Raw genomic sequence first — 57,671 nt, 5'->3', positions numbered from 1 at the left:
AAACGAGTAACATTTCTAAAAAAGTAAACCCTTGTTGTTTCACAATGCCCTAATTGATACTGTGCCATCATCTGATATATGAATAGATTCGCCATTCGGACACTTATCAGTTGTAATATACTTTTCATCTGCCAGTTCTTTTAACGATGGAATTTTATTATGTTGTAATTGATATACTTGTATTTGCGCTTCTATAGATTTCACGTAAGCTGCACACCCTTTTCCTTGGACCGATGAACGCTGTGTAACTACATTTGGAATAATTAATAGTAATAATATAGTTATGACAACCATTACTAATAGCATCTCTAACAGAGTAAATCCTTCCTCATTCTGCATACAAATGCCCCCTAAATAGAATTCATCATTTGAAACATCGGCATAATCATCGCTAAATACATAAGGACAACGATTCCTCCAATGCATGTAAATAAAATAGGCTGAATGATAACTAACATATGTTTAATTTTTCGTTCTATCTTTTCCATAATAAGATCGCTATAGTCACCTAATTCAATCCCTAAATTGCCGTTTGCTTGTCCATGCGTAATAACATAAGAAAGTTCTTTCTCGTAATACCCACTTTTAGCAATGATAGATTGTAACTGTTCTCCTCCAATTAATTGTCTTTCAATCCGATTCGCTTCATATTGAAAGAACGGATGATATCTTTGCTCCATCATTATTGTTAAAGCTTCGCATACTGATAGTCCACCATTTAATAAACCACTCAACTGAGTAGCAAAATAATGTGAATGCTTTAAAATAAGAAATGTTTTGATGAGAGGAATACGAAGCATGATTTTTACCTGTCTAATATGTGGAAGTTTCCTAAAATACAACATGTATAAACTACATCCAATAATAACAGTTAAAATAGCGGTTAAAATAATGTATGGTAGCAGTTTTATTGCACTTAAAATGTGTTCTGTAAGTAGTGGTGTATTAGAACCGAACGAACTATAAACCATTTCAACCTGAGGTAATAAAATGAGGTTAAAAATAAAAAGCATGATTAGTAGAAAAAACATCAAGAACATAGGATACTGCATTATTTTCATCATGTCTCTCCTATACTTATCTTTCTTATAAAGAAGTACACTTCCTTGTTGCAAAGCAAAAGAAATATCACCATGTTGCTCGGCATAAAATAGATAACTTAACATGTCCTGATGAAACTTTAACTGATGAAAAGAATCGTGTAGACTTTTCCCATCTTTTAACCCCTCAATCATGCGCTGCAATTGTACTTTCTTTTCTACAGGTAATTGAAACTGTAAAAATTCTAATGCTTGTAAAAGAGAGTAGCCTTTTTCTAATAATTCTCCTAAACGTTTCAACAATACTACTTGATCACTTAAACTCCAAGTTTTCTTAAACATAAACATCTTCTTCTAAAAAACCTAAAGCATATCCTTTTCGTATTGACGATTCTAAAGTCTCATGTTTGTAAGTAACACATTCTCCATCTGCTTCTTTAAGTGCTTGTTTTAACTCATGTCCATATAGTAGCTCATAAATGCTTGCTTGCCTTACTTGCCTCATTGATTTACATAAAGTTGAGCACTTTCCTCTGCAAAACGGACACTTCAATTCGACAAGTCGCTGTGCAGCTACAGCCAATAAAGACTGTTCAATCTCTTGCCTCGTTATACCATAATCCATGAAACGAATGATTGCTCCTTTCGCATCATTCGTATGCAGCGTTGTCATTACTAAATGTCCTGTCAAACTTGCTCTTATAGCTATTTTTGCTGTTTCCTCATCCCGGATTTCACCGACTAAAATAATATCTGGATCATGACGTAAAATAGCCTTTAATCCTGTTTCATATGTGAGACCCGCTTTTTCATTTATTTGAATTTGTAATACATCGTCACTTCTTTTTTCAACCGGATCTTCAAGTGTAATGATGCGACGTGTTTTCTTCTTTCTAATTACTTCTAATAATGCATACATTGTCGTCGTCTTCCCAGATCCAGTCGGTCCAGTAAACACGAGTAGCCCCTGTGAATAGCGTAAAAACGAGAGTAGTTTTGCTGCCGTACTTGGAAATGACGAAAGATGTGATAAGGGCTGAACAGATGCTTGTAAATGAAGGCGAATAACGAGACTTTCTTGATATACTGTTGGAAGTGTTGAAAGGCGTAAATACACTTCTTGTCCATCAATTTGCAAATACAGCGAACCATTCTGTGGCTTCCGTTTCTCTCCTATGTCCATAGATGCTAAAAATTTGAAATGTGAGACAAGTTTTTCTCCAAACTCCTTTTCAATACACTGGCTCGTCATTAAATCTTTTCCTATACGTAGTTGCACCGCTACATCCTTCTGCCGGGGCACAATATGTAAATCTGACGCTTGTACCCTACACGCTTCTTTTAAAATTGTATTCGCGAAAATTTCAATCCCATTCATCACTTTTCCCTCCTCACTATGTATATAGCATGAAAACATTCGCAATAAAAATTTGGACTTTTGTATTTTCAATAGAGGAAAAAGGAAAAATATGTTTGTGAAATTATGAACAATTTCCGAATTATTGTCTGAAATTACCTATACTCATGTTTATCTGTATTATAATGTTATTATCTTGGATAAAGTGATAAAGGTGGAGATCCTCATGGAACAAGCTTTAAAAATTACAGGTGTATTATCTGACCCAACTCGTTATTACATTTATAAATATATTTCGCAAAAACATAGTTACGTAACGGTACAAGAAATTGCAGATGAGTTTGACATTCATCCAAACGTAGCGCGTTTACATTTATCTAAATTAGAAGATGTTCATATGCTAAAATCGGAAACGAAGAAAACTGGAAAAGGCGGACGACCGAGCAGATTGTATGTCTTATCTGAAGATGTTATCCAATTACAATTTCCATTCCGTGATTATCAATTGTTAGCAAGAATCGCATTTAATTCTTTACTTAGCCTTGGCGCTGCTGGTGAGAAAGCGCTATACGAAACAGGAAAACAATTCGGAGCTGAATTAATGCAACAACATATGCAACGTTTAAATGTGAGTGAAGATGCTTTAACAGTGGAACAAAAAGTTCAAATTGCAAAAGAAGCTTTCTCAACAGCTGGCTTATCACCTGCATTTGAATTAAGTGCAGATGGAACAAAAATTTTCTATGATGTACACAATTGTCCATTTAAAGAAGTTGCTGTTCATCATCCAACTGAAATTTGTAACATGCACGGAGATATGATGAAAGGAATTTTTGAAATCCTATTCCCTAACATGGAATTAACTCGACATGATAGTCTATTAGATGGATGTAAATCTTGTAATTACAAACTAACAATTTAATTTCTCATATAAAAAGAAGCCAATAATAATTGGCTTCTTTTTATATGAATGAATATTTACAATAGTAAGAAAAATAAACTATAATGAGGTGAGGTTTACTTTTTTTAGAAAAGGAGGGAGATGGCATGGAGCGCATGTTTCGCGTTCTCGGCTTTTGGACTGGAATTTTCTCGGTTATGTTTTACGTAGGGGATATGCAACAGACCGCACTACTATTTTTAGGACAAACAGGTTTCTTCGTACTTTTAAGCTATTTAAAATTAACAGAGCGTATGTATATATACGTATTTGGGGCATATTTAACTGTTTTCTTCATAGGATTTACATACTACACGACGTTTTTACTTGTCCCTGGGGCTGGACATTAAAAGATGGCATTTTGCCATCTTTTTTTAATTCCGGAATTTCCTAGTTGACTTATAGGTTTTATTGACTTATATTCTATATAACAGATTGGAATTAGGGGGAATCAACATGAATACACTGCTTGTCGGAATTAACGTTGCAGTCATGCTCATTTTAGTTGGCGTATTATATTATATGCAACGTAAGCATGTATCTTTTAATAAACGTGTATTTACTGCTTTAGGAGTCGGAATTATATTCGGTCTTATATTACAATTTATTTATGAACCAACTTCTAAAATAATTATTGAATCAAATACTTGGTTTGGCTTAATCGGTAACGGTTATGTGAAATTACTTCAAATGATCGTTATGCCACTTATTTTAGTATCTATTATTTCAGCCTTTACAAAATTACAGTTAACGAAAAACCTTGGTAAAATCAGTGGTCTTATTATCGGAATTTTAATTCTTACTACAGGAATCGCTGCAGCTGTCGGTATCGCTGCAAGTGCAGGATTTGATGTATCTGCAGCAGGCTTGCAACAAGGTGATGCAGAATCTGCTCGTCTGAAACTAGTTGAAGAAAGATTTACTTCTATTGAAAAGACAACAATTCCAGATAAATTATTAGAGCTATTGCCTACAAATCCGTTTCTTGATTTAACAGGCGCTCGTCCAACATCAACAATTTCTGTCGTAATATTTGCAGCCTTTATCGGCATTGCCTTTATAGGTGTAAAACGAAAATATCCAGAACAAGCAGAACTATTTAAGAAAATGCTTGATGCTGTATATGCAATCGTAATGCGTATGGTAACATTAATTTTACGCCTTACTCCATACGGCGTATTAGCTCTTATGGCAAAAACAGTTGCTGGTAGCGATATAAATGCTATTTTAAAACTTGGTAACTTCGTGTTAGCCTCTTACGTAGCACTTATCGTAATGTTTATCATTCACTTATTATTAATTGCATTGTCTGGTTTAAATCCAATTCAATATTTGAAAAAAGTGTTCCCTGTACTAACTTTTGCATTCACATCTCGCTCTAGTGCTGGTGCGATGCCATTAAATATTGAAGCTCAAAAAGAAAAGCTTGGTATTTCCGAAGGAATTGCAAACTTCGCAGCTTCATTTGGGGTATCTATCGGACAAAACGGTTGCGCAGGTATTTATCCAGCAATGCTTGCAATGATGGTCGCTCCAACTGTAGGAATTGATCCATTACAACCACAATTTATTTTAACTTTAATCGCTGTTATCGCTATTAGCTCATTCGGTGTTGCCGGAGTTGGTGGCGGCGCAACATTCGCAGCTTTAATCGTACTATCTACAATGAACTTACCAATCGGTATTGTTGCTCTAGTTATCTCGGTTGAGCCATTAATCGATATGGGGCGTACAGCTCTTAACGTAAGTGGTTCTATGACAGCAGGTCTTATTTCAAGTAAATGGCTTGGTGAATTAGATCAAGATACGTACAATCAAGATGATACAAAAACCGGTGAAATTGCTTCATAATGAAAAAAAGACGCTAACATACAATTGTTAGCGTCTTTTTTATTCCGTTCCCTCTTTATAGATTTTATCTTGAGAATTCTTACTCCAAGTATTCTTCTAGTTGCTCTTTTAACTCCTCCTCAATCTCATAACAAGATTCATCAACAAGTTCCCCTACTTTCTTACTCCCAAAAATGTTTGATTGAATTGACATTCCTAAAAAGATTCTTTCGCATTTCCAAATTGGAATATAGTGAAATTCAATCATCTCTTTTTCTTCATCTAATATAGCTATGGCAACTGATGAATAATAACCCACCTCAAAGGGATTCTCTTTTTCTCTTGCAAATCCCATATCTAATTCCATGTGTTTTTCTATGTATAAATGCGCATACTCTTTATGCAGTTTAAGTGATATTCGCTCTATTTCCTTCTCCATACATTGAATGTTCTCTTTTAACTCCAACGTAAACTCCTGTTCTTTATATTTCATTTTCGCCTCCTGAAACATAGAAAAAGAGAATATGATAACATATCCTCTTTCCTCAAATATATTTCATTATCTCACAGCCCGTCCTTTTCACAAATAACCATTTTGTTCGCACCATTTATGAAATTGTCCTACGTCTACTCCAACTAACACGATATCCTTTAGCTCTACATCAATGATTTGTTCTCCAATTACAATAGCAAACTGCGATGCTAATTTTGTCTCGTTTTTCTTTACAATTCCAATTCGGTTCCGATGCGGTCCATCTTTTATATATGCTTTTTGTCCTACAATATCAAAGTTCAAAATTCTCACCTCTTTTACTGCGCTCAAATTGGAAATACGATCTCCACCTCGGAAAATTTCCTTTCATTGCACTATTTCTCTATATATATGACGAAACAATAAAAGAGTCCTTCCTTCTTTACAATTATTTTTTCTTTGTTTCATTTTTGTGATTGAAACGTAAAGTTTATAATAAAATACACTTGGAAGCGCTTTCTATGTAATTTTTTATGTTATAATATATAAGTAGAACTTCGTAAAGAGGGTTAAAAAATGAATACAAAAATGATTAAAAAAGTAATTGAAGCATTAAAAGTATATGGCTTTCAGGATGTATCATTCTGTGACAAAACGAAGCAATTTTTATTTCATAACGAAACCGATATTATGAGCGGCTATGCAGAAATAACATATAGTAGTCAATTTGAAAAATTCAACGTACAAATTCATCCAATTGAAACGCATCACCAAGCAGAGTTACAAGAGATTGAAAGACATATACAAGCTTGTATAAGAAAAGTGGAATATTTAAACGCACTTCTTACCGGGCAGACAAAACTAGATGATAAAATTATTATTATGTAAAAAAAGAACGTGATCCAATCACGTTCTTTTTTCATTATACGTTCATCTTTTCCTTTAGTTGTATTCCTGTAACAGATTCTAATACATCCATCGATTCTCCAAATGTCATATCAAAAATTGTCTTGTCCTCTATGTATGGAAACTGTCTGAAACGCTTTTCTAACACCTTCACAGCATCTGATGTAAAGTTTGCACTATCAATGCCAAATTCTGTTTCAAGAAGAACGATCCAATCTAGCACATGAAAACCTAATCCATTGACGAATGAAATAAGTTTTTCTTCTGGGTTTGAAGATAAGAATACTTGGCGTTCTATCTCACTAAAAAGTTCTTCTCCTAAGATTTCAGCTAACTCATCATCATGTTCACGTTCAACAAGTTCTTCGTAGCCGTAATCATCCACAAGCTCTTCTACTTCTTCACTATCCTGACAAAGCAATTGACTAAGAAGTGCCTCTTTCTTAAATTCACTATTTTGTACGACTTCTAAAAAGCTCGTTTCCCATCCATTTTCTAATTTCATATTATGTACTCCTTTATATACGTTTCTTATCATCACTGTACCCAAAAGATTACTTTTATAACCTTTTAGGTAGTTACTATTATTTCACATGATTCATAACAAAAGATGCAAACTCAGCTACATCTCCTTCAAAAATATTTATTTCTGGCAAGTGATAGAACGTTGTTTGGAGCGGGTTTCCTGCATGATATACATATATCGTTTTCTCTAGTGCAATCGCCATTCCAAACTCTGTATGGCTCCCGTTTCCGCCATCTAATATAAGTAAAAATACATCCGCTTCTTTTACAGCATTTCGTTCTGCCTGACCACAATTTCTCTTAATTGTTCTTCATTCGCTGCTCTTTCATTTTTGGTCCAATCATATGTATGGTGCCATCCTGCATGTTTCAGTTCATTTGCTACAGAATGTACAAGATGTTTATTTTGGAAACCTGAGGCGATATAAAAATTCATTTATATACACTCCTTCATTATGTATGGGGAAACTCCTTTTTAGCGTTATTTGTTATAGCTATAATAAATAACAACTTCAAAAAAAATCCCCATCTTTAAAACTTATTTGCGTTTAAATGATGGGATGCTTCATGGTCTTCTTTTATTTTTTGTTTTTTATAACTTTCATCAGCTAACATTTCTAGTTCAGCTGTTATCTCTGACTTTTCAAGCTCTCTTTCTTGCGAAAATTTCCTTGAAATATAAACAATAACACTACCAACGTACAACACAAAGCATATAATAAGTGCAGTATTTTCATAGAGACTTAGCTCCAACACAGTCACTCCTAATCCATTCGTATTTTCACGCCTCATTAATTGGAATTTCCCTATTAACCCATTTGTTATCCCGCTATTTGAGGGCAGTAAGACTCCCTCCTCAAAATTCAGTAACAGTAAAGAAGTTAGATGTGGGATGAACCCAACTGATTAAAGTTTCACTTTATTGTAACATAAAAATATCAATTCTTGGAATCTTTCACCCTACTAAAAGAGGCATGATTGTTTTATCATGCCTCTGAAATATTTTGAATGATTGTTTTAATTGCTTCTTTTCCATTATATTTTTTTAGTGCTGTTTTATACTTCTCATTATTTTGATTCAATTCTTCGACATACTTTATAAGAGATTTTACAGTTACATCTTCTTCATATAATACGGAGGCATACCCTTGCCTTTCAAAGGACTCTGCATTTAATATTTGATCTCCACGGCTTGCAAATTTCGATAATGGAATTAAAACCATCGGCTTTTGTAATGTTAAAAATTCAAAAATTGCGTTGGAGCCCGCGCGTGAAATAACAAAATCTGTTACCGCTAATATGTCTGGCAGTTCTCCATGTACATATTCAAATTGTCTATATCCTTCTTTATTTTGTAAACTTTCGTCAAGGTTACCTTTTCCGCAAAGGTGAACAATTTGATATTTTTTAAGAAGTTCTGATAATGCTTCTCGAGCCGTATCATTAATTTTTTTCGCGCCCAAGCTGCCTCCCATAATCGTAATAACTGGCTTTTTACGTGAAAAACCTAAAAACGCTAAACCTTTTTCACGATTTCCCTTCAGCACTTCTTCACGTACAGGAGATCCCGTATATATTACTTTTTCTTTCGGTAAATGTTTCGCTGCTTCTTCAAATGTAACAAATATTTTCGAAGCAAAACGAAGCGCAATTTTATTTGCTAGTCCTGGTGTCATATCAGATTCATGTAATAAAACTGGTACTCTATTTAGCCATCCTCCAATTACGACTGGTACAGATACGAAACCGCCTTTTGAAAAAATCACATCTGGTTTTAGTTTTCGAATCCTTACATACGCATCCATAACACCCTTCATTACAAGAAAAGGATCTTTTATATTTTTCAAATCAAAATAACGACGTAGCTTTCCACTCGAAATACTATAGTAGGGAATGCCTTCCTTTTCTATAATCGTTTTCTCAATACCTTGATGAGAACCAATATAAGAGATATCCCAGTTGTCTTCCTGTAAATATGGGATAATGGCTAAATTAGGTGTTACATGTCCTGCCGAACCGCCACCTGTAAAGACTATTTTCTTCATACGTCTCCCCCTTCTAGACTATAATACACTAAAATATCTTGCCTCAGGGTGAGAAAATACCATAGCCGTTACGGACGCTTCTGGCTCCATCATGAATCCTTCTGTTAATGAAATACCTATTTCCTCTGGATGAATTAAGCGAAATAGCTTTTCTTGATCTGCAAGTTCTGGACATGCCGGATAACCAAATGACACTCGTATTCCTCTATATTTCGTACGGAAACGTTCTTCCATCGTCAGTTCAGGTGAGTCCGGAATGCCCCAGCGGTCACGAATGAGCATATGTGTTTTTTCAGCAAGTCCTTCCGCTAATTCAAGCGCTAACGATTGAATGGCATGACTACGTAGGTAATCACCTTTCGCCTTCCACTCTTCAGCAATGTCCCGAACTCCTTCCCCAACCGTAACAGATAAGAAAGCAACATAGTCCATCTCATCTCCTATTGGGCGCAAATAATCACCTAAAGTACGATAGGGAGCCTTTCCTTGTCTAGGGAATGTGAAACGCTCTATAACACGCGTATGATCTTCTGGATCATATATTACAATGTTTTGTCCGTCGCTTTGCGCTGGGAAAAATTGATACACTGCTTTCGGCTTTAACCAAGATTGTCCTTCCTGCAATAATTCATCTATTAAATCATTTAATTCATGTGCTCTCTTATCTCCCTCTTTCAAAAGCTTCTTCACATTTCCTTTTAATCCAAGGTGATGCCCAAGTAGCATTTGTCTATTTAAAAATGGAGCGAGATGAAGGGCCGGAATATCGCGTAATACAATTCGTTTTGTTGAATCAGGCACGATAACTTCAGCCTTCGGTAATGGCTCAATTACTGCTGGAATTTCTACTTTCTTCTCCTCTTTTTTTACGATATGAAGATGACGTTCTTTTTTATCCTGTTTCATCTTCTCACGCTCTTCTTCTTTTTGAAGCTTATTAATAATATCGAGCCCCGTCATCGCATCACTCGCATAACAAACGAGTCCTTTATATGATGGTGAAATCCGATTATCTGTAAACTTTCTCGTTAACGCTGCACCACCTACAACAATGGGCACATCAATATTTGCCGCTTTTAAATCTTCAGCAGTCGTTACCATTTGTTGCGCTGATTTTACTAATAAACCTGAAAGGCCTATAATATCCGGTTTCTTTTCTTGTACTTCTTGAACAATTCGATCCGAACGTACATTAATTCCTAAATTAATAATCTCATATCCGTTATTTGCTAAAATAATTTCAACGAGATTTTTCCCAATATCATGCACGTCACCTTTTACAGTTGCTAATAATACTTTCCCTTTTTTCGCACTATCACTAGATTCCATATGTGGCTCTAAATAGCTTACAGCAGCTTTCATACTTTCGGCACTTTGCAATACTTCAGCAACAATAAGTTCATTATTATTAAATAGTCGTCCTACCTCATCCATCCCTGTCATAAGCGGACCGTTAATAATATCAAGAGGTTTTCTTCCTTCTTCAAGTGCAAGACTTAAATCCTCTTGTAATCCTTGTTTCGTACCTTCTACAATATAATTTGCTAGTCTTTCATCAAGCGTTAACGTTTCTTGCACAACGACATCTTTCTTTTTAGCAACTCGGTAAAAGTTTGTAAATTCTTCTAACGTCTCTTTCGTCGTTTCAAACAGTAGTGCATCTGCAAGGCGTTTTTCTTCCTCTGGAATCGACGCATAGCGTTCTAATTTTTCCGTATTCACAATCGCGTAATCTAACCCTGCTTTCGTAGCATGATATAAAAAGACTGAATTTAATACCTCACGTCCAGCCGGTGGTAAACCAAATGATATGTTACTTACCCCTAAAATCGTTAAACACTCTGGTAACGCTTCTTTAATAAGGCGAATTCCTTCTATAGTCGCTGCTGCTGAACCAATATATTCTTCATCACCTGTCCCTACCGGAAACACAAGTGCATCAAAAATAATATCTGACGGGCGTATCCCATACTTCTTTGTAAGTAATTCATAGCTTCTTTTCGCAATTTCTATCTTTCGCTCCGCACTAACCGCCATACCGTCTTCATCAATTGTTCCTACAACTATAGCAGCACCATACTTCTGAAGAAGCGGTGTCACTTTTTTAAATCGTTCTTCTCCATCTTCTAAATTAATTGAATTAATAACAGCTTTTCCTTGAATATAAGTAAGAGCTCGCTCCATCACATTTTCATCTGTTGAATCAATCATAATCGGTACTTTTAAAACTTTCGTAACTTCTGCTAAGAAGTTTTCCATATCTTCTATTTCATCGCGATCAGGATCTGCCATACAAATATCAATAATATGAGCATTTTTCTTCACTTGCGCTCTTGCCACTTCAGCAGCCTCTTCAAATTTCCCTTCTGCTACTAATCGTTTAAATTTACGTGACCCAATAACATTCGTTCTTTCACCTACAAATAACGGTCTCATAGACTCATCATATTGCAGTGCTTCTAATCCACTAATTCCATGTCCTTCTCTCTCATCATGGTCACGAGGCTTAAGAGATGCTAGCGCGGATTTCATTGCTTTTATATGTTCTGGTGTCGTGCCACAACAACCACCAATAATATTAACCCACCCTTCTTCAGCAAATCGCTTCACCTTTTCAGCAAGAGAAGATGGAGATTCATGGTAATGTCCATCTTCATCAGGAAGACCTGCATTTGGATAACAAGAAATGTAACACTCCGATAAATCAGATAGTGAACGAATATGGTCCCTCATAAACTCCGGACCAGTCGCACAGTTTAACCCAACAGATAATGGTTTCATATGTTCTACTGATAAATAAAAAGCTTCAATTGTTTGCCCAGCCAGAGTCGTTCCCATTGGCTCAATCGTACCTGAAATCATAATAGGAACCGTTTTTTTCAGTTCTTCAAAAGCAGCTTGAATTCCAATATAAGCTGCTTTCACGTTACGCATATCTTGACTCGTCTCAACGAGTAATACATCAACTTCTCCTTTTAATAATCCTCGTGCCTGCCTTGTATAAGCCTCAATCAATTCTTCAAAAGTCACACCACCAGTAACACTAATTGCTTTCGTTGTTGGTCCCATCGCTCCCGCAACATATACTTCATTCCCGCTTTCTTTAACAGCTTGCTTCGCCAAAAGTGCTGCCTTTTCATTTAGTTCTTCATCTAAATGAGACAGCTCATAATCACTTAGTACAATATTCGTTGCCCCAAATGTATTTGTTTCAATAATATCCGCTCCAGCTTCAATATAAGCTTTATGAATCTTTAAAATAACGTCTGGTCTTGTTTCCACTAAATATTCATTACAGCCCTCGTACTCTTCTCCTCCGAAATCTTCAGCAGTTAAATCCTCTTGCTGAATCATTGTCCCCATTGCACCATCTAATATTAAAATGCTATTTTTCAATTTTTCTTCTATACACTTCATCAATTAATACCTTCTTTCACTTCTTGCTTTTCTCTTACATATTTAACAAGATGTTCTGTAATTTCATACTTTAAAAATGGTGTAATAAGATAAATACCATTAAAATATTTCATCGCTGCGTCGACCAATTCTTGTGAAATGCGAATCCCTTCCTCAATTGCTGCCTCTTTCGTTTCATGTCCATCCATTCTCTCTCTTATTTCTTCAGGAAGAGTAATACCCGGCACCTCAAAATGAAGAAAATCTGCATTCCGCTTACTTACTAACGGCATAATTCCAATAAAAATAGGTTGTTCCAAATGCTTTGTCGCTTCATACACTTCTTCAATTAACTTGATATCGTAAATTGGCTGAGTTAAAAAATACTCCGCTCCAGCATCTATTTTTCGTTCCATTCGCTTAACCGCTGCTTTTAAGTGCCTCACGTGAGGATTAAATGCGCCGCCTACAGAAAACCTTGTCGCCGGTCCAATTGATTTCCCTAAAATTGAACGTCCATCGTTCATTTCTTTAATCATTTTAATAAGCTCAATAGAGGATAAATCATATACAGAAGTGGCACCGGGAAAATCACCAACGCGCGCTGGATCACCAGTTAAAGCTAACACTTCTTCCATCCCTAACGCCGATAAACCTAACAAATGAGATTGTAGTCCAATGACGTTATGATCTCTACACGTTAAATGCGTCAATACTGGGATATCATGCTTCGTTAATAACGCACCCATCGCCATATTAGAGACACGAGGCGATGCTAATGAATTATCTGCTAGAGTAATAGCATCTGCTCCCGCTCTTTTTAACGCTCTTGCTCCTTCAAAAAAACGCTGTGTATCTAACGTTTTCGGTGGATCTAATTCCACTACAACTGTCGTTTGTTTTTTTGCTTTCTCTGCTAGAGTGACGTGAGCCTTCGAACGTTTCTCATGCGTATGAACGACTTTTGGCCTTTGAATCGTTTCTTTTTCGATTACAGGGGTAATATTCGCAACAGCGCGCTTCATACTTTGAATATGTTCTGGAGTCGTACCACAACAGCCACCCAATAACCGAATACCTTGCTCAATAAATTTCGGTGTCATTGCTTCAAAATAAGCTGGACTTCCCTCATATACGTAACGTCCCTCTACATAATTCGGGAGACCTGCATTTGGGTATGCTGATAAATAGCCATTTTGCGGAATCGATATCATTTTGAAAGCTTCCGTCATATGAAGCGGCCCCAGTTGACAATTCAATCCAACAACATTTGCACCGTAATCTATAAACTGCTTTAATATTTCATTGACATCATTTCCATTTTGAGTCGTACCTGCTTCATGTAACGCTAATTGCGCAACAATCGGAATATTCGTTTGCTTACGCAACACTTTAACAGCATGAAGTAATTCAAATTCATCATAAAAAGTTTCTAATAGTAATCCATCAACCTGTTCTTCTAGTAAAGCCCCCGCCTGTTCAAGTAACATAAACTCCCTTTCCATATCAGTCGTTGTAACAGCTCCGATATGTTTCATACCACCAATTGTTCCTAAAATTGCATTTTTATCTGTCACAGATGCTTTCGCCAATTTCACTGCCGCTCTATTAATTTTTGTAACTTGATTTTCTAAACCATACATACGTAATTTCGCCTCATTTGCTCCATACGTATTCGTTTGAATTACATCTGCTCCAGCAGCTACATATTGTTTATGAATGGATATAATTAGATCTGGATCAGATACGTTCAATTCTTCAAAGCTACTTTGCAAACCATGTGAATGCAATAACGTTCCAACCGCACCATCACCTATTACAATTCCTTTTGATAATAAATCTAGTAATTTCACGAATCTCCCTCATTTCTATCAATATAAAAACCCCCTCTTCACTTTGAAGAGGGGGACATAATTGTTCCTCCTCTTATTATGCAAAACATTCGTTTTGCAGGTATTAGCACCGTTTCAAACATTTCGTTTGAAGGTTGCCGGGTTTCACAGGGCCTTTCCCTCCACCGCTCTCAATAAGAGTTGTCTTTATTATTTTATTTATGTAGCTAAAAGGAAATGCGTTCCCCTTTTAACAATGTTTGTTAATTTTTTAATAAATTTAGCATGCACAAAATTAAAAGTCAATGACACTTGCGGAAAAATAAAAATTATTTAAAATAAAGTTGCAATTCAATTATCTTTTATTGTAAAGTTAAAAACATAATAAAAATTTCATACGAACATTCTTATCTAGAGAGGTAGAGGGACTGGCCCTGTGACGCCTCAGCAACCATTAACATTTTGTTAATAAGGTGCTAATTCCAGCAAATTGTGAAAGATTTGACAGATGAGAAGAAGACTCTATTCAAACCGAAAGCCTTCTTCTTAGAAGGCTTTTTTTATTTTATATTCACTTAATGTTTCAATTTAAAAAGGAGGAATTTTCACATGTCAACAATCGAAACAAAACTAGCACAAATCGGAAATCGTAGTGAAACTACAACTGGAACGGTTAATCCACCAGTTTATTTCTCAACCGCTTATCGCCACGAAGGAATTGGTAAATCTACTGGCTTTGACTATTCACGAACTGGCAATCCAACTCGCGGTCTTTTAGAACAGGCGATCGCAGACTTAGAATATGGCGAACAAGGTTATGCCTGTAGTTCAGGGATGGCGGCTGTTCTCCTCGTCCTTTCTTTATTCCGCTCTGGAGACGAACTTATTGTATCTGAAGATTTATACGGGGGAACGTATCGATTATTTTCTGAGCATGAAAAAAAGTGGAATGTTCGATGTAGATACGTAAATACACAGTCTATTAAACAAATTGAGCAAGCTATCACAACTGAAACGAAGGCTATTTTCATAGAAACTCCAACTAATCCATTAATGCAAGTTACTGATATTGCTGCTGTCGCAACTGTAGCGAAAAGGCACGGACTACTTCTTATTGTAGACAACACATTCTACACACCTTATATACAGCAACCATTAACAGAAGGTGCTGACATTGTACTTCATAGCGCAACGAAATATTTAGGGGGACATAACGATGTACTAAGCGGGCTTGTCGTTGCAAAAGGAAAGGAACTTTGCGAGGAAATCGCTCATTATCATAATGCATCAGGTGCAGTTTTAAGCCCATTTGACTCATGGTTATTAATTCGCGGTATGAAAACGTTAGCGCTTCGCATGAGACAACATGAAGAAAATGCGAAAGCAGTTGTTGCGTATTTAAATGATGAAGACGGGGTGACAGATGTATTTTATCCAGGAAGAGGCGGCATGATTTCATTCCGCCTTAAAGATGAAGCTTGGATTAATCCATTCTTACAATCTTTATCCTTAATTACATTTGCCGAAAGTCTTGGTGGTGTAGAAAGTTTAATGACTTATCCAGCAACGCAAACACATGCTGATATTCCTGAAGAAATTAGAACAGCAAACGGCGTATGCAATTGTCTTCTTCGATTCTCAGTTGGCATTGAAAATAGTAACGATTTAATTCAAGACTTAAAGCAAGCCATTAAACTCGTAAAAGAAGGTGTAAGAATATGAGCTATTCTATAGATACACTCTTACTACACAACCAATATAAACATGACTCGCAAACAGGCGCTGTGAACGTTCCTATTTATAACACATCAACTTTTCACCAGTTTGATGTAGATACGTTCGGAAAATATGACTATAGCAGGTCAGGAAATCCAACTCGTGAAGCTCTTGAAGATATCATTGCTTTATTAGAAGGCGGAACAAAAGGATTCGCCTTTGCATCAGGCATTGCAGCGATTTCCACTGCATTCCTCCTTCTTTCACAAGGTGATCACGTACTCATTTCAGAAGATGTGTACGGAGGCACTTACCGAGTGATAACTGAGGTACTCTCCCGTTACGGTGTTTCACATACATTTGTTGATATGACCAATTTAGAAGAAATAAAACAAAACATGAAACCAAATACAAAGCTCTTTTATGTAGAAACACCTTCTAACCCACTTTTAAAAGTGACAGATATTCGCGAGGTTTCTAAACTCGCAAAATCTATTGGCGCTCTTACTTTTGTTGATAATACATTTTTGACACCACTATTCCAAAAACCACTTGAACTTGGAGCTGATGTCGTTCTTCATAGTGCTACAAAATTTATTGCTGGTCATAGTGATGTTACTGCCGGATTAGCAGTAGTAAAAGATGCAGAACTCGCTCAAAAGCTTGGATTTTTACAAAATGCATTCGGTGCTATTTTAGGACCTCAAGATTGTTCTCTCGTACTTCGCGGTCTAAAAACATTGCACGTACGCCTCGAGCATTCAGCTAAAAATGCCAATAAAATCGCACATTATTTACAAGAGCACGCTAAAGTACAAAATGTCTATTATCCGGGATTACAAACACATCTCGGATTTGATATTCAACAATCTCAAGCAACATCAGCTGGAGCGGTCTTATCGTTTACTTTGCAGTCAGAAGATGCACTCCGCCAATTTTTATCAAAAGTAAAATTACCTGTTTTTGCAGTTAGTTTAGGAGCTGTAGAGTCAATTCTTTCTTATCCAGCAAAAATGTCACATGCAGCACTGTCGCAAGAAGCTCGTGATGAAAGAGGAATCTCTAATTCATTACTTCGGTTATCAGTCGGTCTTGAAAATGTTAACGATTTAATATCCGATTTTGAAAATGCCCTTTCTTATGTAGAAGAACCTGTAAATGCATAGAGAAAAAGAAGATATGAGATTAGGTTTTCATATCTTCTTTTTCTGCGTTTTAGTTATATTCATTTGAATTTCTTCTTTTCTTATAGTCCATAAAAAAATAAAAGTATATCATCTATTTCTAAATAATGGATTAATTGATATATTAAGAAATAAAAAGGGGTGAAAATAATGGATATTTGTTCAGATATTTTAATCGTTATCGATTTACAAAATGGCGTATGTTATAGCGAGGAGCATTTATTTGATTTACAGAACTTACTAACAAAAGTAAATAAAAGAATTTATTCATACAGAAAATTAAATAAACCAATCCTTTTTGTTCAACATTGTGATGATGATTTAGTACCCGAGAAAGAACTTTGGGCTATTCATACCGATCTAGATGTTCAAGAACAAGATTTTTTTGTAAGAAAAACACATGCAAATTCATTTTATAAAACAAACTTAAAAGAAATTTTAGATCAATTATCTGTAAATTGCATTGAATTTTGTGGCGCCCAAACAGAGTACTGTATGGATGCTACGATTAAGTTTGCCCACGGACTAGGATACGAAAACTTTATGGTACAGAAAACAACCTCTACGTTGAATAATCCTTTTATGTCCGCAAAAGAGACAATTGATTTTTATGAGAACATATGGAATCACAGGTTTTTAACGTTGCTAAAAGATGAATTTTAGAATAAATGACTAATGACTTGATCATCCTAAGATTTATCAGCTGTAAGCAAATATTTCATTATCACCATAAAGAAGCGAATTACATTCAGCTTCTTTTCTTTTAACCTGTTTTATATTCTATATATATCATTATAATTCCTTTGTCATATTATTTTAAAAATTTCGTATATTCATTTGAAAGAATAAGAAAATCATGATAAAATTGTGTTACAAATATATCTATATCTTTCAATTTTTAAAACGCATCGAAATTTTCACCCAAAAATGTCATTTTACAAAAACATGCTAATTTACCTATTTTATTTACATCAGGGTCTCTTTTCTTACAATTTCTTTACTTTAGGACTTTTTTTCTGCAACAACTATTTTCTTTTCTTTAAATTTTTGGTATGTATAGTATGGTATAATAGCTCACACGGAGGTGGAAAAGAACATGTTAGAAACCTTTCAAAAAGAATTAGAACTATATGAAAGTAATGCAGAATTATTAAAAGTGCTAGCTCATCCTGTTCGTTTATGTATCGTAAAAGGATTAATCGAGCGCGGTCCAAGCAACGTTTCTACAATGTATACTGGCTTAAACATGCCACAATCTACAATTTCACAGCATTTAGCAAAATTAAAAAGCGCTAAAATCGTTTCTAGTGAAAGAAAAGGATTGGAAATTTATTACAAAGTAGAGAATGAAACAATCATTCAACTCGTTCGCGTATTATTAGGTTAGGGACTAATAATCGAAGAAAAAGAACGTATTCTATATTTTTCATCTCATATCTTTAATATAAATATATATCATGAGAGGAAATATATAATACTACATAAGTCGTATTAAAAAACAAGACACAGTATATACTGTGTCTTGTTTTTTATATTGTTACATACCGATCCAAATGTAAATGTTGCATATCTTTTGTATGTATAACAACATCAAATGCACTCCCTACTCCTCCATTCAAAATCATAGAACGAACTGCTCGATTTTGTTTTTGCGTTTCAGAAAAAGGATTCGTATCTTGATGGCTCGTAAGCTGTTCTAATATCCCTGCAGCTAACAAGAACTCAGATTGTTTCTTATGCCATACTGCACTCATTCCTTGCATACTAAACATCTCCTTTAGCTCGTCCCAATGAATATGAGTAGTAAGATCCATTTCACCTGGATGCGCTAGTGGGTTACGTATTAGCTTATGCTGATAATACCCTCGCAAACTTCCTTCACGGTGTGCTGGATGCATCCATTCTTCTTTTGTGTATCCATAATCAACTGTAATACATATACCTTTTTGAAACCATTTCGCAATTTCTTTTATATACTCCTCCATCACAATTGGTACTTCAAAACGTTGCCCTTCAGCAATATGAATATTATATTTCAATAAATAGCGACCAATTCTTTTATCTAACGGCCTACATACTTCTGAAAGGTTTCCTTCCTCTGTATATGTAATACGTACTTCATACAACATACCATTTCTTTTCTCAATTATTTCAACAGGAAGTGCATCAAACAACTCATTCGAAAAAAGAATTCCCTCGAAAGAATCTCCCATTTCACTATAGGAGGTATAGTACGATACATTAGAAAATGAGCCAAGGTGCTCCTGCTGTAATTTTCTATGAAAAGGGCTCACTTCAATCATTGAATAGTTTAAATCAATAAAGGTTTTTGGAGATAATTGCTTCCATTCTTGTAAAACATCATAGGCAAACTTCCCTGTTCCTCCGCCAATTTCACAAATATTCGGAGCAACTTCACCATTTTCAACAAGACGAATAAAAAGTTTAGCAAAAGTTTTTGCAAACACAGAGGATACGTTGCTACTTGTAAAAAAATCCCCTTGTCTTCCAATCTTTTCACGTTCTTTCATATAATATCCATGACCTTCTGTATACAATACAAGGTTCATATACGTACTATATGAAATTGAATAATCCTTTTCTTTCCCCATCCATTCTCTTAAAATGAGCTCCATTCCCATAATGACTCCTTATTGTAAAAACGGATTATTTTCTTTTTCAAAGCCAATGCTTGTTTCTGGACCATGTCCACATAAAACCGCTGTTTCATCTGGTAATACAAATAATTTCTCTTCAATACTTCCAATTAATTCAGCGAAACTTCCACCAGGTAAATCTGTTCTTCCAATGCTCATTTGGAACAATACATCTCCTGAGAATACAGCATTCGCCTCTTTACTATAATAAGAAATACTTCCTGGAGAATGTCCTGGTGTCTCAAAAATTTCAAAATTAAATGATCCAATTGTTAATGTACCTTCTGCATCAATAATATGATCCGCTGGTTTTGCTGTAATACTGCGGTTCATCATAAAAATTTGAGAGCCGTTTACAGTTGCATCTCCTAACCAATCTGCTTCTTCTTTATGTACGTACACAGGAATATGAAAAGTGTCTCTTACCGCATCAACAGCACCGATATGATCAAAGTGAGCATGTGTTAATAAAACAGCTAATGGTTTTAATTGTTCTTCTTGTAAATATGTAACGAGCTTTTCACCTTCATGACCAGGGTCAAAGATAATGCACTCTTTTTGATCGTTCATTAAAATATAAGCATTCGTTTGTAATGGGCCTAACGGCATTTGTATCCATTTCATATGAAAATCTCCTCCAGTTATTAAACTTACTTTTAATGATACAACATTTCTTTCTCTGAGGAAAAGAAAGGATGCTATCTCGACAATCATTTTTAAAACATGTACAATATAAAAGAGTAAATATTCCAAAAACTCATAATAAGAAATGGGTAGACAGAGGAGGATATTGTATGGGCCTTGTTATTATTTTTACACTTGTCACTCTGTTAGCTGTATTTGCTACGCTTAGAACACTTCGTGAAAAAAACTTTTTCGCGAGCGGCTTTGCAATTGCAACTGTACTCGTTTTCGGATGGTTTACGATCATGACTGTTCTATATAACGGGTATCCACCAGCAGCTTAATTCGTTTACACTTTATTCTTCATCGAGATTTCACACAAAAAGAGGAAGGGTTCCCCCTTCCTCTTTTCATATTTCACAACTTATATCATCTTCGCTTCGTATTTGTGCTTTTTTACAAGCCAAGCTCCTCCGATAACACCTGCATCATTACCAAGTGTTGCAATAGCTAACTTCGTGCTCTTTACAGCACGTGAGAAAGCGTATTGCTCGAAATAGCGTTGAATTGGTTCTAATAGCGCATCTCCAGCTTTAGACACGCCTCCACCAATAACAATTTTCTCTGGGTTCAATGTACTAGAAAGGTTCGCTACAGCTAATCCTAAATAAGAGGCTACTTTTTCTACTACTTCACCTGCTAATTCATCACCTTGTCCAAGTGCTTCAAAGACATCTTTTGATGTAATACGTCCTTCTTCAGCTAACATAGAACGCAACATGCTCTCTTTATTAGTCTCTTGTATTTTTTGCATAGCAACACGTACAATACCTGTCGCAGATGCTACTGTTTCTAAGCAACCAGACTTCCCGCAATTACATGGGAAAGCATTTTCTGTAACGACTGTAATATGTCCAATCTCACCAGCAGCACCACTCACGCCGTGTACAATCTCACCATTGGCGATTACACCACCACCAACGCCCGTACCAAGTGTCATACAGATTAAATCTTTTGCACCTTCACCAGCACCTTTCCACATTTCACCAAGCGCTGCTAAGTTTGCATCATTATCAATAACAACAGGTAATCCTGTTTCTACTTCTAATAAATCTTTTAGCGGATAGTTTTTCCATCCTAAATTAACCGCTTCATAAATCATTCCAGACGCCACATGTACAGGACCAGGAGCTCCCATACCAATACCAATTAACTTGCTCTTCAATTCGCCTAATTCTTCTAGCTTTTTATCAATTGCTTTCGCAACATCAAGTGTAATATGTTTTCCTTGCTCACCTGTATTCGTAGGGATTTCCCACTTATGTAAAATTTCACCGTACACATTAATAAATGCTAATTTAATCGTTGTACCACCAAGGTCAACACCAACTAACCATTTCTCTTCCATGTTGCTTACCTACCTTTATCTAATTCTTATTTAGCTCTTTTTGAATTTCTTGCTTCAATAAAAATAAAGCTGTTTGATAGTCTTGTGGATCGATTAGCTGTGATTGATTTAATTCACGCAATTCATCTTGCATTAATTGTAAATCTGCAATTCGATCTCCCGTATAAATAATCGTACCAAATTTCTTTAGCAATTGCTGAATATCATAAATAGATACCATTTCATCACCCTCTATGCTCACTTACTATAAAAAAATTATAATAAGAAAACGTTCACATATTTTATTATAATCAAGAAGAAAAAGTCTCGTCAATTTTTATTTGTCTATACAAGCTTATTTGTAAGCAGTGTTCCTTTTTCTGTAATAATTTTTTCTATGTTTTTATCAAATGGCTCTACCGGAATGTGTTTTACCATTTGAAAATCATACGCTAATGACAGCGTTTTCCCTTTATAATGCACGAGATAACGATCATAATAGCCACCGCCGTACCCAATTCGCTCTCCTCGTTCTGTATAAGCTACGCCTGGGACAATTTGAAGATCAATTTCATCCATATTCACTTCTTCCGTAAGCCCGGGAATCGGTTCACGTAAATTCATATACACCGTTTCTAATTGATCAAAATTATTAATTTGCCGGAAGGACATCGTTCTTGTTCCTTTATTACACTTAGGAACTACAACTTTCTTTCCTTCTTCCCAAGCTTTTTCGATAATAGGATATGTATTCACTTCATTTTCCATTGAAAGAGTAATTCCAATTGTTTTAGCTTCAACCCACTCTTTTTGCGCATACAACGAAAATGCAATCTGTTCTGATAAAGTTGTATACTGTTCTTCTGATAAAGAATTCATGTGTTCTATTATTTGTTTACGCAAACGTACTTTCTCTGCTTTCACACATTCTCCCCCTTACAGTGACACTTTACTCTATGCTGATAGTGTATCACTTTTAACATAGGAATCGAATAAAAAAAGAAACAGTAGGAAAATATTCCTACTGCTTACTTTGTTTCACGGTGTAACGTAGACTTCTTGTCACGCTTGCAATACTTTTTAAGCTCGATACGCTCAGCGTTGTTACGTTTATTTTTCTTTGAGATATAGTTACGATCTCCGCATTCTGTACATGCTAGAGTAATATTCACACGCATTCTTATTTCCCTCCAGTACTAATAACTTAAATCAGACTATACTATAATACCACTTTTAAAATAAAAATTCTACACCTTTTGATATTGTCTAATTTTTTCTATAAGATTTTTCATATTTTCCCTTGCTATCACTGGGTTTCTAGCATGTGAATACACCAAAAATTTTGGTTGTTTTATGTCAGAAACGATATAAGACCACTCTTTTTCAGTATATTTGAACTGCACTCCTTCAAATATCCCTTCTCCCTTCCTTTCTATATCATCCAATAATTTCCTCATAATTTCCCCTTTTTCATTCCATGAACATACCACTTCATCATAAAGTAAATAGAGCGGAGGTGATTGCTCTACTATGCTGAGAAACGTTTTTCCTTGCAATGCTATTAGCTCGAATAATTTTCCAATCCGATATAAAATATCTCGCTTCCACCTCACTTGAAACGACTTTCTTTCATCCTGCGTATAAAATAGAAGATAACATTCTCCTAACTTCAAAGACATTGGGTAAATATTTCCTGTCGATTCGAGCAAGAAATCTGGAATATCTACCTCTTCCAAATCTGTACCTTGGTAAATATTACTATGTTTATCGTATAACTCGAAATGATTTCCTTTCTCCGAAAACATAAGAGCCATATTCGCTTTACTTGATTTCATCAAAGCTTTCACATGATCTTTTTGTTCGCTTGCATAAATCCATGTAACTGTACAACCAAGTCTTTGCAGAAAGAGCATAAGTAAATGTTGCAACGTATCATCTCTCTTATTAATAAGAAGATGAAACTTCTGCATCTGTATTTTCTCGATATCAATATGCTCCAATATAACTTCTATATACTCATTCATAGAAACATGAACGAGCTTATTACGCCCCATTTCTTTCTCCTGCACGTAATAAAACAATTCGGACATATATATTTGTTCTATCTCTTTTTGCTGCTTATACGTTAACGGCATGCCAGCTTGACCGTATAACTTTATAACAATCTCATTCTCATTCTCCACTTGAATGAAAACACCACCTGCACATTGCAAATGATGAACACTATATTGAAAAAGTGACTCGTTCATTTCTTTACATTCCATCGTATGAATCCCTATACCATGAATAGCATGTAAAAATAAATTTTTATAAGAGGTTGTTTCTATATTTTCTTGACTTCCAATTAATATACTTTCTCCTTTTTCAAAAAGAGAACCATACGCCATCGCAATCTTCACGATAAACTGGGGAGTAATTTCAACATTCCCTCTTCCTACAATGCGGCTTTTTTGTAACCACCCTGCACTCATTTCACTCTCTTGAATACCAGCCGCTCCTACTATCGAATGACTATCAATCGCCTTATAAGGCCATAGTTTTCCTTTTTGCTTAATTACCGTACTTCTCCCGATATGACAGTGATCCGCTACAACACTTTTTTGAAACAGTGTAACATCATCTTCAACTATTGTACGCTCTCCTATTGTCGTTTCTAATAGTTCACAATACTTCCCAATGTGGGCATTCGCAAAAACAATACTTTTTTGAAGATGAGAATAACTTGAAACGATACTATTTTTCCCAATAATAGAATATGGCTCAATTACAGCTCCTGTACCAATCTTTGCTCCTTCTCCAATAAAAGAGGGGCCATGAATTTTCGTCCCTTTACCAATCGTCACCCCTTCCCCCATCCATACCATAGGTAATACTTCTGTATAAGGAATAGGTACTTGTAACTTTTTCGTTAACAAATCAAATTGTGCTTGTCGATATTGATTAAATGTGCCGATATCTAACCAATAACCTTCTGACAAATATGCGAATAACAAATTTTTGTTTGCCAATAATGGAAACACATCATGACTGAAATCAAAAAATTGCCTAGGCGGTATGTAAGAAAAGATTTCTGGCTCCATAATATATATGCCTGTATTCACAACATTAGATACTACCTCATTCCAGCCCGGCTTTTCTATATATCGTGTAACCTCCTGGTTTTTATTCATTACAACCAATCCAAATGAGAGTGGATTTTCTACTTCTTTCACAAACATTGTTACCATTCTTTTCTTTTGTTCATGAAACCTAATTCCTTCTGATAATTGAAAGTCAGTTAATGCATCCCCGCTTATCACAACAAATGTTTCATCTAAAAATTGTTCTGCTTGTTTAATACTCCCTGCTGTGCCAAGCGGAGGAGAGTCTTCAAAATAATACAAGTTAACTCCCCATTTACTACCGTCACCAAAATATTGCTTAATGGTCGTACTCATATATTGAACAGTAATTGCAATTTCACGAATACCATGCTGACGTAATAACTCAATATTATATTCTAAAACTGGTTTTTCTAATAATGGTAACATCGGCTTTGGAGTATTACATGTTAATGGTCTAAGGCGTCTTCCTTTTCCTCCAGCTAAAATAACCCCCTTCATATACTTCAGCCTCCACTTATATAATGTTCAGTAACTCCATATACCATATGTATATTCCCTATCCCACATGAACTAGCAGCATAAACTTGATTAGTTAAACAAATCCTCATTTAGAAGACCATATAATTAAATTTCTCACCTATAAAAACGTATGTTTCAAACAACAAGAAAGCGCTTACTGTAAATTGGTAAATAATACTTATTAACGACAAACATATATACTAATTTTTCCATTACATTATGATACATCTTATCATCATAAACTAAAGGAAACAACGAGCTTTTTTTGTCATGTTTTGACTAAAAAAAGCAGGTGATTTCTCATCACCTGCTTTTATTCCTACTCATTCAATAAATAATGCTTTCCTTTTACTAAATAAAAGACATTTTCAGCAATATTTGTAATATGATCTGCTACACGCTCAATATATCTCGCGACAAATGATAATTGTGTAATTTGCGTAATTGCTTCTGGTTGTTCCGGAACCGACGATATAAACTCACGAATTGCTTTTCCATATATTTCATCAACGGAATCATCCATTTCAGCAATTTGTTTCGCAAAAGTTAAATTTTCTTGTTCATATGCTTCTAACGCTAAATGCAACATCTCATTTGCAACCGCAAACATTTCATCCAGGTTGTGCAAACTAACAGCCACTTCTTTTTCCCCAAGACGAATTGTAGCCTTTGCAATATTAACAGCATGATCTGCAATACGCTCTAAATCTGTCGCTGTTTTAATTGAAATAAAAATCCTTCTTAAGTCACTTGCTACAGGTTGCTGCTTCGTAATGAGCATAAGCGCAAGATCGTTTATTTCCTCTTCTAAATTATCCATGCGGTAATCACCATCAATGACCTCTAACGCTTTCTCTACATCCCTTGTATGCAGACCTTCCATAGCCATCAATAAAGCCGCATTTGCTAATTCTCCAAGCTCGATCACCTTTTGCTGTAACGCTTTTAAATCACCTTGAAACTGTTCTCTTACCATTTTTCTTCCCCCTCAATATTATGTGCCATTATATAAAAGTGAAACTTTAATCAACCCTCATCAATCGGGATTTGATAGGCAGCAAGATCCCCTCCCTAACTTCTTTGCTTTCGCTAAATTTTAAGGTGGGGGTCTTACTGCCCGCAAATAGCGGGGTAAATCTCCTACATAGCCTCTTGCGCTTGTAATAAACCTTAAGATAAGGAGAAGTATTAGTTCTCTATTAACAGTAAGATAAAATAAGAAATGCCCTCTGTTAAGAGGGCATTTGCTCTTAGCTTTGAAACGATATCAACCAAAGCGACCTGTAATATAATCTTCTGTACGCTTATCTGAAGGAGTCGTAAATAATTTGTTTGTATCTGTATACTCCACAACTTCCCCGCTTAAGAAGAAAGCTGTTTTGTCTGAAATACGCGCTGCTTGTTGCATATTATGCGTTACGATAACAATACTAAAATCTTTCTTTAGCTCTTGAATTAATTCTTCTACTTTTAATGTTGAAATTGGGTCTAATGCCGATGTTGGCTCATCCATTAAAATAACGTCTGGCTCAATAGCTAAGCAGCGTGCGATGCATAGACGCTGTTGCTGTCCACCAGATAAACCGTATGCATTATCGTGCAAACGATCTTTTAACTCATCCCAAATCGCTGCTCCACGTAAACTTTTTTCAACAATTTCATCTAATGTCTTTTTGTCACGAATACCATGGATTTTTGGACCGTATGCTACATTCTCATAAATAGATTTTGGAAATGGATTTGGCTTTTGGAACACCATTCCTACATGCGTTCTTAATTCTTCAACTGGATATGATTTATCAAATATATTGCGTTCTCTATATTCAATTACACCTGTAGTTCGAACAATCGGTACTAATTCTACCATGCGATTTAATGTTTTTAAGTAAGTTGATTTACCACAGCCACTTGGACCGATAATGGCTGTAACTTCATTCTCATGAATACTTAAATTAATATCTTTTAAAGCATGGTCTTCCCCATACCATAAATTTAAGTTTTTCGTATCAAATACTACCTTCTTTGGCGCAGTCTCGATTTTCTCTTCGTTTTTCACCTGTACATTTACTACTGTTGCTACCATTTGAATTCCCCTTTCATCCACTTCCAACTTATTTTCGATTTCGTAACCATAAAACAAATATATTAATAAATAGCAACAAACCTAACAAAACAATCATCCCAGCTGCTGCTACATACTGAAATTCTTCTTGTGGCCTACTCATCCAATTAAAAATTTGAATTGGTAGAACTGTAAATCTATCAAACATACTAAATGGAACATAATTTGCAAACGCAAGTGCCCCAATAACTAATAGTGGTGCAGCTTCTCCAATTGCTCTTGATATCGCTAACGTACAGCCCGTTATAATCCCTGGGAAAGCATATGGCAATACAATTTGATACATCGTTTGCCACTTCGTAGCACCTAATCCGTAAGAACCCTCTAATAATACACTTGGTACTGATCGAATTGCTTCTTGACTCGCCACAACAACTGTTGGTAAAACGAGTAGACTCATCGTCAGTGCTGCTGCAACTATACTCTCTCCTAAATGAAGAGCATATACAAAAATAGTTAAACCAAGCAATCCAAATACAACGGATGGTACTCCTGCTAACGTTTGATTATTAATCTCTATTATTTTTTTAAATAGAGATTCCTTCGCATATTGCTCTAAATAAAGTGCTGTTCCAACTCCAAATATAAAAGAAACAGGTATAACAATACTCATAAATAATATTGTCCCTGACAAAGCTGCAGCAATACCAGCTTCTTTCGGATTACGTGAAGCGAAATTTGTAAAGAAATTTATTGAAAGATAACTTATACCTTTTTCAACAATTTGAAACAGTAACAAAAACAAAATTACCATTGAAAATAAAATTGCTATATAAAATAACAATTTGTAAATTCGATCTTTTAAAAAGCGTGATGCCATGTTTTTTTGTATTTTTTTATGATTCAACATTCGCATATTATGTCATCCTCCTAAAACGGCGCATAATAGACTGCGAAATGATGTTCATAATAAAGGTAAACAAAAATAACGTTGCACCTACAGCATACATGCTGTAATACGTAATCGTTCCATGCGGAGCATCACCTAAACTTACTTGCACAATATAGGCTGTTAACGTTTGAATAGAATGTGTCGGATCAAGCGATACATTCGGTGTGGATCCTGCTGCAATTACAACAATCATCGTTTCACCAATTGCACGAGAAGCCGCTAATATAATTGCTGCCATAATCCCTGTAAAAGCGGACGGAAACACCACTTGTTTTACCATTTCAAACCGCGTCGCTCCGAGTGCTAATGAAGCTTCTTTCGTCCCTTTCGCCACAGCTCTCATCGCGTCTTCAGATAGAGATGCAACTGTAGGCATCATCATAAATCCGATAACGATTCCTGGACTAATCGCATTAAAAAACTGTAAATCTGGTATAAGCCTTTGTAAAAGCGGCGTAACAATTGTTAATGCAAAAAAACCATATACAATTGTCGGGATACCTGCTAATAGCTCTAACATCGGCTTTAATATTTTCCGTGCACTATTTGAAGCATATTCGCTTAAAAATACGGCACACGCTAAACCGATAGGAATTGCTACAAACATAGCAATTGCAGTTATAAGGAACGTTCCACATATGAGTGGTAATATACCGAATTTAGGGTCTTCAAAAAATGGTAACCATTCTTTCTCCGTCAAAAAGGAGTATAATGATATTTTTTGAAAAAACATGATTGTTTCATTAGAGAGCGTAAAAACAATTCCAAGTGTCGTCACAATAGAAACGCTAGCAATTATTTTTAGTAATAAAGGCACTATTCGATTGATTCGCTGCGTTTTTTTTCTTTGTTTTGTATTTCTTTCAATCAAATGTTGTACAGAAAATGTAATTTGACTTTTGTCATTATGAGCCAAAGATGAAAACCCCTTTCCACCCTGACATTACCTTTTTATTTCTGTTAACATACGCAGCTGTTCATTGTATTTTTCTTTTCGTAATTTTACATACCCGACCTCTTCAGCGAGGTTACCGACATGCTGAATCATAAACTCAACATAGTTTGCTACATTCATTTTATTTCGGATAGATGCATTATTCACATAAGCAAGTAGCGGCCTAGATAACGGCTTATACTTACCTGATTGAATGGTCTCTTTCGTCGGAAATACACCATTTACTTTTATTGCTTTCACCTTATCTCGATTAGCCATATAATAAGCATATCCTACAAAAGCAATGGCATGTTTATCATTCATTACCCCTTGCATAATAACTTGATCATCTTCAGACAAAGAGACTTTTTTTACAATGCGATGATTTTGTAAGATGACATTTTGAAAATAATCATACGTACCAGAGTCTACGCCTGGTGCATAAAACTTCACTTGTTCACGTGGCCATGTTGAATGAATTTGTGACCATCGCTTCTCTCTTCCATCTTCACTCCAAAGTAGTCGTAACTCGTCTACTGACATATCGTCTACCCATGTATTATGGCGATTCACAACAATCGTAAGACCGTCGTTAGCAACCTCAAAAGGTGTGAACTGAATAGAGTTTTTCTTCATTTCATTTTTCTCGACTTGTTTCATTACTCTCGAAGCATTATTTATATCTACTTCTCCTTTACTGAAACGATTAAATCCTCCCCCAGTTCCAGAAATACTGATGGAAATTTTCACGTCTGCATGCACCTTTGTATATTCCTCCGCTACTGCTTCTATAATAGGAAAAACCGTTGAGGATCCATCAACTCTCACTTCTCCCTTATCATTTAAAGCAAATGCAGTAGACATTTCAAAACAGAGGAACCATATTGATAATACGAAAATCTTAATCGGTGTACGCATCCATTTCACGTGTTTTTCCTCCTAGAAGTAACCGGAAATAACAGGATTACAGATATAAGAATACTGCTAAACTATTAATTCGGTTTTAATTGTTTGTAAAAGTTTTGTAAAGTTCCACAAAAATCAACATACGATACAATTTTAATTCAGTAGTAGCTATTCATTTCCTCTGATGATTTCCCTATAAAATATTTATCCCCTATCCCACCATATACAAGTATCATTTATAGGGCCGCGTTTTTTAAATGTTGTATACTTGTCCACATTTATTACACGATATGCATAAACCATAAAAAAAAGCACACTATCTTTTCATATAGTGTGCTTTTTTACAACTTTTTTATTCATCATCTTGATCTTTGTTTTTATTGTCTTTATCATCTTTTGGAGCTTCACCATTTACTTCTTTGTTTTTCAAATCAAAGTAAGCGTCCATAATTTCACGACCAATATATCCATTAATACCAGTCTTATCATCATGTACCCATGGAACGACAACAGAGAATGCTACTTCTGGATCTTCAAGTGGCGCATAACCTACTAATGTTAAGTTATATGTTTCCACACGTTCACCTTTTGCATTTCTACCAATCTCTTTATCTCCACCATACACAGTTTGAGCTGTACCAGTTTTCCCAGCAGCTTTATATTTTGCACCTGTAAAGTACTTTGTAGCTGTACCACCTGAATCATTATACACTTGTCTAAATCCTTCTTGAACACGTTTAATTTGCGATTCTGGCATATCAATACGATTTAATACTTTCGGTTCCATAGATTGAACAACTTTCCCAACTTCATCTGGTTTCACTGCCGGTTGACGAATTTCTTTTACAACTTGTGGTTGCATACGATATCCACCATTGGCAATCGTCGAAATATATTGCGCTAATTGAAGCGGTGTATACGTATCATACTGTCCAATTGATAAATCTAGTAAGAAACCTGGTTGACTACTCTTACCCATCTGACCAGCAGATTCATTCGGTAAATCAATTCCTGTTTTTACACCAAGTCCAAACTGTCCGAAATAATAACGCATCGTATCAAATGCTTTTTGAGGTATATCTAACGTACCACCTCTCACATATGGAACACCGGCGATATTCATCGCTGTTTTAAACATATAAACGTTAGAAGACATTTTTAAAGCTGTAAGGTCATTAATGTATCCCATCGTTTTCCAAGACGACTTCGTAGGTGTACCTTTTAATTTAATTGGTTCATCCAATTGTACTGCCCCTGGTTGAATCGCACCAGTTTGATATCCAGTAAGTACTGTTGCACCTTTTACAGTTGACCCCATCGGATAAGAACTTGTCATGGTACCTAATGCAAAGTCATTTACTTTCGTTTGACCATCTTCGTTAACTAATTGTTTCCCCGCCATAGATAAAACTTCACCATTTTTTGGGTTCATCATTACAACAAATGCGCGATCTAAAAGAGGTTCACTTCCTTTAAACCTCATTAAATTCTTCGCAAGAATATCTTCCACGCGCTTTTGTAATTCCATATCAATTGTTAAGTTCAGGTCATTACCACTTTGTCCTTTTGAAACATTAATCGTTTCTAAAATATTACCGTTTTTATCTGTAACATTTCTAACTTCTGCTTTCGTACCATGCAGGCTATCTTCATACTGTTGTTCAAGATAACTTTTTCCTACTCGGTCATTTCGATTGTAATCACGAACAAGATAGTAATCTAGTCTTTCTCTCGGTAAGCCTTCATCAGATGTCGACACCCCACCAAGTACACTTCGGAATAAATCATCGTACGTATATTTTCGCTCCCAATCAACATTCGTATCTACACCTGGTAATGCTGCTAGGTTTTCACTAATAATCGAATATTCCTTTTCTGTAGCATCCTTTTTAATAACTTGAGGTGTCATTGCATATCCGCCGTCCATCTTACTCTTAATCGCTAGTATTTCTAGATCTTTGGCGGATAATTGATTAATCTCTTCTTCTGTTACACGACTTCGCTGACGCTCGTCTAATTCTTTATCATCAATTTTTTTATCTTTAAACTCTTGACGATCTTTATTCGTAATTTTTTCTTTAGCTTCCTCTTTATGCATAGCAAGCCAATAATCTTTTTTATCGCGATCTGTTAATTTATCTGTCGGTACTTCAATCAAATCTGCTAGCTTTTTCGCTGTTTCTAAGCGATCCTCTGCAGTTGATCCCTTCATTTTTGTAAATGTAATAGTACGAATGGCTGCATTATCTACTACAGGTCGCCCATAACGGTCAAATATTTTCCCACGCGGTACAGGATTACTTATCGTTGAGTTTTCTTTCTTCTCCACTTCATTCTTATATTCTTCACCGCGAACAATTTGTACATATCCGAGCCTTACAATAACCGCGGAGAACATTAAAAACACGCAGAAAAACAACACGTTTAATCGAAAAGGAACGTGGGTCTTTTTCTTATTTTGCTTCTGCTTCTTGCTCATACAAACCCCCTCTACCAACAGCTATGTAATGTGAAAGGGACACCCTCATACAGGTGTCCTCACTGCTGTCTTACATCTTTTTCTATTCTAGCATAAAACAAACGAGAAGTTAACCTTCTGGTTCAGTTTGGTTTTGCGCGTTCTCTTGCGTTACAACACTTGTTTTACTCGCATTTCCCTCATCATATTTGACATTTTTAACTGCAAAATAAATAAGAAAATGTCCAGCACCTAAAATACATAATAAGTAAGGTAAACTTTTTTCAGGTGGAAAGAATAGTACAGCACATAAAAAACTTAAAATGGAACAGATTCTTCCGGCGTTTAACCATAACTCCCGAACAACGACATATTCCACACGCCATTCTCTCGCATTTTTCGCTCTACCAATTACGTCATATGTCATTGATCCATACGGAACAAGTAAAATAGGATATGCAATCGCAATACATGCCGCATAAATAAGTAATTTCGTGTATGTAACATTGAAAATAACTAAAAAGACGACAGCATATAAAATAATGCCCCCAAGTAAAATTGCTTTTTTTCGCCACTCCTTCTTTAACATACGAGCAACTAAGTAATAACATACAAAGGATACAGCAGAGTTCACTAAACTGTATTTCCCTAATGCGAACTCACTATTAGTTGCTAAATAAACATATACTGAAATGACAAAAATAAACGTCCCTTCTCTCAATCCTTGGAAAAAATGAGCTCGTGTAATCTTTCCCCAATTTTTATCAATCCGTCGTTCTTTCAATACTTGCACGATTTCATAACGCCCTTCACATTCTCTTTTAGATAAAAAGAAGCTTAAGACGACAGCAATTGCAAATAGAACTAATGAAAGAAAGAATATAACAGTATAGCCACTCCATTTCTCCATACGTGAAATTGTGTATCCTGCTGCTATTGGTCCAATCATCCCAGAGAAGGATGTAAGAAGTCCAAGAAACCCATTAAAGAAATCTCTTGTTTCTGGTTCTGTAATTTCAAATGTCAATAAGTTAAAAGCCAACCAGTAAAAACCGTATCCTACTCCTAAAAGAGCCCCCATTAATAGAATATACTGAGAAGCACTTTTCCCTGCTACTAAGACAACGATAAAAAAAATCGCGAGCGTTCCTACCCCTATTCGTAATAAAATCGAGCGATCGATACGTTTCGCTAATTTCCCCCCTACAAGAAATGTGAGAGGCTGTAATACCACGCTGGCTAAATTATACAAGCCAAGATTCACATAATTTTGTGTTTGTTTCCATAAATAAATATTTACAAACGTATTCGATAAAGAAATTGCGAGCGTGTATAAACCTCCTATAAGGAGCAATAACACTAAATCCCGATTCACTTCAACGTCACCAATTATATGTTTCCATTTCATACACAACTCTCCTTTACTTCATGTTCTAGTCTTCCAAAGACAAGCCCAATTATGTAAAAGGAAAGCATAGAAAAAAGCTAAGGGCTCTCCCCTAGCTTTTTCTATATTTGTTACAATTATTTTGCTTCTTGGTAACGTTTTTCAGCAGCGTTCCAATCTACAACGTTCCAGAATGCACCGATGTAGTCTGGACGACGGTTTTGGTAGTTTAAGTAGTAAGCATGCTCCCAAACATCTAAACCGATAACTGGCGTTTTACCTTCAGTTAAAGGAGAATCTTGGTTTGGAGTGCTTGTTACTTCTAACTCACCATTGTTTACTACTAACCAAGCCCAACCAGAACCGAAGCGAGTTGCGCCAGCTTTTGCGAATTCTTCTTTGAATGCATCGAAGCTACCGAATTTTGCTTCAATTGCAGTTGCAAGTTCACCTACAGGTTGTCCTCCGCCGTTTGGAGATAGGATTGTCCAGAAGAATGTATGGTTAGCATGTCCGCCACCATTGTTACGTACTGCTGTACGGATTGCTTCTGGTACTTCGTTTAAGTTTGCAACTAATTCTTCTACGCTTTTGTCAGCTAATTCTGCATGACCTTCTAAAGCAGCGTTTAAGTTTGTAATGTACGTGTTGTGATGTTTTGTATGATGGATGTTCATTGTTTCTTTGTCAAAGTGAGGCTCTAAAGCATCATACGCATAAGGTAAATTTGGTAATTCGTGTTTTGCCATTGTTATATTCCTCCCAGTTTATGTATTGCCACTTAAGTGACATACAACTTCATTCTACCCTAATTGCCATAGGGTGCAAACAAATAAATCACATTGTCTTGCTATCATTAAAGTAGCAAAATTCCCACTTCTTTTCAATTAAAATGCTCATATATTCCGTAAAAAAAGCTTCCTTCTACAAGGAAGCTTCCTGCTAACATAATAAACATGTGAAATGGATATGGACCCTGTAGGACTCGAACCTACGACCGGACGGTTATGAGCCGTCTGCTCTAACCAGCTGAGCTAAGGGTCCAGAATTATGTATGTAACAACATATCAAATAAAGGAATTCCTATCGGATATGCTCTTTAAGAAATGTAAGATAAATTTACCATATAGAAAAGAAAAGTGTCAATTGTATTTTTCTTATTTAAAAGAAGAAAGTTAATAAAAGAAATTTAGTTATCTCCACTATATGTAAATATAATATATCTTGAGATTCTCTAGATTACTACGTTACAATGATTTCATACATACATAAAGGAAGTGAATCTATGTCCATATTTACCCAATTCGTAAAAAGCATATACTCGCCTAAAGATATGGCGCTATTCCGTTTTCAAAAAATCGGTAAAACCATTTTGTATATTATGCTACTTTGCTTAATTACTACTATTCCAAGAACTTTTTTGTACGGTAGTTTTATCCAAGATGGTGTAAGCATGGTAAATCAAGTCATCGATAAAGATTTACCTGATTTTAAAATTGAAAATGGCGAACTAAAAGCCGATATTGATCAACCTATTGAAAAAGAAGAAGGAAATGCACTTTTCGTATTTGATCCAAATTCAACAGACCTAGAAAAATATCAAAATAAAACAGGTTTATTTGTTTTAAAAGATAAAGTAGTCTCTATGGGAAATGGTCAAATACAAACGTATTCTTATAACGATTTGTTAGGTGCATCTCTTGAGAAAAAAGATCTACAAGAATTTATTTCTTTATTCGATAATATTTATCCAATTTTATTATTTGTTATTGGATTCTTAGTGTACCTATTCCAATTATTCATCACTTTTGTAGGTGTGACTTTACTTGCGTTCATCGGTTCTGCTATGAGCGGTCAACGTAAACTATCCTATAAACAAGTTTGGACACTAACTGCATACAGCTACACAATCCCAACAATCTTCTTTATGATTATGGATGCATGTAAGATTGTCGTACCTGGATCAACATTCATCTATATCGCAGTTGTTTTAATTGTTCTGTACTTAACGATTAAAGAAGTTCCAAAACCGAAAGAAAAATAAGAACGAAAAAAAATGCCTAAATAGGCATTTTTTTTTTGGACAAGCATATATTCCTAGCAAAGGAGTGAAGAATATGAAGAGATTAGGTATATTCCTATTCGTGCTTGTTCTCGGTTATATATTTTATTACGATATAAAAATCGGTACTTTACCGATGTTAAGTTCATATAAAAAAACAACTGCTGCTCAAACGATTAAAAAAGAAAACACAGACAGTCAACAGAATAAAGAGAACAAAACAGAAAAAGAAACGGATGTATCTTATAAAACAATTGAAGTAAAAACTGGTGAGACAGTTCTTTCTATTACAGAACAAATTAACAAGAAAAAAATTCCTTCCATAGAAAAAGTCATTAACGACTTTAAACAATTAAACAAAAGTACATCTGCTACAAAAATACAAATTGGAAAGTCTTATAAATTCCCCTTATATCAATAAGCTATCACTTAATCCTTGTCAATTACATAAAGGCGCTGATACAATAGTAAAAGTGAAACCGAGTACTTCGGTTTCTATAGCCCTATATCACGTATACTATCATTGATATGAGGGACTAAATAAGAAACTTCTTTTATAAGGAGAGCGATCTATTCGTGAATGAAATGACTCATCGTACAAAAACACGTCCAGTTAAAGTCGGTAATTTAACAATCGGCGGTAATAATGAATTAATTATACAAAGTATGACAACAACAAAAACACATGATGTTGAAGCAACAGTTGCTGAAATTAAGCGTTTAGAAGAAGCCGGCTGTCAAGTCGTCCGCGTTGCCGTTCCAGATGAACGCGCAGCAGATGCTATTGCTGATATAAAAAAACAAATCAACATTCCACTTGTTGCTGATATTCATTTTGATTATCGCCTTGCTTTAAAAGCAATTGAAGGCGGCATTGATAAAGTACGTATCAATCCAGGTAACATTGGTCGTCGCCATAAAGTAGAAGCTGTTGTAAATGCAGCAAAAGAGCGCGGTATTCCAATCCGTATTGGTGTAAACGCTGGTTCATTAGAGCGTCATATTTTAGAAAAGTACGGGTACCCAACTGCAGATGGTATGGTTGAGAGCGCGCTACATCATATTAAAATTTTAGAGGACCTAGATTTCCACGATATTATCGTATCTATGAAAGCCTCTGATGTTAACTTAGCAATTGAAGCATACGAGAAAGCTGCTCGTGCTTTTGATTATCCATTACATTTAGGTATTACAGAATCTGGAACATTGTTTGCCGGAACTGTAAAAAGTGCTGCTGGTCTTGGAGCAATCTTAAATAAAGGCATCGGAAATACACTACGTATTTCATTAAGTGCTGATCCAGTTGAAGAAGTAAAAGTTGCTCGTGAACTATTAAAATCATTCGGTCTTGCGTCTAACGCAGCAACACTTATCTCTTGTCCAACTTGTGGTCGTATTGAAATTGATTTAATTAGCATCGCTAACGAAGTGGAAGAATACATCTCTACACTTCAAGTACCAATTAAAGTTGCAGTACTTGGTTGCGCTGTAAATGGCCCTGGTGAAGCTCGTGAAGCTGATATCGGTATTGCCGGTGCACGTGGAGAGGGATTATTATTCCGTAAAGGGCAAGTCGTTCGTAAAGTACCAGAAGAAACAATGGTAGAAGAACTGAAAAAAGAAATCGACGTAATTGCTGCTGAAATGGCTGCTGAACGAGAAAAAGAAAAAGAGACACAAGAACAATAAAAAGAAGGTTGCCACAACATTTGTGAGCAACCTTCTTTTCTACGTAAAAAAGCTCGTCAGTTATATAACCGACGAGCTTTTACTTTGCACATTTTGGACAACGACCATATATTTCAAACTTATGCCCCGTTACTTCATAACCGGTAAAATCTTTATTCATAAAATCCATTGGACAGGAAGTAATCTCTTTCGTTCCCCCACAATCCAAACAAATAAAATGATGATGATGTTCCATAATAGAACAAGTAAAACGAAAATGTTTTTCACCATTTAATTCCGTTTGTTCTAAAACACCAATCTCAGCAAAAACTGTTAAGTTACGATAAATCGTATCAAAACTAAGCCCTGGATAATCGTCCTTCATATGCTCTAAAACGTCTTTCGCAGTTAAATAACGATTATGTGCTGCAAATAATCTGAGCATCTCTTCTCTTTTTCCAGTATGTTTGTATCCTTTTTCTTTCATTAGGCGTAAAGCTTCTGTTAGATTCATACCTATCCCTACTTTATGCAGTTTTTTTCTTCTTCCATAAAATCGCACCGATTAAAATAAGAACTGCTATCATAACAATTGTACCACCTGGCGCTAAATCAAGTTGATACGAAGCAAACATTCCACCAATTACTGCAATTTCACCAAATAAAATGGAAAAGAAAATTGTTTGTTTAAATCCTTTAGCAATACGAATACTTGCTGCAACTGGTAACGTCATTAATGATGATACAAGAAGAACCCCCACTACACGCATTGATACTGCAATGACAAGAGCAACTAATATAATGAAAATAAAGTGAATCCATTTCGCTCTTAAACCAGTTGATACTGCGTATTCCTCATCAAATGATAATAGAAACAGCTCTTTATATAATAAAATAATTGTCGCAACAACAACAATTGCTACAATCCCAATAATAATTAAATCTGTACTTGTTACAGCACTGACACTACCAAATAAATAACTAAATAAGTCTGTGTTAAATCCATTTGCAAGTGAAATGAAAATAACTCCAACCCCCATCCCTGCCGAAAGGATAATTGGAATTGCTAATTCTTGATAGTGCTTATATACAGTTCGTAACTTTTCGATTAGTAGCGCTCCACCAATCGAGAAAATCATCCCCATATATAAGGGGTTTAAAAACCCACCTGTAAAAATGGTTTTTTCAAGTAATAAACTTGCTGCAATACCCGATAACGTCACGTGACTTAATGCATCCGCAATAAGAGATAAACGACGAATAACAACAAACACACCAATTAACGGTGCAACAAGTCCAATTAAAATACCTGCGTATAAAGAATTACGTAAAAAGTCATATTGTAAAAAATCTTGTATCATTATATCCTCCCGTGATGCTCATGTTCGTGTTCTAAACGATGAACATGATGTCCATATAAGACGGACATTTCTGCATCTTCTAACTCTCGGAACTTCTCTACATTTCCATGGAAATGTAGATGTTGGTTTAGGCATGCAACATGTGTTACTTTTTCAGTAACAGCTCCCATATCATGAGTAACAAGAATTAATGTGATCCCGAGCCTTTTGTTTAAATCCTCTAATATTTCGTAAAAACTTTCCACATTTTTTACATCGATTCCAACAGTAGGCTCGTCCAAAATAAGCAATTCAGGATCACTAACGAGCGCACGAGCAATAAATACACGCTGTTGCTGTCCACCAGAAAGCTCTCCAATGTTACGACCTTGAAACTCACTCATCCCTACATCAGCAATTGCTTTTTCTACCTTTTTCTTATCCTCTTTTGTGAAAAAGCGAAAAAGCCCTTTTTTCGAAACAAGTCCCATTGACACAACTTCAGAAACAGTTGCTGGAAAACCAGAATTGAAACTATTTGCCTTTTGGGATACATAACCAACTTTGTTCCATTCCTTAAACTTCTTACTATCAACGCCAAACACGCGAATGCTTCCTTCTTTTGGCTTTAAAACACCTAATAAACACTTAAGTAAAGTTGATTTACCTGAACCATTCGGTCCCACTAAACCTAAAAAAGCTCCCTTCGGAACTTGCAAATTAATATTTTCTAACACATTCCGATCTTCGTATCGGAATGTTAAACCTTCAATTTCTAATATATTATTCATAGCATCTCACCTATTTTAATTCAGAATGATTCCGATTTATATCTATTTGAATTATAGTACAGCTTATTATAGTTGTAAACCAATCTGCCTAAAATATATCTATTTTTTCAAGAAACCTTACTATTATAACAAAAAGCAGAGAAAAATTCTCTGCTTTCGAAAAATATTCCTATAAACTTTTTAGTGAATAGCCGATTTAAACTTACCACCATTTGTCTCTTGCGTGCTCATAATCGTAACAAACGCATTTTCATCAATTTCATGCACAATTGATTTTAACTTCGTCACTTCTAGACGCGTTACAACTGCATAAATAACTTCTTTTTCTTTATCCGTGTAACCACCTTTCGCTACAAGCTTTGTAGTTCCACGGCCAAGACGATGCAAAATCGCGTTTGATACTTCCTCATATTGATCAGATACAATTAAAACCGCCTTCGTTTCATCTAGCCCTTGAATTACTGTATCGATCGTTTTAAATGCGATATAGTACGTCATAACAGAATACATCGCTTGTTCCACACCAAACACAAATGCTGCCCATGCAAAAATAAATAAGTTCACAAACATTACGAATTCACCAACAGAGAACGGTAATTTCTTCGTTAATAAAATCCCCATAATTTCAGTTCCATCTAGCGATCCACCATGACGAATTACAAGTCCTACACCAAGACCTAAAATAAGACCACCAAACACTGTCGCTAAAATAGGTTCTGTTGTAAATGGTGGTACCGCATGTAACGTTGACTCAATGAAAGCTAACGCTACAATACCAAATGTCGAAGATAACATAAATGTTTTTCCAATTTGCTTATAACCGGAATACATAAATGGGATATTGAGAACAACGACTAAAGTAGAAAAACTTAACCACCAAATGTTAGGAGTAAGATAATCTAATATAAGAGAAATACCAATAATTCCACCATCAATAATTTTATTTGGCATTAAAAATAGTTCAATTGCTACCGCCGCGCATGCTGCTCCAAAAATAATCATAACTAAACGATAAATGAGATGAATAACACTTTCTTTTCGATGTTGCTTTTGCTCCATAAGTCCTCCCTTTACTCTTTTTCTGTAGTTTTGTCCTTATATTATAACATACGCTTCTTTTCCTCATGAAAAAAGAAACTCCATACGAATATGTACAAGCTATATGCTCATATATTTCGATAGAAGAACGCGTGAAGGAGGATAATAAGATGAACCTCATTAAACAAATTGTTAATAAAAAATTAAATCATATTTCTACAAAAGAGTTATTAAAATATAGCAAAGAATATGAAGTTCCCATTACAGCCGCACAAGCTGATCAAATCGTTTTACTTATGAAGGGTAAAAATATTAATATTTACGATAACAACGAGCGACTAGAGCTCTTAAAACAAATCGCAAAAGTAACTTCCCCTGCCACTGCCCAACAAGTAAATACATTATTTCAGCAACTACTAAAATAAGGAGGGGATTTCCCCCTCCTTATTGCGCTTTAATTTTTTCAAGAAGCCCTTCATCAAAAGTGCCGTTTTTCAGCATTTCGATTTCCAATTTGTATGGCGGCTTCTTATCTTTTTTATCTTCCCCTACATACGGTGTTTCAAGAATTTTTGGTACATGCATTAACTGTGGATGATGTACAATGTGATGCAATGCTTTATACCCAATGTGACCAAATCCAATGTTTTCATGACGGTCTTTTCCTGCTCCGCGTATATTTTTACTATCATTAATATGAAGTACTTGTAAACGATCTATACCAACGATTTTATCAAATTCGTTTAATACGCCGTCAAAGTCATTTACAATATCATATCCTGCATCGTGCGTATGACATGTATCAAAGCATACAGATAGCTTTTCATTATATTTTACACCATCAATAATTTTTGCAATTTCTTCAAAGCTACGACCGCATTCTGTTCCCTTTCCTGCCATCGTCTCTAACGCAATGTTAACCGTCTGTTCTGGCGTTAATACTTCATTAAGCCCTTTAATAATTTGTTGAATACCAGCATCCGCTCCAGCACCAACGTGCGCTCCTGGGTGAAGAACAATTTGTTTCGCTACACCTAATGCCGATGTTCTTTCAATTTCCATGCGAAGAAAGTCTACGCCTAATTGGAATGTTTCTGGCTTCGTCGTATTCCCAACATTAATAATATACGGCGCATGGACGATAATTTCCTCAATTCCGTTCAGCTCCATATGTTTTCTTCCTGCTTCTATGTTCAATTCTTCAATTGGTTTTCTTCGTGTATTTTGCGGTGCACCTGTATAAATCATAAACGTTGTTGCACCGTATGAAACAGCCTCTTCACTTGCTGCTAATAACATTTTCTTACCACTCATGGAAACATGAGATCCAATCTTTAACATACAATCACCTCTTCAATATACAATAGATATAATGATAGCATAATTTGTAGAAATATGTAGTGAATTGTTTGTTCACAAAAGATGCACTACACAAATTTATATATCTATTTATACAGACTATACTTTTCATTTAAATTGGCTGGATTAAGTGAAACTTTAATCAATACTTTTCTATCCATATTGATTACACCTCCCACAAATAGCGGGATAAAAAAAAGATAAGGGAAACCCCTTATCTTTTTTTATTGCCATATTTTTTCTTCACTTTGTCACGTTCTGTTGCAAGTTTACGTTTATAGTTTGGTTTTACTTTTTTCGGTTTTTTAATAACTTTCGTTGCCATAACATCAAGTTCGTCATTTGGTTTTTTACGGCTCTTACGACGACGACGCTCACCTAAATCGGCCCACTCATCTCCGCGTAAATCTACATGCTTGAACTCAATATGACGTTGTTTTTCTAAACTATCTAACGCTTCTTCGTTTGCTGGATCATATATCGTCACTGCAATACCAGAATGCCCCGCACGTGCTGTTCTTCCAACGCGGTGAACGAAGAAATCTAAATCTGATGGTAGCTCATAGTTAATAACATGGCTAATCCCTTCAATATCAATACCACGTGCTGCTAAATCAGTCGCAACAATATATTGGAATTCAAGGTCACGAATTTGTTTCATCATTTTTTTACGATCACGTGGTGATAAATCCCCGTGAATTCGTCCAACTTTTAAGCCGCGTTCCATTAATCCATCAGCAACTTGGTCTGCCATCTTTTTCGTATTCGTGAAAACAACTGCTAAATACGGTTTAAATTGAAGTAGCATTTTATGCACTAAATCAATTTTATTACGATGTTTAGAAGGCACTAAATAGTGTTCAATGTTTCCAGCTGCAACTTGTTTTGGATTGATATGAATATGCTCTGGATTCTCCATATACTTCTTCAGAAACGGTTTTAGTTTTTGAGGAATTGTTGCAGAGAAAACTAACATTTGCAAGTTTTTAGGCATGCGTGCTGCAATTTTATCTACATCATGAATGAATCCCATATCAAGCATTAAGTCTGCTTCATCGACAATAATCGTATTTGCTTTATGAACAAATAATGCTTGCTCTTCTACTAAATCTTTAATACGTCCTGGTGTTCCAACTACGATATGAGGTTGTTTTTTCAACTTTTCAATTGAGCGTTGTTTATCAGTTCCACCAATTAAACAACGTGCTGTAATCATTTGGTCTTCCGCACAAAACTTTGTTAATTTCACGATTTCTTCGTAAATTTGTTGTGCTAACTCACGAGTAGGCGCTGTAATAACAAGTTGTACTTCTTCACGACTTGCATTAATTCTGTTTAATGTAGGAAGTAAGTATGCATGTGTTTTCCCAGAACCTGTTTGGGATTGTCCAATTACACTTACACCTTTTTTCACGACCGGGAAAATTTTCTGCTGAATTCCTGTCGGCTCTGTAAAGCGTAGTTCACGAACTGCATCTATTAAAAATGGTTTAAAATCATACTGTGTAAAAGTTTGTTGTGTCATAAGTTACACCTTCTTTCTAAAATTTCTACTGCGCGCACAAATCAGTCAAGTCTACATTATATCGAAATCTACAAGTAAAATCCATCTTTAGTTTAGGTTTTCACTTCAAAAACTAACCTTCTTCCCTTTTATTGCATATTGTATGTGTATATACCTAACTGAAGAAAGGAGGATTTCTCACATGTTTCCGAAATCCCCTACAAGGCAAATGTATCCGAATCCAGGGCAGCAACCTTATACACCATATCCAATTCCACAACTACCACCAATGGCACAAAAAAAGAAAGGTTTTCTTGCTAAGCTTTTTAAAAAACACGATCCAACCGAGCCTTTTATGCAAATGGTTCCACCTTACCGACAAATGGAAGGGCAACCGATGATGCATCAGCAACCACCACCGCCGCCACAATATCAACAGCAATATCAGCAGCAATATCAGCAACAATATCCGCAGCAACATCCACAATATCAACCATACATGCAGCAACATCCTGAGCAAATGATACCGCCTCAAATGTATGAATCAAATGAAACGCGCGGCGGCGCAACTACAGCTGCCGCAACAGCAAGCAGTGGCATCGGCAGTTTCTTTTCGAACTTAATTTCGAATCCTACTAATATGATAAACAACATCGAAAAAGTATCCCAAGTCGTTCAATCTGTAGGTCCTGTCGTCGAACAGTATGGTCCTATTATGCGTAGTCTACCAAGCATTGTTAAAATCCTCACCTCTGGAAAAAGTACGGAAGAAAATCAAACGGAAAATGTAACAGAGCCAGTTGAGGTAGAAAGTCCGCCTCCTGCACCTCAAAAAAAGAAACGAAAACGAAAGAAAATAGTGATTGAACCTGTAATAGAAAAAGAGTTACCGAAAGAACCAGTTCAACAAACAGCAACAAAACCAAAACTATATGTGTAACAATCCTTTGTTTTCTATCCACTCCTCCTTTATAATGTAAAAGACTATGCACAAAAGTATCCCTTGTTTAGAAGGAGAGGATTACTCATATGAAAATTGTTAAAATTTCCCCTCGTGGTTATTGCTACGGTGTTGTCGATGCAATGGTAATTGCACGTAACGCTGCATTAGATAAATCATTGCCGAGACCCATTTATATTTTAGGTATGATTGTTCACAATAAACATGTTACAGACGCTTTTGAAGAAGATGGAATCATCACATTAGACGGTCCAAGTCGCTTAGAAATTTTAGATAAAATTGATTCTGGTACTGTTATTTTCACAGCACACGGTGTTTCTCCAGAAGTTAAACAACGCGCAAAAGAAAAAGGTTTAACAACAATCGATGCCACTTGCCCAGATGTTACCAAGACGCATGACCTTATCGAAGCTAAGAAAGCGGAAGGGTATCATGTCATTTATATCGGTAAAAAAAATCATCCAGAGCCAGAAGGCGCAGTTGGTATTGCACCTGACATCGTTCACCTTATCGAAAGAGCCGATGATTTAAAAACATTAGAAATCCCAACAGATAAAATTTTAGTAACAAATCAAACAACGATGAGTCAATGGGATGTTCAACATTTAATGGAGGACATTCAAAAAAAATTCCCAACAGCAGAATTCCATAAAGAAATTTGTTTAGCTACTCAAGTTCGCCAAGAAGCTGTCGCTAAACAAGCTGATGTTGCAGACTTAACAATTGTTGTTGGTGATCCGAAAAGTAACAATTCAAATCGCTTAGCACAAGTATCACAAGAAATCGCGGGTACAAAAGCATATCGAGTTGCTGATGTAAGCGAAATTCAATTAGAGTGGCTACAAGGTGTAGAAAACGTAGCTGTTACAGCAGGTGCTTCTACTCCAACGCCAATTACGAAAGAAGTTATCGCTTTCTTAGAGCAATATGACCCAATGAATCCCGCTACATGGGAAAGAGTTCGAAAAGTACCGTTACAAAAAATATTACCTCGCGTGAAAGTGAAAAAAGAACAATAATAAAAACCGTTGCTTACATGAGCAACGGTTTTTATTTTTCTTATACAAATATAAATGGATCTGTATGTAACTGCGAAGCATGAATGTGTACATTGAGTTTCTTTGCATCCACTTTTTCTTGTAATTGCTTTTGCACACCTTGTTTCATTACTTTTTCAACATTATGTCCCGGGTCAACTATATTTAAACCGAGCATCATCGCATCATGAGCAACATGATAGTACATGTCACCAGTTACATATACATCTGCTCCTTTAAATTTCGCTTGGTTTATATATTTATTACCATCTCCACCAAGTACAGCTACTTTACGCACTTTATCATCTAACTTACCGACAACTCTTGCGCCCTTCACGTCTAATGATTGTTTCACATGTTCTGCAAATTGGCCAAGCGTCATTTCTTCTTGTAAGTATCCTATTTTTCCTAGGCCTAACGTTTCACCTTTATTATCAAGCGGATACACATCGTACGCTACTTCTTCATAAGGGTGCGCCGTTACCATTGCTTTAATCACTTTCCGCTGTAAGGAAGCTGGAATAATCGTTTCGATTCGCACTTCTTCTACACGTTCTAACTGTCCAGTTTCCCCGATATAAGGATTTGTCCCTTCTTGAGGTACAAATGTGCCTGTACCCTCGCTACTAAACGTACAGTGGCTATAATTGCCGATATGACCAGCACCTGCGTCTCCTAATGCTTTCCTTACTTCTTCTGCATGAGTGACTGGCACAAACACAACAACTTTTTTCATTTCTTCTGCATATGTCGGTGCCAAAACTTCTGTATTTTGCAATCCTAACGCCTCAGCAAGTAAATCGTTTACCCCGCCCTTAGCAACATCCACATTTGTATGCGCTGCATAGATTGCAATATCATTTTTAATACACTTTTCAATAATTTTCCCATACACCTTATCTGTATGAATCGCTTTTAACGGGTTAAAAATTAAAGGATGATGAGCAATAATGACATTTGCCCCTAATTGAATTGCTTCATCCACAACTTCTTCCGTTACATCTAGCGCAATCAATACGTGCTGCACGGGTTTATTAAGCGCTCCAATCTGCAGACCAATCTTATCTCCTTCCATTGCCAAATGCTTCGGATACATACTTTCAAATAAAGAAATAATTTCATGGCCGTTTGGAATTTTACTCATGATAAAACCTCCCCTATCATTTTCATTTTCGCTTCTACTTCCCCACGCTTCGCTTTTGTTTCTTCAGAATCAGCCGCACGTTCTAACTGTTTTAAAATATTTTGGAAGTTTTTTAATTCTCCTTCCCATTTTTCAACGAAGGCTTCACTTTTTTCTGTTATTAAAAATGGTCCCATAAACAATTCAGCTTGTTTATTTTCAGAGTAAGGCGCTACAACATTTCCGCGCTCCCCTACTAAAATTTCGTAAATCTTCCCATCTTCTTTTACGATTTTTTCATGGATAAGCTCCCAACCATTCTCAATAAACCATTCACGAATATGATGCGCTGCAATATTAGGCTGTAAAATTAAACGTGTTACACCTTCTAATTTTTCTTTACCACTTTCTAAAATGTCACGAATTAACGCTCCGCCCATTCCGGCAACCGTAATTACATCTACTTCTCCTGGTGCGATAACAGCTAATCCATTCCCTTTACGCACATCTACTTTATCTTGTAAACCACTTTCAGCTACAGTTGCTTGCGCAGAGCGAAATGGTCCATCTACAACCTCTCCTGCAACTGCTTTTGTAGCAATATTATTTATAATTGTATAACACGGTAAATACGCATGATCCGATCCAATATCAGCAACTGTAGATCCTACTGGTATTTCACGTACAACTTCTTCTAATCGTTTTGAAAGCTTTACTTCATTCATGTATTTCCATTACTCCTTCTCTTGTCAGTCTGTCTCCATGATAATGAATTTATAGTAGTTGTTGCAAGCCCATAACAACAATTCACCGCTCTATCATTCATCGTATTTTAGAAAATATAGAAAAACAAGCCCTTTGCATAAGCAAAAGGCTTGTCATACGGAACTTTATTTTTTCTTCGATAACCAATCAGCTACTTTAGCGGCTTGATCAGCTGGAACTATATTGGCAGGCATATTGCCTTTTCCTTTCGAAAGAATTTCTTTAATTTCATCCTTTGAAAGTTTCCCACCAATTTTTTGTAAGTTAGGTCCAACTGCCCCTTGTAACTGATCACCATGGCAGCTCGTACAGCTTTGCTTCACAATATCTTCTGGTTTTGATGCCGTTTGTGCTGGCTTCCCGCCATTTTTTGCATCAGCTAACTCTTTAGATTTATTTAGCCCCTGAAATGAAAATACAAACATAACGATAATACCCAATGCTGCAATAAGAGCGAACGGAATCAGCGGATTACGTTTCATATCTCTTCTCCCCCCTCTATACCCCTAAATAGTTAGATGATTCAGTCATTTATATTGTACTTGAAAACGCTCTATCAGAAAAGAGCAAACTACTACTTGTTAAAAATATTCCATAAATTCAGTTTATTGTTTTTTATTGTCATATCGCTTATTATTTCGATAATTATTAACGTTTCTCATCATATTTTTCGCTTTTCTACATATATTTTTGTATATAATAAACAAAATTAATCGAAAAATCGAAAAATGAGCATTTGCAAATCAAAAGACAATTCTGTAAAATAAATTACAAGAAATTGTAATCGTTGCCCATAGCTAAATTTTAACAAAAATTAACAAAATAAAAAAGTTTACTTCACAAAAGTGAAGTAAACTTAAAAAATAACCTATTCTAAGAAATCCTTAAGACGCTTACTACGGCTTGGATGTCTTAATTTGCGAAGTGCTTTTGCTTCAATTTGACGAATACGCTCTCTCGTTACGCCGAATACTTTCCCAACTTCTTCAAGCGTACGAGTTCGTCCATCATCTAAACCGAAACGAAGACGTAGAACATTTTCTTCACGATCTGTTAGTGTATCTAACACATCTTCTAATTGTTCTTTTAGCAATTCATAGGCTGCATGGTCCGCAGGCGATGTTGCTTCTTGGTCTTCAATAAAGTCACCTAAATGGGAGTCATCTTCTTCACCAATTGGTGTTTCAAGAGAAACTGGCTCCTGTGCAATTTTTAAGATTTCACGTACTTTTTCTGGAGCAAGATCCATTTCCTCACCAATCTCTTCAGGAGATGGTTCGCGACCTAAATCTTGTAATAATTGACGTTGTACACGAATTAACTTATTAATCGTTTCAACCATATGAACTGGAATACGAATTGTTCGCGCTTGGTCTGCAATGGCACGTGTAATAGCTTGGCGAATCCACCAAGTTGCATACGTACTAAATTTGAAACCTTTACGATAATCGAACTTTTCAACAGCTTTAATTAGACCCATATTACCTTCTTGAATTAAGTCTAAGAAAAGCATACCACGGCCTACATAGCGCTTTGCAATACTTACTACAAGACGTAAGTTTGCTTCTGCAAGACGACGTTTCGCTTCTTCATCGCCTTCTTCAATACGCGTTGCAAGTCGAATTTCTTCTTCTGCAGATAGTAAGTCTACACGACCAATTTCTTTTAAATACATACGAACAGGATCGTTGATTTTAACCCCAGGTGGTACACTTAAATCATTGAGGTCAAACTCTTCTTCTGTTTTTGTAATTTGGCGATTATTAGGGCCTTCTTCGTTGTCATTATCACCAACTAAATCAATGCCTTGTTCACCTAAATATTCATAGTATTCATCCATTTGATCGGATTCAATTTCAAATCCATTCATGCGTTCTGCAATCTCTTCATATGTAAGAACGCCACGTTTTTTTCCGAGCTCAGTGAGTTGTTCTTTCACTTGCTCAAGGGTCATTTCAGTTTCAATTTGTTTAGAACGAGCTGGTTTGTCAGCCATCTGTTCCCCTCCTTACGCGAGATACAAACATTCATTATACTAAAACTTTATCAAAAAAGCTATTTTCTTGCTTTTTGATTTTGTAAATATGCTACATAATATTTAGCAGCCTCTACAGGATCTGTTTTTTCCATTTGTTTCACTTTAAAGATAATTTCCATCTTTTCAAGTTTTTCCTGATGCCGTCTAAGCGTCTCCAAATGGCCTTGCAACACTTCTTCTGTGTATTCTGGATTAATAAATTCATCCGTCGAAATATCAGTGATAATATTTTTCAACTTTTCATCAGAGAGCCAACTTAAAAATGTTCCAACTGAAGGTTCATTTCCCTTTTCATAATATGCGTATAGTTCATATAAAATCCCTTTATGTTCTTCTGTATGAAAATCTTCTATATGGGATTCCATACGAACAGCTACTTCTGCACTTTGCAACATATGGTAAATAATTTCTCTTTCCGCTCTTTCAAAACCTGTTAACTTCGGTTTTGTTTGAACGACTTGAGACGGTTTAGCAACCTGCTTTATTTGTTTTTGCTGTACCTTTTGTTCTTTGCGATATTGGTGCAATTGGTTCAAAAGTGTTTCCATTGAATACGAAAATTCTTGCGATAATGACTTCAAATATGACTCTGCCTGCATCGCATCTTGTAACAACGATAACTCTTTTAAAACACTCTTCACATATTCTTCTTTGCCAGACTCATCTTGCAAATTTTTCCCTAAACGCAAATAATTTATTTTAAAACCAACAAAACTCACACTTGATTTCACAAGATTTTCAAAAGCAGTAGTCCCATATTGTTGCACATATTCATCAGGATCAAGCTTATCTGGCAAGGATGTGACTTTCACTTGGCAACCAACTTTTAGCAATAATTGCCCTGCTTTCATCGTCGCTTCTCGCCCTGCTTTATCACCATCATAGCAAAGAACAACAGTTTCAACGTTACGTCGCAGAAGTTTTGCTTGTTCTTCAGTTAAAGCTGTTCCCATTGTCGCAACAGCTTCTTCCACACCACTTTTTACCGCAGCTAGTACATCGGCATATCCTTCGAAAAGAACCACTTGCCCACGCTTTCTAATAAACGGTCTTGCTTGGTGGAAGTTATACAACAATTTACTTTTGTGAAAAATCGGTGTTTCAGGGCTATTTAAATATTTCGGAGTGTCATCTCCTAACGCCCTTCCACTAAACGCTATCACCTTACCTTGTAACGTATAGATCGGGAACATAACTCTTCCACGGAAGCGATCATAATGACTACCATCCTTCTCACTTCTTATTAGAAGGCCAGCTTGTTCCATACTAGACAGCGATAAACCTCTTTTTTGTAAAATTTTCGTCGCTGCATCCCAAGCAGGTGATGCATAACCAATTTCAAACTTCTCAATCATCTCTTTCGTAATACCACGGTTTAATAAATATGAAAGTGCTTCATTTCCCTCTTCCGTATTTACTAATAAATGATGATAATACTTTTTCAATAATTCATGAGCTTGTTGCATGATGACAGTGTCATCAGATATGTCTTCTTGTTGTCCTTGCCCTGATGTATACTCTGCAACCGCAATTCCATTTCTTTCGCCTAGCTTTTGAACAGCCTCGGTAAAAGCCAGTCCTTCCATTTTCATTAGAAAGGAAAATACATTTCCACCTTCTCCACATCCGAAGCAATGAAAAATTTGCTTATCAGATGAAACAGAGAATGAAGGAGAATTCTCACCATGAAATGGACAAAGGCCGAAATAGTTACGCCCCTGTTTTCTAAGTTGAACGTATTCACCAATGACTTCTACAATATCGGATGATGTCCGAATCTGTTCAACAACTTCTTCGGGAATTCTGTTCCCCATAACTCCATCTCCGTGTCGTATTTTGTATTCGATATAAATTAAAAAATTCCTTTATAATTCGACAATATTTTTCTAAACTTGTTAGAAAGTGTTGCCGATTACATTGTATAAACGATTTTGAACCTTTCCTATAGGTCCTTTATCTGCATAAATCGCATATACATACTTGCTATATAAAATTGTATACATTTGCTCATCTGTTACAAATGTATCTCTTAGAAACAATACATATACACCTTTTTATAAGAAGAGTAGCAAGCCACATATACTGTTTGATCTTGAGATTTGTAACTTTTTCATGTTGATCCATATAACGATCAACTCCATTTTGTTCAGTATCTACAAAGATCCAATTGCCTTGCTATTTCCTTAAAGGATGAGCATATGATGCGACAAACAAAATTCCGACATGAAATTCCGCTCCAACTTGCACAATTTCAGCCTTCACGGGATATACATCTACACCAACTAATATGTTGTTGATGCTTTGCATATTTCTGTATTCTACATCCCTTCTGCGAATCCTTCCATAATGTGCGTTTTCTTGTATAGATTTTGTCGATTTAACGTAATTACATGTCTTTTTCGTAAATCCTATCCCTAGTTTATTCTGAAAAATTAAAGTCTAAACGTAAAATATAGGTTTTTATCACAATTTTTTATTATAATATATTTTCTTCAACTACGCTACATATCCCTTTATTTTTTCATCTTACATTTCAGGATGACAAACTCACACCTTGAATATACTAAAAGACAAAGGAGTATAAGTATAACCATTACACTACAATCTATTACAAAATCCATAGGTATCATATTTCACACGAGCGAAAAAAGCACATTCACCTTTGGTAAATGTGCTAAAACATTTTTTGGTTTTGCACTGCATTCACAATAATATTTGCTGTTTCTTCAATCGCTTTATTCGATACATCGATTACTTGGCAATTTATTTTACTAATTACTTCCTCAAAATGATTAATTTCTTCTTGAATACGATTAATATTTGCATATGTTGCTCCATCACTTAATCCAAGTGATTTTAATCGTTCTTTTCGAATATGATTTAACTTATCTGGCGTAATTTTCAAACCGAAACATTTTTCTTTTGCCACTTGATATAGTTCTTCAGGTGGGTCAACTTCTGGCACGAGTGGTACATTCGCAACTTTCAAGCGTTTGTTATGAGCTAAATATTGGGAAAGTGGTGTTTTTGATGTACGCGAAACACCAATCAACACGATATCCGCTTTTAAAATACCTCGTGCATCTCTGCCGTCATCATACTTCACAGCAAACTCAATCGCTTCAATCTTTTTAAAGTATTCTTCATCTAACCTACGGACAACGCCTGGCTCATATCTCGGCACTTGCCCCGTAATTTCTTCTATTTGATCAATAAGAGGGCCGATAATATCGTATGCCTCTACCCCTTCTTTTGCAGCCTCTGTTACTAAATATTTGCGCATATCAGGCTTAACTAACGTAAAACATATAAGTGCTTGATTACTCTTAGCAATCGAAATCACTTCTTTTAGTGTCCCTGTATCTTCTACATATGGTACACGTCTAATATCAGGAGCAAACGGAAATTGCCCCATTGCTGCTCGAACAACCAAATCAGCCGTTTCCCCTACAGAGTCAGATACGACATATACGATTTTATTATCCATTACATTACCTCACTTTAAACAAATTACACTTATTCGTTATTTACTAAATTTACAAACGCACGTGTAATATTTGTTTTTGTAATTCGCCCAATCACTTCTAAACCTTGTTTCGTATCTTTTACAACTGGCATTGCATCAATCTGTCTTTCTATTAATTCCATCGCAATATCATATAAAGAATCCTCTCTACGACACATCGCAATGTTTGGCATCCTTGTCATGATAATATTAACCGGAAGAGAGGTTAAATCCTGCTTTCCTAAGCTCGCTCTTAATAAATCTTTACGAGACACAACACCAACTAATAGAGTCATCTGATCTACAACGAACAATGTACCAACGTCCTCTAAAAACATCGTACAAATTGCATCGTATACGGAAACATTTTTATCAATTACAACCGGTCTAGATTGATAATCTTGTACTTTAATTTTCTTAACAGCTTCAGATAATAGCTGCCCCCCAGTTTTACCCGTATAAAAATAACCTACGCGTGGACGTGCTTCTAAATAACCAGCCATCGTTAAAATTGCTAAGTCTGGTCTTAGCGTCGCACGTGTTAGACCCAATTGCGCTGCAATTGATTCCCCTGTAATAGGACCGTGATCTTTTACAATCTGAATGATATGTTCTTGCCGTTTATTCAGCTCTATGATAATCACCACCTTTAATGCACAACGAAAAAAGTTATACTATCTCTTAAATATTATATACTAAATATGCTATTCGAAAAAGAAAGTATGTAAAAAGGACCGTATACGGCCCAAAATTATATTTGAAACTTATCAAGTTGTTCTAAAAAACGTCTTGATTTCAAATAAATTCCGCAATATTCATCATAATATGTATTCAATACTAAACGCATTTGTTTTTTTGTGCTATCCTTTACCGATACATTTCCGAGCCTATGTAAATCGAAATGGAAGAAAAGACGTAATAATTTATGAACAGCTTCTCCTACCGGTATACGATACGGGTCTTGCTCCGCATGACGTGAGCACAGAAAACCGCCTTCCCTAACGGAGAAGGCGACAAAGTCTGTTTCTTGATGACAAATCGCACATGTATCAAAGTACGGGCGCATCCCTAATACCGGAAGCATTTTCGTTTGATAAATTAATGATAATACTTCTGGATCAACACCCTCACACATATAATGCAACGTTTGATATAACATTTCAAATAAATACGGATTATGTTTTTTATCTTCTGTTGCTTTATCAGTTAATTCAACAATAAATGATGCATAAGCAGTTAAAAATATATCCTCGCGAATTTCTTTCATAGTTGAAATAATCTCGCCTTGTTGCAATGTTCCAAGCCCAGATCCCATTTGAATAAGAAACTGGCCATGTGTCATTAATTGCGACACAGATGCTAATCGGCTTTTCGGTTTTTTTGCCCCTCTTGCCATTGCACTTACCTTACCAAGTTCTCTTGAGAATATTGTAACAATCTTGTTCGTTTCTCCGTAATCTGTCGTACGGATAACGATGCCCTCAACTTTTTGAAACATGTTCGTCACCATCCAAGGTTTGAACAAAACGGGTCAAGAAATTGGAGAGTCTAGATGCGCTAGCTCCTCTTCATGTTGATCCATCTCATCGTTTACGTCTTTTTCCATTTCTTTCAAAAGCAAGTACGTTTCAATGCTTCCTGTTTTGGAGAAAAACTTCCAGGTAAAATCTAGCATAAGAATCCACCTTTCTCAATAAGCGTAGCCTATAAACCAATTTCCTTTGTTGTTATTAAATTGACCCATTTTGTCCATTTTCATGTGAGAAAAATTTTTCCTAATTTATCAAAGTTCATAAAAACCAATAATCAGTGGATGAACCAACCATCCACTGATTACAGCTTGACTCTATTTTAGTACTCATCCTCGCGGAAACCTAGGTCACGAAGCTGAGACATTTTATTACGCCAATCTTTTTGCACTTTTACCCATACTTCTAAAAATACTTTAGAACCAAGTAGCGCTTCAATATCAAAACGAGCTCGCTTACCAACTTCTTTTAACATTTTCCCTTGTTTTCCGATGATGATTCCTTTTTGTGATGCACGTTCAACAACAATCGTTGCATTTATATAAACTGCCCCGCCCTCACGCTTTTGAATCGCATCGATAACAACAGCCACAGAATGCGGCACTTCTTCACGTGTTAAATGTAGTACTTTCTCACGAATAAGCTCTGCAATAATAAATCTCTCCGGATGATCCGTTACTTGATTATCTGGATAGTATTGTGGTCCTTCTGGTAAATACTTTTTAATTGTTCCAATTAAAGCGTCCACATTATTACCGTCTAACGCAGAAATTGGTACAATCTCTGCAAACTCATGTAGTTTACGATATTGATCAATTAACTCTAGTAATTGCTCTGGATGAAGTTGGTCAATTTTATTAATTACTAAAAATACTGGTTGTTTCGTTTCTTTTAACTTCTCGATGATGAATTCTTCACCACGACCAAAGCCTTCGACAGCATTAACCATAAACAGAACGATATCAACTTCTTTTAATGTCGTTTGCGCCATCTTCACCATGAAGTCGCCTAGTTTATGTTTAGGTTTATGTATTCCTGGTGTATCAATGAAAATAACTTGTGCATCATTTTCTGTATATACACCTTGAATTTTATTACGAGTCGTTTGTGGCTTATCACTCATAATAGCAATTTTCTGGCCGATAATACGATTTAAAAATGTAGATTTCCCAACATTCGGTCTGCCAATAATAGAGACAAAACCTGATTTATAACCTTTTCTATTCATGTAAATCCTCCGCTAAAAATGCTCCTGGTAACAATTCTCCGACTGTCGTCTCTTGAACGTCACCATGTAAATTTGTTAAATATACTTTCGTATCCTGTTTACATAATTCTACCATAACTTGTCGACATGCTCCACAAGGAGGTACTGGGCGCTTTGTATCTGCTACAACCGCAATGGCTACAAATTCTTTATCTCCTTCAGAAACCGCCTTAAATAAAGCTGTTCTTTCAGCACAATTACATAAGCCATATGATGCATTCTCAACATTACATCCACGATATACTTTTCCATCGCGCGTTAATAGTGCTGCACCTACTTGAAATTTAGAATATGGTACGTACGCTTGTTTACGCGCTTCGATTGCTTCTAAAATTAATTGTTTACTATTCATATTCCCGCATCCTTCCTGTTCACAGCTATGAAGAGGTACACTCTCTCATTAAAGCCCCTTACGGCACTTCCAAAGCTTAATAAAAGCTTCGGAATGCAACTATACCATATACGGTAAAAAGATAATAGCACCAATTATAACAGCTATAATTGCAAACAATAAAACCGCTCCTGCCGCAACATCCTTTGCAATTTTTGCAAATGGATGAATATCGGCAGTCGCTAAATCTACTGTTTTTTCCACAGCCGTATTTACCATTTCTAAACTCATTACACTCCCTATTACAATAAGTAATATCATCCACTCTGTTCTCGTAATATGGAAATAAAAGCCGCAGCATATAACAATGACTGCGGCTAAATAATGGATTTTCATATTTCGCTCATGACGAAAACAAAAGAATATACCAGCTATAGCATATCCAAAACTATCTATAAGTTTTCCTTTTTTCATCGTCCTAATCCAAAAGCTTCTAAAATTTCTTTTTGTCTTCCGAACATTTCTTTTTCATCTTCTTCTGTCATGTGATCATAACCAAGTAAATGTAAAAAGCCATGTAATGCCAAAAATCCAAGTTCACGATCGAAAGAATGTCCGTACTCTTCAGCTTGCTCTTTCGCCCTTGGAATAGAGATAATAAGATCGCCTAACATGCGTGGCATCTCTGCACCAACAATCTCCATTTCTCCTTCTCCCATTTCTTCCATCGCAAAGGATATTACATCTGTAGGTTGATCTTTATCTCGGTAATCACGATTAATTTCTCTAATGCGCTCATTATCTACAAATGTCACCGATACCTCCGCACCATCCTCGATATTTTCCATTTGAGCTGCTTTTTCTAACACTTCACGAATTAAACTCATATACGCTTCTTTTACTTCTTCTGTTTCATCAATAAAATCAATTAACAAACTCATTCTTTCTCCTTTTCTTCCGGAAGTTCCGGATATGTAATACGCGAATGGAAAATACCATTTAACGTTTCACACAACGTTTTTCCAACGATTTGTAGTTCCTTAAACGTCAAATCACATTCACTAAATTGACCGTCTTGTAGTCGATCTTTAATAATACTTTGCACCAAATTATTAATTTG

At 35.8% G+C, this 57,671-nt stretch carries 62 protein-coding genes, 1 tRNA gene, 1 pseudogene and 2 riboswitches (2 of these 66 running past the window's edge); of the genes and pseudogenes, 15 read left to right on the top strand and 49 right to left on the bottom strand.

The features are described 5' to 3' along the window. The 4 genes in view from comGD to comGA are tightly spaced (at most 11 nt apart) and all read right to left on the bottom strand, a layout consistent with a single transcriptional unit that may run on beyond the window. On the bottom strand, positions 1-43 hold the beginning of the coding sequence (comGD, locus tag QO049_RS16430) for a competence type IV pilus minor pilin ComGD (protein WP_284489332.1). The gene continues 413 nt to the left of window position 1, outside the view; only the first 43 of its 456 coding nucleotides appear in the window; it begins with the start codon at positions 41-43; the stop codon falls past the left edge of the window. After that, positions 40-339, bottom strand: a complete 300-nt coding sequence (gene comGC / locus QO049_RS16425) for a competence type IV pilus major pilin ComGC (RefSeq protein ID WP_001178686.1) — start codon at positions 337-339, stop codon at positions 40-42. Before comGC ends, comGD begins: the two co-directional genes overlap by 4 nt. An 11-nt stretch (positions 340-350) precedes the next feature. Next, positions 351-1,388, bottom strand: a complete 1,038-nt coding sequence (comGB, locus tag QO049_RS16420) for a competence type IV pilus assembly protein ComGB (protein ID WP_002101326.1) — start codon at positions 1,386-1,388, stop codon at positions 351-353. Further along, on the bottom strand, positions 1,375-2,418 hold the full coding sequence (gene comGA / locus QO049_RS16415; RefSeq protein ID WP_246961224.1) for a competence type IV pilus ATPase ComGA: 1,044 nt from the start codon (positions 2,416-2,418) through the stop codon (positions 1,375-1,377). Before comGA ends, comGB begins: the two co-directional genes overlap by 14 nt. A 205-nt stretch (positions 2,419-2,623) precedes the next feature. Between comGA and QO049_RS16410 the strand changes: the two genes are divergently transcribed. From QO049_RS16410 to QO049_RS16400, 3 genes are all read left to right on the top strand, one after another. Further along, positions 2,624-3,319 (top strand): helix-turn-helix transcriptional regulator, encoded by a 696-nt coding sequence (locus QO049_RS16410; protein ID WP_000434124.1) that lies wholly within the window; start codon positions 2,624-2,626, stop codon positions 3,317-3,319. Positions 3,320-3,444: 125 nt separating this feature from the next. Beyond that, complete coding sequence (locus QO049_RS16405) at positions 3,445-3,687, top strand: DUF2626 domain-containing protein (protein ID WP_000440721.1); 243 nt, start codon at positions 3,445-3,447, stop codon at positions 3,685-3,687. 106 nt (positions 3,688-3,793) lie between these two features. Next, on the top strand, positions 3,794-5,188 hold the full coding sequence (locus QO049_RS16400) for an L-cystine transporter (protein ID WP_001094330.1): 1,395 nt from the start codon (positions 3,794-3,796) through the stop codon (positions 5,186-5,188). 79 nt (positions 5,189-5,267) lie between these two features. On the opposite strand, the gene QO049_RS16395 is transcribed toward QO049_RS16400, so the two are convergent. Further along, positions 5,268-5,660, bottom strand: a complete 393-nt coding sequence (locus QO049_RS16395; RefSeq protein ID WP_000875390.1) for a hypothetical protein — start codon at positions 5,658-5,660, stop codon at positions 5,268-5,270. An 87-nt stretch (positions 5,661-5,747) separates the two neighbouring features. Then, complete coding sequence (locus tag QO049_RS16390; protein ID WP_001008326.1) at positions 5,748-5,963, bottom strand: DUF3912 family protein; 216 nt, start codon at positions 5,961-5,963, stop codon at positions 5,748-5,750. 252 nt (positions 5,964-6,215) lie between these two features. On the opposite strand from QO049_RS16390, the gene QO049_RS16385 reads away from it, so the two are divergent. Further along, positions 6,216-6,527 (top strand): hypothetical protein, encoded by a 312-nt coding sequence (locus QO049_RS16385; RefSeq protein WP_001093237.1) that lies wholly within the window; start codon positions 6,216-6,218, stop codon positions 6,525-6,527. 34 nt (positions 6,528-6,561) lie between these two features. On the opposite strand, the gene QO049_RS16380 is transcribed toward QO049_RS16385, so the two are convergent. From QO049_RS16380 to QO049_RS16355, 6 genes and pseudogenes are all read right to left on the bottom strand, one after another. Next, on the bottom strand, positions 6,562-7,050 hold the full coding sequence (locus QO049_RS16380) for a hypothetical protein (protein WP_246961226.1): 489 nt from the start codon (positions 7,048-7,050) through the stop codon (positions 6,562-6,564). 79 nt (positions 7,051-7,129) lie between these two features. Further along, positions 7,130-7,506: pseudogene (locus QO049_RS16375) on the bottom strand (nucleoside 2-deoxyribosyltransferase). 95 nt (positions 7,507-7,601) lie between these two features. Continuing rightward, positions 7,602-7,862 carry a DUF3966 domain-containing protein gene (locus QO049_RS16370; protein ID WP_001250699.1) on the bottom strand — a complete coding sequence of 87 codons (261 nt, stop codon included), beginning with the start codon at positions 7,860-7,862 and terminating at the stop codon, positions 7,602-7,604. A 194-nt stretch (positions 7,863-8,056) separates the two neighbouring features. Further along, positions 8,057-9,115, bottom strand: coding sequence for an undecaprenyldiphospho-muramoylpentapeptide beta-N-acetylglucosaminyltransferase (gene murG, locus QO049_RS16365; protein WP_246961228.1), 1,059 nt, complete (start codon positions 9,113-9,115; stop codon positions 8,057-8,059). Between the two features lie 18 nt (positions 9,116-9,133). Further along, positions 9,134-12,532 carry a methionine synthase gene (gene metH, locus QO049_RS16360; protein ID WP_097796363.1) on the bottom strand — a complete coding sequence of 1,133 codons (3,399 nt, stop codon included), beginning with the start codon at positions 12,530-12,532 and terminating at the stop codon, positions 9,134-9,136. Then, complete coding sequence (locus QO049_RS16355) at positions 12,532-14,364, bottom strand: bifunctional homocysteine S-methyltransferase/methylenetetrahydrofolate reductase (RefSeq protein ID WP_000770360.1); 1,833 nt, start codon at positions 14,362-14,364, stop codon at positions 12,532-12,534. Before QO049_RS16355 ends, metH begins: the two co-directional genes overlap by 1 nt. Positions 14,365-14,434: 70 nt before the next feature. Next, positions 14,435-14,544, bottom strand: a riboswitch (SAM riboswitch). 203 nt (positions 14,545-14,747) lie between these two features. Continuing rightward, positions 14,748-14,858: riboswitch (SAM riboswitch) on the top strand. 94 nt (positions 14,859-14,952) lie between these two features. Between QO049_RS16355 and metI the strand changes: the two genes are divergently transcribed. From metI to QO049_RS16335, 4 genes are all read left to right on the top strand, one after another. Beyond that, positions 14,953-16,065: a cystathionine gamma-synthase/O-acetylhomoserine thiolyase gene (gene metI, locus QO049_RS16350; protein WP_000103888.1), complete on the top strand. Its 1,113-nt coding sequence runs from the start codon at positions 14,953-14,955 to the stop codon at positions 16,063-16,065. Continuing rightward, positions 16,062-17,225 carry a cystathionine beta-lyase gene (metC, locus tag QO049_RS16345; protein WP_000122301.1) on the top strand — a complete coding sequence of 388 codons (1,164 nt, stop codon included), beginning with the start codon at positions 16,062-16,064 and terminating at the stop codon, positions 17,223-17,225. Before metI ends, metC begins: the two co-directional genes overlap by 4 nt. Positions 17,226-17,393: 168 nt before the next feature. Then, positions 17,394-17,906, top strand: coding sequence for a cysteine hydrolase family protein (locus QO049_RS16340; protein WP_000350341.1), 513 nt, complete (start codon positions 17,394-17,396; stop codon positions 17,904-17,906). A 433-nt stretch (positions 17,907-18,339) separates the two neighbouring features. Further along, positions 18,340-18,630: an ArsR/SmtB family transcription factor gene (locus tag QO049_RS16335; protein WP_000894377.1), complete on the top strand. Its 291-nt coding sequence runs from the start codon at positions 18,340-18,342 to the stop codon at positions 18,628-18,630. A 142-nt stretch (positions 18,631-18,772) separates the two neighbouring features. Here QO049_RS16335 and QO049_RS16330 read toward each other — a convergent pair whose 3' ends face one another. Together QO049_RS16330 and QO049_RS16325 are read right to left on the bottom strand one after the other, a co-directional pair. After that, positions 18,773-19,885, bottom strand: a complete 1,113-nt coding sequence (locus tag QO049_RS16330) for a class I SAM-dependent methyltransferase (protein ID WP_000525142.1) — start codon at positions 19,883-19,885, stop codon at positions 18,773-18,775. 9 nt (positions 19,886-19,894) lie between these two features. After that, entirely contained in the window at positions 19,895-20,524 is a 630-nt protein-coding gene (locus QO049_RS16325; protein ID WP_000871233.1) for an MBL fold metallo-hydrolase, read from the bottom strand. Positions 20,525-20,694: 170 nt separating this feature from the next. On the opposite strand from QO049_RS16325, the gene QO049_RS16320 reads away from it, so the two are divergent. Then, entirely contained in the window at positions 20,695-20,868 is a 174-nt protein-coding gene (locus QO049_RS16320; RefSeq protein ID WP_000524852.1) for a DUF2759 domain-containing protein, read from the top strand. A gap of 80 nt (positions 20,869-20,948) precedes the next feature. Here the strand turns inward: QO049_RS16320 and glcK are convergent, their stop codons facing one another. From glcK to QO049_RS16250, 14 genes are all read right to left on the bottom strand, one after another. Beyond that, complete coding sequence (gene glcK, locus QO049_RS16315) at positions 20,949-21,932, bottom strand: glucokinase (RefSeq protein ID WP_000391701.1); 984 nt, start codon at positions 21,930-21,932, stop codon at positions 20,949-20,951. Positions 21,933-21,951: 19 nt separating this feature from the next. Beyond that, positions 21,952-22,152, bottom strand: coding sequence for a YqgQ family protein (locus tag QO049_RS16310; RefSeq protein ID WP_000253699.1), 201 nt, complete (start codon positions 22,150-22,152; stop codon positions 21,952-21,954). Positions 22,153-22,256: 104 nt separating this feature from the next. Further along, positions 22,257-22,835, bottom strand: coding sequence for a 5-formyltetrahydrofolate cyclo-ligase (locus QO049_RS16305; protein ID WP_000642751.1), 579 nt, complete (start codon positions 22,833-22,835; stop codon positions 22,257-22,259). Positions 22,836-22,939: 104 nt separating this feature from the next. Further along, positions 22,940-23,089, bottom strand: a complete 150-nt coding sequence (rpmG, locus tag QO049_RS16300; protein WP_001265616.1) for a 50S ribosomal protein L33 — start codon at positions 23,087-23,089, stop codon at positions 22,940-22,942. A 69-nt stretch (positions 23,090-23,158) separates the two neighbouring features. Then, complete coding sequence (locus QO049_RS16295; RefSeq protein ID WP_246961230.1) at positions 23,159-25,513, bottom strand: sugar phosphate nucleotidyltransferase; 2,355 nt, start codon at positions 25,511-25,513, stop codon at positions 23,159-23,161. Between the two features lie 340 nt (positions 25,514-25,853). Next, positions 25,854-26,510, bottom strand: a complete 657-nt coding sequence (gene phoU / locus QO049_RS16290) for a phosphate signaling complex protein PhoU (protein ID WP_000251243.1) — start codon at positions 26,508-26,510, stop codon at positions 25,854-25,856. A gap of 291 nt (positions 26,511-26,801) precedes the next feature. Then, a complete protein-coding gene (pstB, locus tag QO049_RS16285; protein WP_000226681.1) occupies positions 26,802-27,617 on the bottom strand; it encodes a phosphate ABC transporter ATP-binding protein in 816 nt (271 codons plus the stop codon). Between the two features lie 28 nt (positions 27,618-27,645). After that, a complete protein-coding gene (gene pstA, locus QO049_RS16280) occupies positions 27,646-28,512 on the bottom strand; it encodes a phosphate ABC transporter permease PstA (protein ID WP_001242564.1) in 867 nt (288 codons plus the stop codon). Position 28,513: 1 nt separating this feature from the next. Beyond that, positions 28,514-29,464: a phosphate ABC transporter permease subunit PstC gene (pstC, locus tag QO049_RS16275; RefSeq protein ID WP_000940912.1), complete on the bottom strand. Its 951-nt coding sequence runs from the start codon at positions 29,462-29,464 to the stop codon at positions 28,514-28,516. Between the two features lie 27 nt (positions 29,465-29,491). Continuing rightward, positions 29,492-30,409, bottom strand: a complete 918-nt coding sequence (locus tag QO049_RS16270; protein WP_246961232.1) for a PstS family phosphate ABC transporter substrate-binding protein — start codon at positions 30,407-30,409, stop codon at positions 29,492-29,494. A 331-nt stretch (positions 30,410-30,740) separates the two neighbouring features. Then, positions 30,741-32,867, bottom strand: coding sequence for a peptidoglycan D,D-transpeptidase FtsI family protein (locus QO049_RS16265; protein ID WP_000038982.1), 2,127 nt, complete (start codon positions 32,865-32,867; stop codon positions 30,741-30,743). A gap of 109 nt (positions 32,868-32,976) precedes the next feature. Beyond that, entirely contained in the window at positions 32,977-34,254 is a 1,278-nt protein-coding gene (locus tag QO049_RS16260; RefSeq protein ID WP_000871385.1) for an MFS transporter, read from the bottom strand. A gap of 116 nt (positions 34,255-34,370) precedes the next feature. Continuing rightward, positions 34,371-34,982: a superoxide dismutase [Mn] gene (gene sodA, locus QO049_RS16255; RefSeq protein WP_001052031.1), complete on the bottom strand. Its 612-nt coding sequence runs from the start codon at positions 34,980-34,982 to the stop codon at positions 34,371-34,373. Between the two features lie 221 nt (positions 34,983-35,203). Next, positions 35,204-35,277 (bottom strand) — tRNA-Ile (locus tag QO049_RS16250). Between the two features lie 241 nt (positions 35,278-35,518). Here QO049_RS16250 and yqgB point away from each other — a divergent pair. The 3 genes from yqgB (at position 35,519) to ispG (ending at position 37,984) form a co-directional block, all read left to right on the top strand. Further along, entirely contained in the window at positions 35,519-36,277 is a 759-nt protein-coding gene (gene yqgB / locus QO049_RS16245; protein ID WP_000021899.1) for a protein YqgB, read from the top strand. 73 nt (positions 36,278-36,350) lie between these two features. Beyond that, positions 36,351-36,716, top strand: coding sequence for a protein YqfZ (gene yqfZ, locus QO049_RS16240; RefSeq protein WP_097918792.1), 366 nt, complete (start codon positions 36,351-36,353; stop codon positions 36,714-36,716). Between the two features lie 164 nt (positions 36,717-36,880). Beyond that, positions 36,881-37,984 (top strand): flavodoxin-dependent (E)-4-hydroxy-3-methylbut-2-enyl-diphosphate synthase, encoded by a 1,104-nt coding sequence (gene ispG, locus QO049_RS16235; protein WP_153577907.1) that lies wholly within the window; start codon positions 36,881-36,883, stop codon positions 37,982-37,984. A gap of 79 nt (positions 37,985-38,063) precedes the next feature. Here ispG and QO049_RS16230 read toward each other — a convergent pair whose 3' ends face one another. From QO049_RS16230 to QO049_RS16215, 4 genes are all read right to left on the bottom strand, one after another. Next, a complete protein-coding gene (locus QO049_RS16230; protein ID WP_001054516.1) occupies positions 38,064-38,477 on the bottom strand; it encodes a Fur family transcriptional regulator in 414 nt (137 codons plus the stop codon). A 13-nt stretch (positions 38,478-38,490) separates the two neighbouring features. After that, entirely contained in the window at positions 38,491-39,324 is an 834-nt protein-coding gene (locus QO049_RS16225) for a metal ABC transporter permease (RefSeq protein WP_000613815.1), read from the bottom strand. Further along, the gene (locus QO049_RS16220; protein ID WP_001059662.1) at positions 39,324-40,094 is read right to left on the bottom strand and encodes a metal ABC transporter ATP-binding protein; all 771 of its coding nucleotides are present in this window, start codon (positions 40,092-40,094) and stop codon (positions 39,324-39,326) included. The genes QO049_RS16225 and QO049_RS16220 overlap by 1 nt, the downstream gene beginning before the upstream one ends. Before the next feature lie 180 nt (positions 40,095-40,274). Then, complete coding sequence (locus tag QO049_RS16215; RefSeq protein WP_000435963.1) at positions 40,275-41,153, bottom strand: YitT family protein; 879 nt, start codon at positions 41,151-41,153, stop codon at positions 40,275-40,277. 149 nt (positions 41,154-41,302) lie between these two features. Between QO049_RS16215 and QO049_RS16210 the strand changes: the two genes are divergently transcribed. Continuing rightward, positions 41,303-41,557: a DUF2624 domain-containing protein gene (locus tag QO049_RS16210; RefSeq protein ID WP_001048954.1), complete on the top strand. Its 255-nt coding sequence runs from the start codon at positions 41,303-41,305 to the stop codon at positions 41,555-41,557. A gap of 19 nt (positions 41,558-41,576) precedes the next feature. On the opposite strand, the gene QO049_RS16205 is transcribed toward QO049_RS16210, so the two are convergent. Beyond that, positions 41,577-42,473: a deoxyribonuclease IV gene (locus QO049_RS16205; protein ID WP_000912456.1), complete on the bottom strand. Its 897-nt coding sequence runs from the start codon at positions 42,471-42,473 to the stop codon at positions 41,577-41,579. A 232-nt stretch (positions 42,474-42,705) separates the two neighbouring features. Continuing rightward, the gene (locus QO049_RS16200; protein WP_000194015.1) at positions 42,706-44,016 is read right to left on the bottom strand and encodes a DEAD/DEAH box helicase; all 1,311 of its coding nucleotides are present in this window, start codon (positions 44,014-44,016) and stop codon (positions 42,706-42,708) included. Between the two features lie 181 nt (positions 44,017-44,197). On the opposite strand from QO049_RS16200, the gene vrrA reads away from it, so the two are divergent. Beyond that, positions 44,198-44,935, top strand: a complete 738-nt coding sequence (gene vrrA, locus QO049_RS16195) for a VrrA/YqfQ family protein (RefSeq protein WP_097918791.1) — start codon at positions 44,198-44,200, stop codon at positions 44,933-44,935. Between the two features lie 89 nt (positions 44,936-45,024). Then, on the top strand, positions 45,025-45,975 hold the full coding sequence (locus tag QO049_RS16190) for a 4-hydroxy-3-methylbut-2-enyl diphosphate reductase (RefSeq protein WP_000706659.1): 951 nt from the start codon (positions 45,025-45,027) through the stop codon (positions 45,973-45,975). A 40-nt stretch (positions 45,976-46,015) separates the two neighbouring features. Here QO049_RS16190 and QO049_RS16185 read toward each other — a convergent pair whose 3' ends face one another. The 15 genes from QO049_RS16185 to QO049_RS16115 all read right to left on the bottom strand — a co-directional run. Further along, on the bottom strand, positions 46,016-47,137 hold the full coding sequence (locus tag QO049_RS16185; protein WP_000036233.1) for a Nif3-like dinuclear metal center hexameric protein: 1,122 nt from the start codon (positions 47,135-47,137) through the stop codon (positions 46,016-46,018). Continuing rightward, the gene (locus QO049_RS16180) at positions 47,134-47,841 is read right to left on the bottom strand and encodes a tRNA (adenine(22)-N(1))-methyltransferase (protein WP_001006545.1); all 708 of its coding nucleotides are present in this window, start codon (positions 47,839-47,841) and stop codon (positions 47,134-47,136) included. Before QO049_RS16180 ends, QO049_RS16185 begins: the two co-directional genes overlap by 4 nt. A 165-nt stretch (positions 47,842-48,006) precedes the next feature. Further along, a complete protein-coding gene (gene cccA, locus QO049_RS16175; RefSeq protein WP_000828141.1) occupies positions 48,007-48,363 on the bottom strand; it encodes a cytochrome c550 in 357 nt (118 codons plus the stop codon). 386 nt (positions 48,364-48,749) lie between these two features. Beyond that, on the bottom strand, positions 48,750-49,877 hold the full coding sequence (gene rpoD / locus QO049_RS16170) for an RNA polymerase sigma factor RpoD (protein WP_000764066.1): 1,128 nt from the start codon (positions 49,875-49,877) through the stop codon (positions 48,750-48,752). Between the two features lie 59 nt (positions 49,878-49,936). After that, the gene (gene dnaG / locus QO049_RS16165; RefSeq protein WP_000528221.1) at positions 49,937-51,733 is read right to left on the bottom strand and encodes a DNA primase; all 1,797 of its coding nucleotides are present in this window, start codon (positions 51,731-51,733) and stop codon (positions 49,937-49,939) included. An 81-nt stretch (positions 51,734-51,814) separates the two neighbouring features. Then, the gene (locus tag QO049_RS16160) at positions 51,815-51,958 is read right to left on the bottom strand and encodes a hypothetical protein (protein WP_000479733.1); all 144 of its coding nucleotides are present in this window, start codon (positions 51,956-51,958) and stop codon (positions 51,815-51,817) included. Positions 51,959-52,593: 635 nt separating this feature from the next. Beyond that, positions 52,594-53,406, bottom strand: coding sequence for a pyruvate, water dikinase regulatory protein (locus tag QO049_RS16155; RefSeq protein WP_000368937.1), 813 nt, complete (start codon positions 53,404-53,406; stop codon positions 52,594-52,596). 29 nt (positions 53,407-53,435) lie between these two features. Further along, the gene (gene ccpN / locus QO049_RS16150) at positions 53,436-54,068 is read right to left on the bottom strand and encodes a transcriptional regulator CcpN (protein WP_000583756.1); all 633 of its coding nucleotides are present in this window, start codon (positions 54,066-54,068) and stop codon (positions 53,436-53,438) included. 107 nt (positions 54,069-54,175) lie between these two features. Beyond that, positions 54,176-54,922, bottom strand: coding sequence for a DNA repair protein RecO (gene recO / locus QO049_RS16145; protein ID WP_000487013.1), 747 nt, complete (start codon positions 54,920-54,922; stop codon positions 54,176-54,178). A gap of 33 nt (positions 54,923-54,955) precedes the next feature. Continuing rightward, positions 54,956-55,099 carry a YqzL family protein gene (locus QO049_RS16140; RefSeq protein ID WP_000883924.1) on the bottom strand — a complete coding sequence of 48 codons (144 nt, stop codon included), beginning with the start codon at positions 55,097-55,099 and terminating at the stop codon, positions 54,956-54,958. A gap of 176 nt (positions 55,100-55,275) precedes the next feature. Then, the gene (era, locus tag QO049_RS16135) at positions 55,276-56,181 is read right to left on the bottom strand and encodes a GTPase Era (protein WP_001080229.1); all 906 of its coding nucleotides are present in this window, start codon (positions 56,179-56,181) and stop codon (positions 55,276-55,278) included. After that, a complete protein-coding gene (locus QO049_RS16130) occupies positions 56,174-56,572 on the bottom strand; it encodes a cytidine deaminase (protein ID WP_001086282.1) in 399 nt (132 codons plus the stop codon). The genes era and QO049_RS16130 overlap by 8 nt, the downstream gene beginning before the upstream one ends. 99 nt (positions 56,573-56,671) lie before the next feature. Beyond that, positions 56,672-57,025 (bottom strand): diacylglycerol kinase family protein, encoded by a 354-nt coding sequence (locus QO049_RS16125; protein WP_000715469.1) that lies wholly within the window; start codon positions 57,023-57,025, stop codon positions 56,672-56,674. After that, positions 57,022-57,492 (bottom strand): rRNA maturation RNase YbeY, encoded by a 471-nt coding sequence (ybeY, locus tag QO049_RS16120; protein ID WP_000054679.1) that lies wholly within the window; start codon positions 57,490-57,492, stop codon positions 57,022-57,024. The genes QO049_RS16125 and ybeY overlap by 4 nt, the downstream gene beginning before the upstream one ends. Further along, a protein-coding gene (locus QO049_RS16115) for an HD family phosphohydrolase (RefSeq protein ID WP_000091514.1) crosses the window boundary here: on the bottom strand, positions 57,489-57,671 show its 3' end. The gene runs 1,962 nt beyond the window's last position; 183 of the gene's 2,145 nt are visible here — the last part of the coding sequence; its start codon lies off the right edge, out of view; the stop codon is at positions 57,489-57,491. Before QO049_RS16115 ends, ybeY begins: the two co-directional genes overlap by 4 nt.

The sequence above is a fragment of the Bacillus sp. RB3 genome (assembly GCF_030164735.1).
Classification (GTDB): Bacteria; Bacillota; Bacilli; order Bacillales; family Bacillaceae_G; genus Bacillus_A; species Bacillus_A cereus.
The sequence above is the reverse complement of the archived record's forward strand: the minus strand, read 5'-3'. Positions and strand labels throughout refer to the sequence as shown.

Excerpts from the sequence above, each read along its gene's own strand:
- comGC (WP_001178686.1), bottom strand. The coding sequence starts at position 339 with ATGCAGAATGAGGAAGGATTTACTCTGTTAGAGATGCTATTAGTAATG.
- comGB (WP_002101326.1), bottom strand. The coding sequence starts at position 1,388 with ATGTTTATGTTTAAGAAAACTTGGAGTTTAAGTGATCAAGTAGTATTG.
- comGA (WP_246961224.1), bottom strand. The coding sequence starts at position 2,418 with ATGAATGGGATTGAAATTTTCGCGAATACAATTTTAAAAGAAGCGTGT.
- QO049_RS16410 (WP_000434124.1), top strand. The coding sequence starts at position 2,624 with ATGGAACAAGCTTTAAAAATTACAGGTGTATTATCTGACCCAACTCGT.
- QO049_RS16405 (WP_000440721.1), top strand. The coding sequence starts at position 3,445 with ATGGAGCGCATGTTTCGCGTTCTCGGCTTTTGGACTGGAATTTTCTCG.
- QO049_RS16400 (WP_001094330.1), top strand. The coding sequence starts at position 3,794 with ATGAATACACTGCTTGTCGGAATTAACGTTGCAGTCATGCTCATTTTA.
- QO049_RS16395 (WP_000875390.1), bottom strand. The coding sequence starts at position 5,660 with ATGAAATATAAAGAACAGGAGTTTACGTTGGAGTTAAAAGAGAACATT.
- QO049_RS16385 (WP_001093237.1), top strand. The coding sequence starts at position 6,216 with ATGAATACAAAAATGATTAAAAAAGTAATTGAAGCATTAAAAGTATAT.
- QO049_RS16380 (WP_246961226.1), bottom strand. The coding sequence starts at position 7,050 with ATGAAATTAGAAAATGGATGGGAAACGAGCTTTTTAGAAGTCGTACAA.
- QO049_RS16370 (WP_001250699.1), bottom strand. The coding sequence starts at position 7,862 with ATGAGGCGTGAAAATACGAATGGATTAGGAGTGACTGTGTTGGAGCTA.
- murG (WP_246961228.1), bottom strand. The coding sequence starts at position 9,115 with ATGAAGAAAATAGTCTTTACAGGTGGCGGTTCGGCAGGACATGTAACA.
- metH (WP_097796363.1), bottom strand. The coding sequence starts at position 12,532 with ATGAAGTGTATAGAAGAAAAATTGAAAAATAGCATTTTAATATTAGAT.
- metI (WP_000103888.1), top strand. The coding sequence starts at position 14,953 with ATGTCAACAATCGAAACAAAACTAGCACAAATCGGAAATCGTAGTGAA.
- metC (WP_000122301.1), top strand. The coding sequence starts at position 16,062 with ATGAGCTATTCTATAGATACACTCTTACTACACAACCAATATAAACAT.
- QO049_RS16340 (WP_000350341.1), top strand. The coding sequence starts at position 17,394 with ATGGATATTTGTTCAGATATTTTAATCGTTATCGATTTACAAAATGGC.
- QO049_RS16335 (WP_000894377.1), top strand. The coding sequence starts at position 18,340 with ATGTTAGAAACCTTTCAAAAAGAATTAGAACTATATGAAAGTAATGCA.
- QO049_RS16330 (WP_000525142.1), bottom strand. The coding sequence starts at position 19,885 with ATGGGAATGGAGCTCATTTTAAGAGAATGGATGGGGAAAGAAAAGGAT.
- QO049_RS16325 (WP_000871233.1), bottom strand. The coding sequence starts at position 20,524 with ATGAAATGGATACAAATGCCGTTAGGCCCATTACAAACGAATGCTTAT.
- QO049_RS16320 (WP_000524852.1), top strand. The coding sequence starts at position 20,695 with ATGGGCCTTGTTATTATTTTTACACTTGTCACTCTGTTAGCTGTATTT.
- glcK (WP_000391701.1), bottom strand. The coding sequence starts at position 21,932 with ATGGAAGAGAAATGGTTAGTTGGTGTTGACCTTGGTGGTACAACGATT.
- QO049_RS16310 (WP_000253699.1), bottom strand. The coding sequence starts at position 22,152 with ATGGTATCTATTTATGATATTCAGCAATTGCTAAAGAAATTTGGTACG.
- rpmG (WP_001265616.1), bottom strand. The coding sequence starts at position 23,089 with ATGCGTGTGAATATTACTCTAGCATGTACAGAATGCGGAGATCGTAAC.
- QO049_RS16295 (WP_246961230.1), bottom strand. The coding sequence starts at position 25,513 with ATGAAGGGGGTTATTTTAGCTGGAGGAAAAGGAAGACGCCTTAGACCA.
- phoU (WP_000251243.1), bottom strand. The coding sequence starts at position 26,510 with ATGGTAAGAGAACAGTTTCAAGGTGATTTAAAAGCGTTACAGCAAAAG.
- pstB (WP_000226681.1), bottom strand. The coding sequence starts at position 27,617 with ATGGTAGCAACAGTAGTAAATGTACAGGTGAAAAACGAAGAGAAAATC.
- pstA (WP_001242564.1), bottom strand. The coding sequence starts at position 28,512 with ATGCGAATGTTGAATCATAAAAAAATACAAAAAAACATGGCATCACGC.
- QO049_RS16265 (WP_000038982.1), bottom strand. The coding sequence starts at position 32,867 with ATGAGCAAGAAGCAGAAGCAAAATAAGAAAAAGACCCACGTTCCTTTT.
- QO049_RS16260 (WP_000871385.1), bottom strand. The coding sequence starts at position 34,254 with ATGAAATGGAAACATATAATTGGTGACGTTGAAGTGAATCGGGATTTA.
- sodA (WP_001052031.1), bottom strand. The coding sequence starts at position 34,982 with ATGGCAAAACACGAATTACCAAATTTACCTTATGCGTATGATGCTTTA.
- yqgB (WP_000021899.1), top strand. The coding sequence starts at position 35,519 with ATGTCCATATTTACCCAATTCGTAAAAAGCATATACTCGCCTAAAGAT.
- yqfZ (WP_097918792.1), top strand. The coding sequence starts at position 36,351 with ATGAAGAGATTAGGTATATTCCTATTCGTGCTTGTTCTCGGTTATATA.
- ispG (WP_153577907.1), top strand. The coding sequence starts at position 36,881 with ATGACTCATCGTACAAAAACACGTCCAGTTAAAGTCGGTAATTTAACA.
- QO049_RS16230 (WP_001054516.1), bottom strand. The coding sequence starts at position 38,477 with ATGAATCTAACAGAAGCTTTACGCCTAATGAAAGAAAAAGGATACAAA.
- QO049_RS16225 (WP_000613815.1), bottom strand. The coding sequence starts at position 39,324 with ATGATACAAGATTTTTTACAATATGACTTTTTACGTAATTCTTTATAC.
- QO049_RS16220 (WP_001059662.1), bottom strand. The coding sequence starts at position 40,094 with ATGAATAATATATTAGAAATTGAAGGTTTAACATTCCGATACGAAGAT.
- QO049_RS16215 (WP_000435963.1), bottom strand. The coding sequence starts at position 41,153 with ATGGAGCAAAAGCAACATCGAAAAGAAAGTGTTATTCATCTCATTTAT.
- QO049_RS16210 (WP_001048954.1), top strand. The coding sequence starts at position 41,303 with ATGAACCTCATTAAACAAATTGTTAATAAAAAATTAAATCATATTTCT.
- QO049_RS16205 (WP_000912456.1), bottom strand. The coding sequence starts at position 42,473 with ATGTTAAAGATTGGATCTCATGTTTCCATGAGTGGTAAGAAAATGTTA.
- QO049_RS16200 (WP_000194015.1), bottom strand. The coding sequence starts at position 44,016 with ATGACACAACAAACTTTTACACAGTATGATTTTAAACCATTTTTAATA.
- vrrA (WP_097918791.1), top strand. The coding sequence starts at position 44,198 with ATGTTTCCGAAATCCCCTACAAGGCAAATGTATCCGAATCCAGGGCAG.
- QO049_RS16190 (WP_000706659.1), top strand. The coding sequence starts at position 45,025 with ATGAAAATTGTTAAAATTTCCCCTCGTGGTTATTGCTACGGTGTTGTC.
- QO049_RS16185 (WP_000036233.1), bottom strand. The coding sequence starts at position 47,137 with ATGAGTAAAATTCCAAACGGCCATGAAATTATTTCTTTATTTGAAAGT.
- QO049_RS16180 (WP_001006545.1), bottom strand. The coding sequence starts at position 47,841 with ATGAATGAAGTAAAGCTTTCAAAACGATTAGAAGAAGTTGTACGTGAA.
- cccA (WP_000828141.1), bottom strand. The coding sequence starts at position 48,363 with ATGAAACGTAATCCGCTGATTCCGTTCGCTCTTATTGCAGCATTGGGT.
- rpoD (WP_000764066.1), bottom strand. The coding sequence starts at position 49,877 with ATGGCTGACAAACCAGCTCGTTCTAAACAAATTGAAACTGAAATGACC.
- dnaG (WP_000528221.1), bottom strand. The coding sequence starts at position 51,733 with ATGGGGAACAGAATTCCCGAAGAAGTTGTTGAACAGATTCGGACATCA.
- QO049_RS16155 (WP_000368937.1), bottom strand. The coding sequence starts at position 53,406 with ATGGATAATAAAATCGTATATGTCGTATCTGACTCTGTAGGGGAAACG.
- recO (WP_000487013.1), bottom strand. The coding sequence starts at position 54,922 with ATGTTTCAAAAAGTTGAGGGCATCGTTATCCGTACGACAGATTACGGA.
- QO049_RS16140 (WP_000883924.1), bottom strand. The coding sequence starts at position 55,099 with ATGCTAGATTTTACCTGGAAGTTTTTCTCCAAAACAGGAAGCATTGAA.
- era (WP_001080229.1), bottom strand. The coding sequence starts at position 56,181 with ATGAATAGAAAAGGTTATAAATCAGGTTTTGTCTCTATTATTGGCAGA.
- QO049_RS16130 (WP_001086282.1), bottom strand. The coding sequence starts at position 56,572 with ATGAATAGTAAACAATTAATTTTAGAAGCAATCGAAGCGCGTAAACAA.
- QO049_RS16125 (WP_000715469.1), bottom strand. The coding sequence starts at position 57,025 with ATGAAAAAAGGAAAACTTATAGATAGTTTTGGATATGCTATAGCTGGT.
- ybeY (WP_000054679.1), bottom strand. The coding sequence starts at position 57,492 with ATGAGTTTGTTAATTGATTTTATTGATGAAACAGAAGAAGTAAAAGAA.